Here is a 57,671-nt window from a genome sequence, read left to right as displayed (position 1 = left end):
TCGTTACGGCGTGTGGGTACTAAAAGATAAAATCTTGAGTAAAATATTTTATAAACTACTGTGGTGTTAATCCCAAGTATAAAATCTAATAACACCGCTCGGCTTTATCTCGCGCCATTCCATTTAAAATCGTAATAAGTTATCTCATGCCGGCTGTAAGTGCGATTTTTTGTTTCCCCATTGTGGCGGGGTTATGATAAAAATCTTTAATAACTGGGTATTGTTGCAAGGAGTTGAGAGTGGCTATATTGAGTATCGTGGGGCACAGGGGATGAATGGCTCTACCGCTTAGGTGATTGTAACAATTAATACGGGTGCTCTTGTCTGTTATTCTGCCTTAAGTCTATGTTGTGCAAATTCAGTAGCCGAAATCTCCCTTTCGCGTTTAGTCCTTTTGGAATAACTTTTTTGTTTCGGATACTATCTTATATTCCTCTCTCAGTGGTTAATCGGTTTTATTATACTGGATCGATCTAATAATCCCGCTTCCCGCGGTAACCTTGCCGAACTCCCGCGAAATCAAAGCTTATTGACTATAGTTATTAGAATTGTAGGTTTAGGTATTTTGTACTATGACTCATCGGCTGCCCAGCAATACTCGCGAGTACTTGCGAAAAGTTAATCGTAAAGCTGTCAATCGTTTGATCTTTTTTCTTTTCTGGTTGTCGATCATTGGTGTACCTATCTCTGTGAGTCGAGGGTTGTTTACTGGCTGGCAGCCTTTGTTTTCTATTCATGTTTTTGATTTGATCACCATCTCGTTTCTGTATTTGTTTCATCGTTGGTTGGCAACTGAGCTTAAAATCTGGGTGATTTTTTCGATTTCTTTTTTAAGCGGTGCCTTTGGTTTGTTGGTTTTCGGGATTCTTGGTGGCGTTGTTAGCTGGTTGGTTTTTGGTGTATTGCTTTTGTTTTTCTTTGTGGGGATTCGTCCAGCGTTGTATGCCGGTATGGTTATGTTTCTGTTGTATTTGTTTTGTGCTTACAGTTTTATTTATCGCAAACAAATTATTCCCGGGGGGCTGGATGTTCAGCTTTACTCGATTACCGCTTGGTTAACTGTGTTACTGGGTGCAGCAAAGTGTGTGGTTCTTGGTTATATGGTTGCCGAGGCCAATGTTAAGAAAGTTGCTCGGTTAAGAAAAAGCTATTCAGTACAGAAGAAGGCGTTACAGGAAGTCCAGGCTAAGGTCAGCCAACAACAAATGGAAATTACACACCACCAAACCCATGATACCTTGACTGGATTGGCGACATTAACTCTGGCTAATGAGCGCCTGGGTATGGCGATGAGCCTGGCGAAGCGTAACAGCGAAAAAGTTGCGTTGTTGTATTTTGACCTTGATGGCTTTAAAGCGATTAATGAGAAATACGGCTACGATGCAGGGGATGAATTACTGACGGTTTCTGCCGCGCGGATTAAAAATACGATTCGTGAAAGTGATACGGCTTGTCGTATAGGTGGAGACGAGTTTTTGGTGATATTAAGTTGTGTATCGCGTATTGAAGATATTGAAATGTTGTGCAGCCGGATTATAGATAAGCTCAGCGCGCCGATAAAATATGAGTATGCCGATTTGCAGGCGCAGGTGAATATTGGTGTTTCCATTTTTCCTGATCATGGTGCGGAACCTCGTATGCTCCACAGTCTTGCCCATCAAGCGATGTCGGAAGCAAAAGACTCAGGCAGTAATCGTTACTGTATGGCCAATGCTGGATAAAATTAGGAACAAATCAAGTGGCATTGTGTTGTACGGTGTTACGCCACCAAAAGCACGATGTGGGCGAGAAGATATTCTGGCTTATACAGACAGGCATTTGGCGAAGATTGATACTTCGGTATTAGATGGCCTGATTGTTTATGACGTACAAAGTGAAGATGCCCGCAGTATTAAAAAGAGGCCATATCCTTATGAGCCTGCGTTGGATGGTTATCAATATAGCTGCGAATTTCTAAAAAATATTGCTCTACCTAAAATTATTTACCGTGCCGTTGGGCGTTACAGTAAAGATGAACTAACGGATTTTTTACATGAAGTTGATGTGAACCACTATGCTTCAATATTTGTTGGTGCAGCTTCCAAGTCCCAAAGGGTTCAGCTTTCTTTAGCGTCGGCTTATGCCTTGCATTCTATTATTCGGCCGGGTTTGGTGTTGGGTGGGGTGGTGATTCCAGAACGTCATCAGAAAAAACAGGACGAGCATTTTCGTGTTTTGAGTAAAATAAAAAAAGGGTGTCAGTTTTTTGTATCCCAGGGTGTCTACGATGTTGAGTTGTCGAAGCAATTTATATTGGATTACTCTCTGCTTGGTCAGCTATTAAATCAGCCTTTGTGCCCCATCATATTTACTTTTTCACCTTGTGGTTCCAATAGAACTCTGGATTTTATTGAATGGCTGGGGATTAGTGTGCCCGCTTGGTTGCGCGACGAATTACGCAGTAGCAATGATATCTTGGCCTGCTCCATGAAGTTTGCCCAGATGCATTGGGAAATACTTCGCTCTTATGCGGCTCAACTGGGTGTGCCCGTTGGCTGTCATGTGGAAAGTATTTCTACTCGGGAAGAAGATGTGGCGGCATCCATTGAATTGCTTTCCCGCTTGGCGAATCAAAAGTTTGATTAACCCCCTCGTTTTTTAAACACAAAAAAAAGCCCTCATAAGAGGGCTAAGTTACAGCATGAATTTAGTCCGTTAATGTTATTAATCCTGATGCTTCGCTCGAATCATGGCGTTGCGTATTGCCGTTTTGGGGTAGGCCAGAACGTAGTATGTACCTGCCTTGATGTTAGATTTAATTTGAACCTTCTCATCGGTTTTGCCTTTGAGTTCTGACTTGTAATCAAAATCCGTTATCGAGGGTAATCCTCCTACCTTGATGTACATGTCTGCATCGCCAGAGCCGTCTTTAAACTCAAATAACACTTCGCTTCTGCCTGCAGGCACATCAAAGGAGAAGAAGACCGCCTGAGTCGCGTCACTGTCGATTCCCTGGAACTCAACTTCGTTACTGAGGGTGGTTATTGCTATTGGCGTCGTGTTTTCGGTGACGGTAATCGTTACCGAATCACGACTACTTAACATACCGTCCGTTGCTTCAAGAGTGAGTGTGTAGCTGCCTGCCCCAGGTAAGGTTACCGTGGTATTGGCTTGGTTTGCGTTGGCAAATACCACGCCCGAAGGGCCAGACCAAACACTGCTGAGTTGTCCGGAAAGGGGTAAGCCATCGTCACTCACACTTCCCGTTAATACAGCTTGCACACTGCTTTGGCCGGCAAGAATACTGATGTCTTGATCTGCACCGGCGTTGACCGATGGTGCTTGGCCGGCATCCGGTTGCGGGTTGGGATCGGCGATGCCGCGAACAACGATATTATCGACGGCCATATCACCTCGATAGCCCCCTGCTGCCACACTGCGTAACCGCAGTTTGATTTCTCCGGTAAAGGCCGAGAGGTTGATTTTGACCGATTGATAATCCGCCGCATTGGAGGCCTGCTGCTGGCCTGTGATACTCCATTGGTTTTCATACCAAGTGCCATTGCTAAAGACATCCACATAGAGAGTGCCCATGTTGCTGCCGTACATGTGGTAATCGAACGCCATGCTCAGGTCGCTGAGGACATAAATCGGGGCACTTTCGATGATAGACACGTCACCTGCGTTATAGGCTCCACTGCCATTTGACGTTTCTACGTAGGCATAACCGACTGACCCTTGGGCTCCGGTGTTGGGGCCTGTGCTGGATGACGGCGTACCGTTGCTGTCTTGCTGCCAGCCGTAGTTGTCGTAAGCAACGTTGCTCCAGTTACCCAAGTCCGATTCGAAATCATCGCTGAGTAGCACCGCGGTAAGGTCTCCTTCGGTCACGGTAATGGTCATGGTGGCGGTATCGGTCAAGCTGCCGTCAGATACTTGAACCTGGAAGCTATTGGTTCCTACATCGGTTGCAGTCGGAGTACCGCTTATGTCGCCATTGGCTGAGATGTTGAGCCAGCTTGGGCCAGAAAGCTTACTGAAACTCAGGCTATCGCCATCTGAGTCAACGGCATCATTGGCGAGGTTTGCGACAAAGCTTGCGCCTGCAGCAACTGACCCCTTATCGATTGGGTCGGCGTTAAATACCGGCGCGTTATTACCGGTGCCGCCACCAGGAATGCCCTGAATCTTGATGTTATCTATGGCTATGTCACCTCGCCAGCCGCCTGCCGCAACGGATCGGAAACGAACACGTATGTTGCCGGTATACAGACCAAGGTCGACATTCGCTGTCAGGTAGGCGTCGCTTTGGTTGGTTTGTTGTTGCCCACTCAGACTGAACACGCCATTGGTCCAGGCGCCTGCGTGGTACACATCCACATACAGTGTGCCTATATTGGAGCCAACCATGTGGTAATCGAAGCTGAGGGTTCGATTACTGCCGCTGATGCTTGGGCCTTCCAGTATGGCGTTGTCTCCGGCGTTGTAGGCACCTTGACCGCTGGAGGTTTCCAGATAAACGTACCAACTGCTGTTGTTGGCGCCGGTAAGTGGGCCTGTACTGCTGGAAGGTGTGCCGTTGCTGTCTCGGGTCCAGTCGTAATTATCTCCGGTGTTGCTGTTCACCCAATTGCCAAAACCTGTTTCAAAGTTTTCCTCTTCCAGCACCACCGGTTGGTCGGACACGGTAACCGCAACGTCATCGCTTACGGTGAACTCGCCGTCGTTGGCGGTGACTTGCAAGACATAATCGCCAGTCACGGGGAAGGTAACCGTTGCCTGGATTTGGCTGGCGTCGGTAAACGTGGCCACACCTGGGCCGCTTACTTGCGACCAAGTGAGCGTAACCGGGCTGACTTTGCCGTCGTCGGTTACGCTTGCGCCGGCAAGAAGCGTTGCACTGTTCACCGAGGTGCCAAGGTCAGGGCCTGCGCTTACAACGGGTGGTTGGTTGGGGGGCTCTGGGTTGACGGTTACCGTGATGTCATCGATCGCGGTAAATTCGGTGTCGCTGGCGGTGATACGTAATACGTAGCTGCCATCCACAGAAAAGCTGGCGTCAGTAATGGCAGCAGCAGTATTGGTAAAGGTCACGGTACCAGGGCCGGAAACCACACTCCACACTGTTGTCACTTGTACCCCTAACGGCAGGCCATCGTCGGTGACCGTGGCAGAAAGCACGGCGGCATTGGGTAGGGTGACGGTCTGATCAATACCTGCATCGACTGTCGGTGCCTGGTTTGATGGCGGTGGATTTACGGTAATGGTGATGTCATCCGTTGATGCTAATTCGGAATCACTTGCTGTCAAACGCAGTACATAGGTGCCGGCCAGAGAGAAGCTGGCGTTGGTGTTTGCGCTGCTGGCGTTGGCAAAGGTGACATTGCCGGGGCCGCTGACTTTAGACCAGGATACGCTGAGCGCGCCGGAAGTTGGCAGACCATCGTCGCTTACTGTGCCGTTAAGTATGGCGTCCGCAGGCAAGCTGATGGCTTGATCTGCACCGGCATTCACACTTGGTGCGGTGTTGACGGGGGGCGTTTTTTTGATGGTGAAGTAATCGGCAATGGTGCCTGTTTCCCGTTGGAACTTCACATCCATTCGGTCATTGCTGACATCGACAATGACTGAGCCCAGGACTTTTATTTCCACCAGGTTGGCTGGGTGATGAATAATGGAGTAACCGATTTTGCCTGAGCTTCCAGCCAGTACATATACCGCGCCTTCGGGGTTAGTTCCTTTGTTATACGCGCCTGTGCCCGCTTCTTGACCGTCGCCGCTGTCGATGGCGTGCAGGTTGGCATCGAAGGTACTGGAGCTGCCGTAGTGGTTGTTGATCAGCATGGTACGGGAATAAAAATGGTTGTGGCCGGCAAGGGCGAGGTCGACGCCATATTTTTCCAGAATCGGTACCGCGCGTTCGCGCATGATGCGTTGTCCGGATTCACTATCGGAATCGTGTGCATCGGAGCGCGAATAGGGTGGGTGGTGCCAGTACGCAATAATCCACTTTTGTGAGGTGGAGGCTAAATCCGCTTCCAGCCAGTCGTACATCGCATTGCCATTTAAGTTGGATGAGGTAAACGAATCCAGGCAGACAAAATGAATATTGCCGTGATCAAACGAAAAATAGAGTTCGCTACCGGATGCGGTACCGCCAGCTTCACCATTGGTTGGCAAGGTAAAATTAGCTTCGTGGACGGCAAGGTCACGCTCGTGATTACCGCGCGCTGGCCACACTGCGGTGTTGCGCATTAAATTGGCATAGACATCGAAAAAGTTTTGCTGATACTCATTTTCTGTACCGTTGTTATAAGCGTTGTCGCCAAGCGCAAGCATGACATCGGTATGTGTGTTGTCGAAATTGTAGTAAGCGTCCCTGACTCGGGCCTGATTATTGTCACCAGTACCGGGGTCTCCGACTACCCATATCCGTGTATCAACAGCAGAGCCTGTAGTGGGCGCGGTTTCAAAATAATATTCATTAGTGAAACCGACTTCCGTCGAGGTAGATGAGCCAACCGCATAGTAATAACGTGTGTCGGGTGCTAAGCCGGTTAAGGTCACAATATGTTCGGTGGTCGAACTTGGGCTATCGACAGTTTGTGTCATATTACCCAGGTCAGTTCCGAAGGTGACGCGGCTATCTGAAGCCGATGATGTTCTCCAGCGAATTACTGCGGAAGAGGTCGAAACTGATTGAATATAAGGTTCTCTGGTAAGGGCTGCGTATGCGCTAAATGAACTGAGTAAAGAAAAAATACTCGCGCACACAGCCACGACCAGAAAGTGGCGTGTCTTCATGGTGAACTCCCCTCCACCGGTAAAGGCGGATTTGATGTTAGTTATTTAAAAGCACTACTTGTTTGCACCCGAGAATGCATTGGGTGATTGATACACTTGGTCCTTTATTTTTTTATGGCGGATCAGAGTGTTTTCAATTTTGTTTCCAGAGCTTGTACCAGCTCCCTGGAGATGGGTTTATTTTGTATGTGTTGTGGCAGATTGGCTTGGGAGCGCAATGCCGCTGTGTATGCTGCTTTTGCTTCGTCTTTTCGGTTGGCTTTTAATAAGAAATCCCCGCGTAGCGCCAGCCAGATATCCTTACGGTCAGCCTTGTTTAACACGGTATCAATACGGGTAAGTGCCGCGTTTACCTGACCGGAATTAAATTCGATTTCTGCGGCGGTAAGGGCAAAAACATTTAAGTCTCCCAATGTGGCCATTCCCTGCTCGAGAATTTGTATTGCCTGCTCGTTTTTATTGTGGCTGTGCAACGCCTCGGCAAACTCTGTGTACCAGGTAGGTAAGGTTCTCTGCGCATTAGTGAGTACGAAACGGTAGTCTGTTTCTGCCTCATTTATTTGCTGTATGGAGGTGTATACACGGGCCCGAACAAGTCGGCCAGGCACGTTGTCAGGATGTGAGGTCAGATACCTATTAATGCTTTTAAGCGACTTATTGTATTTGTTTTGTGCGTAATAAATTTCTGCTCGCGATAGATATACGTCAGTATTTTCTGGGTTTAGCTTCTCGATTTTTTTTAAATCCTGTAGAGCCTTGTTCCAGTTCTCATTCAATATGAGTAGTTTGGCACGTTTTTCATAGAGTTTTACGTTGTTCGGGTTGTGCTCAATTTGATGATCGAGTTGATGTATTTTGGCGTTACCATCGCCGTGGGAGAAAGCGATTGAGCTATGAAAGAAGAATAAAAAAATAACGAGAGTGCGGAAAATAAAACCAGCCACTATGTGTTTTGTGTGCATGTGCGGTTTTGGCATGGGAATGATTTCTGTTTGTAAATTTTTATACTATTCAACCACCTTTCTCTTAAGAAAAAATGAACTTTATAAGTGTTTGGTTAGATTATTCACATTTTTTTTATCATCCGTTGAGAAAATAAAGAATGCTTCTCGATTTTGCATTAGTTTACATTTTAATTGGAATTTATTTGCGACATCGTTTTTTTATGCTCTCGCGTTCTTCATATATCTAATGTGAATAATTAGCTGTTGTCGACTACACTTATGTGTTGTCAGGGCAATAGATTTCTATTTTGGTAAAACGTGGCGCATCTACGACTTCTTCTTTCGCAAAAAATAATACGGCTTTCTGTCGTGATTCTATGTATTTTGGGGTGCTGGATGTCTCTGACGTCCCATGCCGGGGGATACATTGATATTGTTATTGCGCCTGATGATGAGAAAGACATTGCGTCGCTTTTAAACGGTCGGGAGTACCGTACTTTAACCCGCTATGGTGGACCATCTTCTCGCAGAAATGTGGTTGAGATTATTCTGTTTATTCAGGCTCTGGAGTTAGGTGGAAGTACAATGAAGCCGCGCTTCGTTGTCGAAGAAAACTATAAGCGTATGTTACGTATTGCGGGTAATGGCGAGGCTGTTGCTGTGGGATCAAGTATCTGGTGGTCGGATATTGATCACAACCGTTTTCTAATTTCCCCGCCGCTGCTGAAGAATGGAGAATCTGTGGTTGGTTTGTATACCAGCCCTAATAACAATCAGGCGTTGCGGGCGTCATCACTTGAGGAAATCCAGGAGCTGAGAGCTGTCTCTAATCAGAACTGGCCGGCAGATTGGGCTTTACTGCAGAGTTTGGGGGTGGCATCGCTCCATCATGCGCGGAACTGGCATCTTATGTTTGATATGGTGTCGAAGATGCGTGTGGATTTTATGCTTTCCCGTTTTTCAGATCAGGACGATTTGGGAATCGAGTACGATCAGAGGAAGCTGGTACCTATTCCCGGTTTTGCCATTGTGCTGCCAGGAAGTCGCCATTGGGTTGTGAGTAAATCCCACGCGCAGGGAATGGATACCTTTTCCACTTTGATTAAAGGAATGGCGTTGTTGAATAAGCAGGGCCGAATTCGACAAGCGTATTTTGATTCTGGTTTTTTCACGCCCAAAGTGAAGGGCTGGCAGCTGTTAAACCCGACGGAATCAATACCAGCCAGTAATACTACAGATTCTGATTCACAATAAATTGCCATTCCTGCCTGCTGACGGGTTGAATCGATAACCGGCCTTGTTTCACTAACACCATATCCGCCAATGCCGTTTGGTTTTTTATGGTTGCGAGCGGATATATCTGCTTAAACGCTGTTTGAAACTGGATATCCACACTAAACCAGCGAGGGGTTTCCTGTGTCGACTTGGGGTCGTAATAATGGGATTCCGGATCGTATTGCGCTGGATCAGGGTAGGCTTCGCTGACCACACGTGCCGTGCCTGCAATGCCAACGGGTTTGCATTGACTGTGGTAGATGAAAACCTGATCCCCTATCTGAATTTTGTCCCGAATGAAATTTCTGGCTTGGTAGTTTCGAATGCCGTCCCAGCGTCCTGTGCTGTTCTTTTCATGTTTGAGATCCAGAATACTGTATTCCGCAGGTTCAGTTTTAAATAGCCAATAGTTCATCGTCTGCTCTATGTGATGCTTGTCGGAGTCGTATATAGCAGAGACTAACGGATTGGTTTGGCTTTGTCAGTGTTGTTTCTCGCTCTTGTTTTACCGGAGCGAGCCAGCTCTTGAAAAGGGGATATCTATTTTTATTCCAGGCGATGGAGAGGACCCGTCTCGGCATTGTCTTATTTGGAAAGGTGTCTTAACGTTTTTTGCCAGCTATCCTTATAGTTGAGGTTTTTATCTTGCTTCATGTTCCGGTTATTATTTTGATGAATAGTCATTCTCTTATTCGGTTACTTTCGTTATCGATGTTGCTTTTGTGTTCATTCGCATTGAGCGCAAATGAGTTACCTGACAAGTCTCAGTCCGAGATTAATTTATTGGTAGTGGATATCGTCATGGACGATATGCCGGGCTTTCTGCAAGGGCAAAGCATTTTGGATATCGATAACTTTGATCGCCCTGGTAGTCGTCGCGATTTAGTGGATTATGTCCTGTTAATGCAATCTCTGGTTTTGGGGGGCATCCCGGAAAAAGATATAAAACCAGAGAAATGGGGTGGGGTGAGCTACGACCGAATGCTTTTGCGTATGTCTGCAGGTGAGGCGGTTGTTTTTAGCAATACCATATGGCGGGAGGATGTTGGAGAAGACCATCCGCAGTTGTTTGTTTCGGCCGAGACTCTAACTAAAGGCCAGTACTTTGCCGGAATTTATATGAACCCGGATAACCCCAAGTTTTCGCAAGCCTTGGATTTTAGTCAACTGACTGCGGTTTCCAGTCATCAATGGCGGCCTGACTGGAATGCACTAAATAAACTTCCTCTCAAGCACCTTTACAACACCGTGAACTGGGAGCACATGTTTAAAATGGTGTATATCCAGCGCGTCGATTTTATGTTGATTGCCTTTCCAAGTACTTCGGATTTGACTTATTCAGCAATCGGGTTGAGTTTAAAGCCTAAACCCAATTTGAAAGTTGAACTGGATGGTTCCCGTGGTTGGGTAATCAGCAAAAACCACCCACAAGGGTTTCGTGTAAAACAGGCTATAGATCGCGGACTGGTGAAACTGCACGAAATGGGCCGGGTAAAACGGGCCTATGAAGCTGCTGGTGTGATACACCCTGGTGTTGAAGGCTGGAAGGTTATAAGGCCGGATGACTATGCAGCCGATGTGGTAAATAAATAAAAAAGGAAAGCCCCTTGCAGCAAAGTGCCGCAAGGGGAAGATTGTTAGCGGTTTAGAATTTTATCTCGTACCCAAAGGCCGGCTTCTTTCAAGTTAGCTGTGCTCCAGTTGTTATTGGCGGAACAAGTACCTTGTTTCCAAACTGCGCCAGACCGGAAGTCATCGGAGAAATTCCAGTTAGTCCAGCTAATCTGATACTGGTTGAGAATATCCAGATACGCCTGCGTGCTGGCAAAATCATTGGTGCCGTCACCGGTGTATGTTTGTGAACCCCACTCGGTTACGAAGATAGGAAGTCTCTCGGCCGCCCAAACCAGATTGTCGCGATAACTTTGTCCATGTGATGCCGCGTAAAAGTGGAAGGTGTACATGATGTTATCCAAGGTGACCGGGTTGTTCACGATATCCTGTGCGGTTTTACCGTCCGAAACCCCCAGAGAGCCCCAGCCGTGTGTGCCTATCAAGACCACTGCGTCTGGGTCGTGTTGGCGGATCACGGGAATGATTTGCATCGCATAGCTCTGTACCGCATCCCAGGTCACACCGTTTGGCTCGTTGGCAACATCATAAATAATGTTGTTTTTGCCGTTGTGCGCTTGCGCGATATCGGTGAAGAAATCGATTGCAAGATTCAAGTTCGCGTTTGGATCTCCGGGTGAGAGTTGGTGCCAGTCAACAAGGGCATACATGCCGCGCTCAGTGGCCTCTTCGATTAAACGGTTTACCTGATTTGTGTAACCGATTGGGTCGGTCTCATAACCGCCTTCCTGAACATAAAGCGAAATACGGAGAATGTCCGCTTTCCAGTCATTTGCCAGAGCGTCCAGGGAAGCTTCGGTTAAGCAGTTGTTCCAACCATACCATTGCAAACCGTGGGTGCTCATACCGCGTAACTGAATGGTTTGATTATTCTGGTTACACAGCTTGGTACCACAAACATGCAGTTGGCCGTGAGTTGCCACGGGTGTTCCACCAGACGAGGAGCTTGATGAAGAGCTGCTAGAACTGGACGAGGAGGAACTGCTGCTGGAGCTGGAGGATGAGCTACTTGATGAACTCGAAGAGCTTGAGCTTGAAGAGGAGCTGGAGCTGCTGGAAGAAATCTGGCATGGCTCACAATCCCATGGACCCCATTGGTCATTTGGGTTTGGTTCGGCTTGCGTCCACCATTTTGCTTTACAAGACATCGGAGGTGGCCCTGGAACCAGAATGGGATCACTGCCGCCGACATATACCGTTCCTTGCTGCCATACATTTGGTGGGCAAACGGGGAGGCTACTGCCGCTGGATGAAGAGCTGCTTGATGAACTTGAACTGGTGCTTGAGCTACTAGAGCTACTGCTGGAGCTTGAAGATGAACTCGAGCTACTGGAGGAGCTGCTGGAACTTGAAGAGCTTGTGGAACTGGAACTGCTGGAGGATGAACTGCTGCTGGAAATATCGCATACGCCAACCAGCTTCCAGGCATATTCCCACGCCCAGCCTGATCCGGGTAGGTATGGGCCATCCAGTGAGCACCAGCCGCCTACCAGGCATTCGTAAACGTTGTCGCCAATTCTGACTCGATCGCCAGTGCCGACTACGGTTTGGTTGGGCTGATAAATAGGGTAATCCGTGCAGTCAATAGCAAGGCTCTGCGCGCCTACAAGGCCAAGCGCTGCCGCTAAAACGAATTTGACTAGGTTATTCATTATTATCTCCGTCCGAAAATTCGTATTAATAAGAAAAAGGTATCAATTATTAGTGTTATGACTTCCGTGTATCTCTAGCTCCCGGTTACAGCATGCAGTTTCTACCTTTCCTTGCGCTTCAATCTGCGCTGATAGTACCGCCGTCCATAAAAAATCTAAGAGAAGCTGAGGAAGATTCCTTGAGTTCGATTTAAGCAACTTAAAAAAAATAAATCAATCGGATGTAAGTATTAAATCGTAATAATTGAAACGTGTTTTTACTACCTTGTTGTTCGTTGCAGCAAATCGCGACGACAATAAAAAATAAAATGAGAGGAAAGTGTTTAGCGTTACAGATGGGGAGCTTAATAATTTATTCGAGGATGTATTTATTAAACTGTATACAGCAAAAAATGTGTATTCCGTAGGCGATAAAGTGTTATCCGATCATATTCGGGTTAATGCAGAAAAGGCAAAACACAACAGGCTTACAAAACCCCGCTGTATTAATGTAGTGATCACTTTAAAGTAAAACAGTTAAAAAGGTGACGGGTGTTTTTTTGATTTGGCATATATATTTTTTTGACCGTGTTGTTTGTTTTGAGGATGGAGTTTTACTTATGGTCATCTCGTACACCACTCCGGTAGTTATATTGATCCGCTGTCATGACGTTTAATATTAATCATGTGTGTCAGCGCTTTTTTGGCAATGGTGTATAGCGGTAACTGGCATTGCTGGTTATTGGTTAACAGGGCTATGCCTACTTGAGTATGCATATCCAACAGCATAACTGAACTTGAGCTAAATGCTGATAGTTCCAAATGCCCAACCAGTTTGCTGTTTTGAGTTTCTTCAAAAATGTGCCAGCCTAAGCCGTAGTGACTCAATTCCTGAGTCGGTGTTTGTGGGTTTATCATTGTGTTAATGGTGTCAGGGTGAAGCACTCTCTCTGCACTGGATGCTCCTCGACGGTTCACCATTTTTATAATTTGAGATAAATCGTCAATCGTTGTTTGCAGGCGGCTGGAAAATGCAGAGTTATCGGACTTGTTGTTTGGTTTGTCACTGAATGCTCGCACATGGAAGCTCGACTGACGCATATTCAACTGCGGTAAAAGTTGTCGGTTCATATAGTCGACAATGCTCTGCCTTGAGGCCTGTTCAAGCGCTGCACAGGTAAGAGCGTGAGAATAGCTTTCTACGGATGAACCCTTTGAGCGTGGTAAAGGTGTGTTCTGATTTTTTAAATATAACTGATCCAATTTCGATGGATAACTCAATAAGTCACGCAAGGTAAAAGTCGCGCCTGGCATATATGGGAAAAGCGCACTGTATGGTTTGTCTATCGATAAATTTCCCTGTTCCATTTGCTGCATTATGGCTATGGCTGTTAATACGTGACTTAATGTGTTGACAGAATAGCGGGCTTGCTCATTATCAGCATATGCTTTCCGGCGGTTTCCACCATGCTGAAAACTCTTTGTCCAAATTGTTGATGCGTTATCCACTAAAGCAATACTAAGATCTGGCACTTGGTAGGCGGAGATAAACCTTTCCATTTGCATGGTCAAATGGTTTATTAGTGACAAATTAGGGGGATTGCACGAAGCTGCTAACTGTTTTTCTGGAGAAAACCATTTTGGATTGGTGGTTTGTCTGCTTGAAATGTGCTGGAATGCGATTTTTTCAGGCATTGCGCTTCGTCCTGATAGGTAAATAGATGGTTGAGTATATTCTTTTCTCCGTGCCTTTCTCCGTTGCAGATGTGTTATCTAATGTAATAGATAGTCACTAAACGTCGGGGAGTGAGTATCTGTTTTACCCTTTGAGCATCTCCTGTACCGATGGGTCAGTTAAGGGATGTCCTTTGCTAATTTTGTCTGCATAACATTGGCACTATATTTTCCTTTTCATATTTCGCGTCTTGGTTTTTTAGTTTATCCGTATGGTCTTTTTCTCTTAATCCTATTCACCAAGAATTCATATCGTAAACCATGAAAAAAAGTTCTTAAAAACTTTGTGAATTTAGCCGCTATTTCTTTTGAGGTGACTCCTCGGAAAAAGGGGAGTCGTTTTACCATAAAAGGAAACCGCGTCTGCATGGCCCTGATTATTAATTCAAATATTGCTTCATTGAATGCGCAGCGTCAGTTGGCAAGCTCGGGCCGAGAGCTGGATATTGCAAGCGAGCGTTTGGCATCGGGCAAGCGAATTAACTCTGCTGCCGACGATGCGGCTGGGTTGGCCATCAGTAACCGAATGACTTCTCAGATCCGAGGCTTGAACCAAGCCGTGCGTAACGCTATGGATGGGGTGTCGATGATCCAGGTCGCTGAGGGGGCGCTGGACGAAAGTACAAACTTACTGCAACGTGTTCGCGAATTATCGATTCAAGCCGCCAATGGCATCTATTCAGATTCTGACCGGGCGACTCTCGATGCCGAAGTCCAACAGTTGGTTTCCGAAGTTAACCGTATTGCTGAGACCACCAGCTTTAACGGCCAGAAAATCCTAGAAGGTTCACAACAAAATATTGATATCCAGGTAGGTGCAGAGGCTTACCAGACCATTTCATTTGGTATTCCAGCAATGGATTCCAATAGTCTGGGCTTGGCGTCAACCAGTGGCGACCTGGTCGGCGCGCAAATGAATATTGATGGCAGTGGTGGTTTGGCTGCAGATTTGGCTTCGGGAGCATTAAAAATTAATGGTTATTCCCTCAGTGCCTTGAGCAGTGGCAGTACCTTGCAAGCTTTATTGGATGACATTAATAACAATGTCTCTGGAGTATCAGCCACTAGCATCCTGACTGTCGAAAGCCCGAGTGCGGGGGATGGCTATTTAAGTGGCAGCGAGGCGGTGAATATTTCCGGTGTCCTGCTGGATGGCACATCACAAAGTTTTTCTATTTCCGATACACAGTCTCTGGACGAGCTGGTCGATAAAATTAATCAGAAAGCTGGTTCACTCATTAACGCATCTCTCAGTGACGAGGGTAAGTTAGTCCTTACTAGCGACAAGTTCGCCACTATGACAGTGCAGGACACCACCCAAGGCAGCGCCACTGGCATTAACTCTACGCAAATTGCTGACCCGGATATTGCCGAAGTGGTGGAAGGGTTAACCTCCAACTGGATTGCCCAGGCAGAGAATCTTATAGAAACCTATTTCGGTATTAAGGGTGACGGTGTGGATTTAACCCTGGATCTCACCTTTACCGATGGTGTGGGTGATGTGGCTGCCAGAGTCACGGCTCTGGTTCCTGGTGGCGGCGGGTTGGGCACCAGCCTCACACTGGAAGTGGATATGGCTGACTTTACCGCATCCGGTGACCCCAGCGGCGGCAGCCCCTATCTGTATATGGATCGCATCATCACCCACGAAATGGTTCATGCGGTGATGTTTAGAAATATGGATATGCGTTCAACGGTGCTACCCGAGTGGTTTAAAGAGGGCGCGTCGGAACTGATTCATGGTGGTGATGAGCGTGTGGAACTGGATATTGCCGGGGGTAATCTGGACAACCAGGCGGAATTATCCACCGCGTTTGCCACCGGGAAAATCGGCGGTGGTGGCATTACTGCAGTTGGCTATTCAGCCGGATATGTTGCAGTCAAAATGATGCATGAGGATATTATTGCAGCGGGTGGTACAGGTATCGACGAAGTGATGGCTTACTTATCCGCAGGCGATGATATCAGCACGGCGTTGGCCAATGTGGCCAGCGATCACGGCGGTGCAACGGGGTGGAACAGTCTGGCTTCGTTTGAGACGGATTTTGATACCACCGGTTATACCTATATGACCACCAACTTAAATTTCGAGGGCGGCATCGGCACCGAAACGGATACCGGTGCGATTCACGGCTCGGATTATGGTGGTAGCGCACTAAATGCTGAGGATGTGATAAACAATACCGCCATCGGACCCGCACAGGATTTTAACCTCATTATTCCTGCGCAATACTCCGGTGGTTTGCTGACGTCAGACGCACAGTTAGTGCTCACTTCCGATGGCGGTGACCCCGTGACGGTTACCTTGGGAGCCAATGGGGTGGATGCCGATTTAAGCTTGCTCGGCCTAATGGCTGTGGAACAGCAGGGCAGCGTACTCGGTCAGGTGTTGGATTCCTCTGGGCAAATGGCGGCGCTCAATGCCAATGACTTGATTATCAATGGCGTGTCGATTGAACCTGTCGAGGCTAATCAGGGGCTGATGGCCAAAGTGGACGCAATCAACAATGCAACCGCAGACACTAATGTGGTGGCAGCTATAGTGGCTCAACAATCTTTCCGTATGGATACCGGAACCTCTATTGAAAACTATTCCGCTGCACCGGTTGGTGGCATTGTTAACGCCGGATTCCTCGGCATTAATGGTGTGGGGGTTGCTGTGAATGGTGGTGATGTGGCCTCGGATATTGCTGCGGCCATTAATGCATTGACTGATTACCATGGTGCCACCGCCTATGCTGACGACACGGGCCGTTTACATGTCCATTCTGAAAATACGCTTAATTGGAGTGATAGTGTTGGCGGCGCATTGTTTACCGAGTTAGGCCTGACTAACGTGGGAGTAGGAACAGGCTCTATCAAACTGAATGACACTGAAATTGCATTGTCTGACCTGACGGATACCCAAACCATTCTCGATGAAATTAATGCTCAGGCAATCACCACTGGCGTGATTGCTTCCATTGACGATAACGGTGAGCTTCAGTTGCAAGGCTCATCGGCAATTCAGGTTTCACTGGGCAATAATCGTGGTTTGCAAACATTGCATCGCTTGGGTATTTCGTTTGGTGTCGACGGCACCGAAAACTTAACCGATACTGATGCGGATAATCGTATTGGCGATGAAGTGTTTACCATTGGCCCGCGTATTCAGCTCACTTCTATAAACGACCAGGATATTCGTGTTTCCGTGACTGACGATGGCGAAACCGCCACCGGGTTACGGGATATGAACGCGGAGATCGAAGGCCTTGCCGGCTCCAGTTTGTCCAGTATCAGCGTGGCAACCGCCAGGGAAGCGCAAAATGCCATTGAAGTGGTGGATAACGCGCTGGAAACCATCAACGATGCGCGCTCTGAATTGGGGGCAATCAACAATCGGCTTGAATTTACCGTGAATAATTTAGCCACCATTGCAGAAAAAACAGCCGGTGCCCGCTCCCGTATTGTGGATGCCGACTACGCGGCAGAAACCGCCCAACTTTCCCGTGCTCAAGTATTGCAGCAAGCCTCACAGACCATGGTCGCGCAAGCGAACCAGCGTCCACAATCTGTGCTTCAGCTACTCAACTAACACGCTTTTAATTCTCATCTGAAAGCGGCTTTTTTTTTCTGACCTTATTGGAGCGATTCGGACAACAACAGCCGATACGGTTTTTGCTGTATTACATCTATGCAGCACTTAACCTTGGTCAAAAGTCCTTCTATGTACTTTTAATACACATATGAAAACTAGTGTGCCATTTATGTATAAAACTGTGATTCTGTTAAACCGTTTTTTACACCTAAGATTATGTAAATGTAATTTAATAGTCATACATAAAAAGCGGGTACTCAAACAATAAAAAAACTTAAGAGCCTCAAGTGGACACAGTTAACATTACTGGCATAGGTCTTTGCTCATCTCTGGGAGGGTACAAAGATGCCTGCGCGGCATACCGTGCAGGACTAAATCGCTTTGCAGCTCACGATCATATGCAGCTTATGTTTCCCGGAGACGAAGAACCCTCACCACTAACAGTTGCTGCTGCACCAGCACTAAATGGTTATGCGGATACCGGGCGTACAATCAAAATGTTACAACGGGCTTATGGTGATTTACTGGCAAACCTAAAGCACGCTGTTCCCGGTCGTGTCGCTGTTTTATTGGCGCTACCTGACCCCTACGACAGGGAGATTGACCTGGGGGTTGCACCCAATACGCCACGTGAAGAATACCTGCGTATTTATCTTGATTCTTTTGTTCCGAACCTGCTCCACCAATTAAACCCTGCTCTAAACCAGGCGTCCTTGCAAACTGTGTTCGGCGATCGTTTGGCTTTTGCCCGTATACTGCAAAAAGCCAAGGAAATACTCGCCAACGCTGAGGCCGACCATTGCCTGCTTATGATTTCGGATAGCCTTCTGGGTGCAGAAGATCTGGAGCTTCAACTGGAATGCGACATGCTGAAAACCGCAGACAACCCAGTGGGTTACATTCCCGGCGAAGGTGCAGCCATTATTCTGGTGAGTACTGCAGGTGGCCAGGGGGGCGTGCCAATGTCTGTGGACATTGCCATGGATAGAACAACCTTTGATATAAACGATGGAGACGCGGAGGTGGAGTCCTGGTCGGGCAAAAAACTTTTTGCGTTGTACGAGCAGCTTTTGCCAGAAGAATTACGCTACTACCCGGAATTGATACTGGACATAAATGGACAGGAAAACCGAGCAATGGAATATGGCATGCTCCAAGTGCTGTTAAAAACTCGCTACCCCAAACTACCTCCACCAGAGGAGCATATTCCTGCACTGGGGTTCGGTGAAGTAGGTGCAATGATGGGAGCGTTGGCTCTGATAACCTTAGTGGCTAGTGTGGAAAGGCAATACGCCAGGCAGTGTAATTTTTTAATTAGCTTGTCTGAAGACAGTGGCCGGCGAGCTCTGATTCGTATAACCGTATAACAAATTCCGGAGATATTTAAATGGCTTCCGTGCAAGAGCTACTGCGAGAATATGGAAAGAGTAAATATAATAAAGATAACAATAAACCTTATCTTTCAGATGAAGAGTTTTTAGAAAAGCTTGGAACCAAAGTTAAAGATTGGTCTGATGATGAAAACAAAAAACAAAAGAAAAACTCTCCTTCTGAAGATAAAAAAGGGAACGAAGAGCACACCCCTTTTACTGGTAAGTTAACCGCTGTTTTGTGGAAGGACAAATATTATGCTGAAAGAGTAAAAGATGGACTAGAGGATCGCGGCGGTGAAGGTAATGTATTTGCGGTTGAAAAATCGTTTATTGAAAAAGCTTATGGAGAAGAATATCCCAACTTGATTGATGTGTTTACAAAGTATTATTCATATGGCGCCGTAAAGTGTAATTTTAACCACAAAGCGAAGTATACTGGTGAAGAAGAAAAAGTAGAGGGTGACAGCAAAAGCGGTTATGTCAAAAAAAGGCAGAGAAGTAAGGCGGGAAAGCAAGCTAGGTGTTCTATGCCCTATAAGTGGAATGCTCATCATATGATTCCTGGTAGTGCTTTTTATTCGGAATATATTGTTAATGGAAGTTTCGAAGAAGTCTTTACCCAAGAACAATACTATTTACTATTAATGTCTGATTATAATGTAAATAATAAAAGAAATATGATCCCGCTTCCTGCCGCAAAAATGGAGTTTTTTCAGCCTGTGCATAAAATGCTTCGGCATCCGTCTAACCACCCCAGATATACAAAGCATGTGCAGCGACGGTTGGAGGTAATATCAAAACAAATAAAAAATATTAGAGGTGATTTAAAAAAGCCTCACCCTAATGTTAGCGTGAAACTGGCTAAACAAATGACTGGGATAGAGGATGATTGCTGGGAACTTTTGCACTCCCTCGGAGAAGAGTATATTACTGCATATGTTGAGGGTCGCGACGCCGGTATTGATAAAAATTACACAGGTTTATCCGAGAAGTCTTCCTGTAAATTAAAGTAGAGAAAAAATATATGAAGTACTGGGCAATTAACGCAGACTGTTCGTCTGATGCAGTCTTTCTTTCAAGGCTATCTTCAGAAATGCCAGAGTCTTACAAGTTTGATGAAGGTATAAGTTTAGTAGATGAGTACCCGTCTGTGGAGGACTGCAAAATCTATTATGATCCACAATATCCTGAAGGTACTCAGTTGTACGATTTCTTAGACAGCATCAATGCGCTATTAATAGTTAATAGCAAAGTTAAAAAAATATTTGATGAAATTGGTATAACAAGTATAGAGTATTTACCTATTTGGCTATGTGATCATAAACATGAAATATCATCGAAAGACTATGTTATATGCAATGTAATACAAAGCGTGGATATTATTGATATGGATAGTTCGAGTTGTAGAATGAGTTTTTTAGATGAAAGTCAAGTTGATCGTATAAAAAACTTGGTAGTTGATTATAAAGCTATACCTGATGACGCGAAGGTATTTCGGGCAAGTAAAAAACTTGATCAAATTTTCATTAGTGATGATGTTAAAGAAGCCTTGGAAAAAGCTGGAATTGAAGGTTATGTGGTTAAAAAAGCTGACGGATGGAATGGTTTATAAATAAGTATTTTAATATGGTCGCGCCAACGCAATGGAAAAAACATGGCAGAATTTGACCTAAAAGGCATGCAAGACGGTGCCATATTCCAATTAGAGGATATGAACTGGCCTATACGCTTGGATGACGACTGGCGAGAATTTCGGGACGATGTCAGGAAGGTATGCGATTTATTTTTAACCTTATCAGCGGCATCTATGTTTATTGATGTCAAGCCCCCAATGTTTTTTGCGAACCTGTATAGAAGCGCCAATAATTGGGTGCGCTTTTTAGGTACTAGCCAAAACCATTACCAGCATCAACCCCTGCTTACCTATAACGCCCCGCTAATGGCGGCAATTATTACGGGTGATATGCCTTTACTCGCTCGTATTCGTACTGTACTGCCACAGGTGCCAACGCCAAAATTGGAATACGAAGATAACTTTCACTTATGCTGGCTTCTCTTATTGCTTGCCAATAATAAGTGTGAGCTCTCTGAAGAGATTGAAGCACAGCTAAATGCCTATAAACGTGTTACGGAAGATACAACCAAATTGGAAATGATTTATGCCTTGCTTGGGCTAGACGACTTAACCATGAATGATTTTTGGCCGCTATTTGAAAGTGCTTTATTTGACTACCGAGAAGAAGTGGCAGCAAAAACAATGGCTTTTACCACCAGCCCGCCCAAGTTTATTGCCCATAAATACTTATGGCTTGAAGGTTTGGCGTTTTTGCATTTGGCGCTTAATAATGGGGTCAAGCCTCCCTTCAACGATATCGAGTTTTGCCCGGATGATGCATTGCAAAAAATGCCCGACAATTTTTATGCAGAAGACTGGTTGGTGGTTCCCTTCATAAAGTAGGTTATTTGCCTGGCTGGAATATTTAATCCTTATCCATTTTATTCATAATAGGGCACAGTCGCTTAATCTTCCTGATTGGGTGCTGTGATGCGAGGAGGGATTGATTCGGCTGACGTTCAGTTAAGGCGTGGATGGGGTGCCTGTTCTTTTGCGAAACAGTGGGCCTTCTCTACTGATACTCTCACTGTCCCTACTGGATTGTTTTAGCGGTTTTGTGTGAAATTTGATCGATTTTTGTCTGGTATTGTAGTTTAATCGCCCGATCCATGGCTTATTGCCAATAACCAGACTCTATCCACACGTCTTGTTTCTTAGTGTTGATCGTTGTTCTGTATTGGAGTGGCTGGTTTCTTTAAATGGCATTTTTGCAATTTGTCTTTCACAAAATTTTTCCTTAACCATTGAACTCTATACTCATTCGTCTAAAGTTAGCCCACGGATTCACAAAGCCAAAAAAAGCGGATGGAAAAAACACTTACTCTCGGTATTGATATTGGCTCAACCACGGTGAAGGCGGTGGTGGTTGAAGCGGAAAGTAAAAAAATACTTTGGAGCCAGTACCAACGGCACGAAACCCGCCAGGCGGAAAAAGTGCTGGCGATGCTGCAACAGATTCTGCTGGATCTACCCAATATTTCCCTCCATCGAACGCGGGTTTTTGTCACCGGCTCCGGTGCTGCACCCATTGCTCCCCATCTCAACGCAAAATTCATTCAGGAAGTGAACGCCGTGACCATGGCGGTGGAGGATTTGCACCCGGATGTGGGCAGTGTGATTGAACTTGGCGGGCAAGATGCCAAGATCATCATGTTTAAAACCAGCGAAAAAAGCGGGGAAAAACGCGCAACCACTTCAATGAACGATAAATGCGCATCGGGTACTGGGGCGACGATTGATAAATGCTTCGTTAAAGTGGGCATGCCACAAGATGATGTCAGCAAACTGATTTTTAACCCGGAAAAATTGCATCATGTTGCCGCCAAGTGCGGTGTGTTTGCCGAAACGGATATCGTTAATTTAGTGAAAAGCGGTATTCCTTCGGAAGAAATTCTCTGTTCCCTGGCGGATGCCATTGTGCAACAGAACCTCAGCGTATTAACGCGAGGCAATACCTTAAAGTCCAAAGTGTTGCTGTTGGGCGGCCCGAATACCTATTTGCCTTTTTTGCGCGAATGTTGGCGCTATCGTATTCCCCAAACCTGGGATGAGCGCGGTTATGAATACCCCACACATATCCCCCTTGATGAATTGATTTTTGCTCCGGAGAACGCCGAATACTACGCGGCTTATGGTGCTGTATTATTTGGTCTACACGAAAAAGATGTGCCTTACTGCGGTGGTTTGGATGCACTTCAAGAATTTATTACTAACGGCAGAAAAGCCAAGTTGGGCAACAGCGCTGGGCCGGCATTAGCCAAAACCGCAGAAGACGCCAACGCTTTTAGTGAAAAATATCAGCTCCCAAAATTTGAAGCAAAAAACGTGGGGGCGCAATCCACCATTGAGGGCTACATTGGTTTGGATGGTGGTTCGACGTCATCCAAATGTGTGTTGGTGGATGAGTACGGCGAAATTCTGCAGAAAGTGTATCAACTTTCCAAGGGCAACCCGCTGGAAGATATGAAGCAAATGTTTGCCCAATTACGTGATTGGGCGAACGAACAGAATGCAACGCTAAATATACTCGGCTTTGGCGTGACTGGTTATGCTGGTGATGTAATGGAAACCGCATTAAAAGCCGATGCCAATATTGTGGAAACTGTGGCGCACATGAAAAGTGCGCAACATTATTTTCCGAATGTGGATGTGATATGTGATGTTGGCGGGCAGGATATTAAGGTTTTGTTTATGCAAAACCAAACCATCAAAAATTTCCGTCTGTCCAACTCCTGTTCGGCCGGTAATGGCATGTTATTGCAGGCGATGGCCGACCAGTTCGGTGTGCCGGTAACGGAATATGCTGCGACGGCATTTAAAGCGGATCTCTCACCCAAATTCAGTTATGGCTGTGCGGTATTTTTAGATTCCGACCGGGTGAATTTTCAAAAAGAAGGTTTCAACGGCGAAGAACTGCTTGCTGGTTTGGCCTTGGTGCTACCCAAAAATATTTGGCAGTATGTGGTGCAGATTCCACGTATGGCTGAGCTGGGGCGTATTTTTGTGTTACAGGGTGGTACGCAAAAAAATATGGCCGCGGTAAAAGCACAAGTGGATTATATCGAAGAACGTGTGCCGAATGCGGAAGTGTATGTTCACCCTCATACCGGCGAGGCAGGTGCTTTAGGTGCCGCCTTTGAAGCCATTCGTGTGGTAAAGCGTAAAGGTAAATCGCAATTTATTGGCCTGAATGAAGCGATTGATTTGGAATACCGCACCAAAAATGACGAAAGCACCCGTTGCGATTTTTGTGCAAATAATTGTTCACGCACTTTTATTGATGCCAAAGTCAGTGCAACCGAAACCGCGCGCTATATTTCCGGGTTCTCCTGTGAAAAAGGCACGGTGGAAGATCATGATGCCTTGCGCGCGTTGAATAAAAAACGCCGCGAACTTTCCGTTGCTTATCCGAATTTGGTCGACTATGAGGCTACCTGGAATTTTAAACATCTCTATAAAGTCGAGTCTTTGCCCGACGAGGGTACGCCAATAAAGGATATCGCGGTTAAGCGAACGCTATTCGGTGGTGTCAAACACAAAACCGTGGCGCGAGGTTTCGAACGTTCCTCACCGGATGCACTGGAACAACGAAAATCCATTCGTATTGGTATTCCCAAAGCCTTGAACCTGTGGAGTACGGGGCAGTTCTGGCGGGCCTATTTTGAAACTCTGGGTATTTTGCCAAGGAACATTGTTTTCTCTGATGATACGTCAGAGGAATTATGGCAGGCCGGTGGTAAGTATGGTTCGGTTGACCCGTGTTACCCCGCCAAAGTAGTTCAGGCGCATATCCATAATTTATTGTTTACTCATCACGAGAAGAAACCACTTAATTTTATTTTCTTCCCGGCGATTACTCATATTCCGACTTTTGTCGAACGGGTAATGGACACAGCCTGTTGCCCCATTGTGTCAGGCACACCGAAAGTTGTGGGCGCGGCGTTTACCAAAGAGCGGGATTTCTTTGCAGATCGTAGTATTCGTTATCTTGACCCGGCGGTGTCCTTAATGGAGCGGTTACTATTAAAACAACGAATGTTTGAGTGTTTTGCTGAGCATTTACATATAACCGAAGACGAAAATAATTTTGCCATTGATCAGGCATTTTCTGCATTGGACAGATTTGATCACATGATGCAGGAAAAAGGCAAAATCGTACTGGATCAGATTGAAAAAGAAAACCGTATGGCATTGCTGATGATTGGGCGTCCGTATCATAATGATCCGGGAATGAATCACGGCGTATTAGAAGAATATCAGGCGATGGGTTATCCCATACTGTCTATGCGTTCGATTCCCAAAGATACTTCCTACCTGGAAAAATATTTTGCCGATGATGTGAGCAAGAATCATATTGAATCGCCGTTGGAAATTGGTGATGTCTGGCCGGAAAATTACAGCGTTAACAGTGTACAGAAAGTGTGGGCTACCAAGTTTGCTGCGCGCCACCCTAATGTGGCAGTGTTGGATTTATCCAGTTTTAAATGCGGTCATGATGCACCCACTTATGGTTTGGTTGACCGAATTGTTGCGGCCAGCGAAACACCTTACTCCGCATTGCATGATATCGATGCCAACAAACCCTCCGGCTCGATTAAAATTCGTGTTAAGACCTATGGTTACACGTTGAAATTAGCGGAAGAAAAACTGGAAGATGAACACAAAAAACAGATGGAACTGAAAAAATCCGTTATCGATAAACGATTATCCCTCTTAGCCGCGGCACCAGAAGAAATTAAGCTGGATACCGCGTATTTAACGGAACTAAAAAAATGGCAGCAGGCCAAAAAAGATCTGGAAACACAGAATCAGCATTTGGACGTTGTACCATTAAATGTGCAACAATTTATTCCTGCAGTAGAAATTGATAGTGAATAGGCTTTGAATATGTCGGAATTACCCACTCAAAACCCCGTGAACGATTCAACCACTTCGCACTCTGCGTTGGACTACTTGCAAAAGATGGAAGCAGATGTTTCCGAGTTTGAAGCGCAAGAGAAACAACGCTTACAACTGAATGAAACAGAAAAAGCCCAGTGGTTTGATCCGGTGCCGAGTACCTTTACGGCTGCACAACGAGCCCATACCACGATTCTTCATGCGGGCCTGACCATGGCCCACGATTTATTTATTCAGTCGGCGTTTCGCGGGCTGGGTTATCAGGTCGAAGCCATGGATGTGCCGGATAATGATTCTCTGCAATATGGTCGAGAGTTTGGTAACCGCGGACAATGTAACCCAACCTATTTTACGGTGGGGAATCTGGTCAAAAAACTCAAGCAATTAGAAGCCTCCGGTATCCGTAAGCAGGATATTATCGATAACTATTTATTTGCTACAGCGGGTTCCTGTGGGCCTTGTCGTTTTGGTACCTACGTAACCGAATACCGAAAAGCGCTGCGTGATGCTGGCTTTGAAGGTTTTCGCGTGATTCTGTTTCAACAGGCAGGGGGCGTGAAACAGGCAACCGGTGAAGAAATGGGATTAAAAATTGATAAGAATTTTTTCTTCACCATCACTAAGGCCATTATTTTAGGCGATGTGATTAACGCTTTGGCGTATCGTATTCGCCCTTATGAACTGGAAGCGGGAAGAACCGATGCGGTTATTGCCAACGCGAAAAAACGGATCGCGATAGCATTTGAAACCCGCAAGGGATTATTTAAAGCGTTATGGCAAACGCGCAAAGAGTTACAGGCAATTAAAGTCGATAGAACCCAGGTAAAACCGAGAGTGGCCATTATTGGTGAATTCTGGGCAATGACCACCGAAGGCGATGGTAACTACAAAATGCAGCGTTTTCTGGAACAGGAAGGCGCAGAGGTGGATGTGCAACTTGTCGTCAACTGGGGGTTGTATTTATTGTGGGCAGCAAAATATGACACCCTTGCGCGGGCAGATTTAAAAGGTGTAGATAAAAAAGGCGACAAGGGTTCCAAGTTCGCTTTGGAAGGTGTGGATGTCGGCAAGAAGTTATTGATGATTCGCGCCGGAACATTCATTATGAAAGGTCTCTTCACCTATTTCGCAAAAATATTGGATTTGCGGGGTTACCACCTTCCGAACATGGATGAAATTGCTCAAATCAGTCACGCATTTTACGACAATAATTTACGTGGCGGGGAAGGGCACATGGAAGTAGGTAAGTTGATCCAGAATGTGGTCAAGCAAAAAGTGAATATGACCTTAAGCATTAAGCCGTTTGGTTGCATGCCATCCAGTTCGGTATCGGATGGTGTTCAATCGCTGATTACAGAGCTTTACCCTTCCGCGATTTTTCTGCCCATTGAAACCAATGGTGATGGGGCGGTGAATGTCTATAGCCGGGTGCAAATGCAACTATTTAAAGCCCGGCAAGCGGCAGAAAAAGAACTGAGCGCCGCGTTACAAAACCATGACCTGTCATTAGAAGACTTTCGGGCACTCGCTGCGACAAATCAAGCTTATCATTCCGCTACCTATCGGAGTGCCCATGCCGGTGGGTGTACTGCCGTTGATTTAGCGCAGGATGTTGTACATAAAAATAAAAACTGGCTTGCCCGAACCGCCCATACGGCGATTAATATAGTAAAACGGCGTTCTGAAGCACAACGTAAACACTTACTGGATGCAGTCCACAAAGCGGCGGAAGAGTATCAAAAAGGTATGGCTATGCAGAACGATCAGGCAATACCGGTCAAAATTATGGAGCCTTAATTACTTTTAATGTTTGGGTTATAAATCAAATTCCCCCGGCTGGACATGGTAGATAAAGTTGGCTTTTTGTTGCACTTCATTTATGAGTTCTTCTGGCACATAACGGAAAAAATCGTTTAACTGAAAACCCATAAATTCGCGTCCTTCAAGTGCTGCGCAACAGAGTTCAACGGATATATGTTGTTGCGGCACGAATTCAATATTCATGTAGTCTTGTTTTATTGACTTTAAACACACCGGATAAGTCCGGTATTCCTGCGGTAGCAAAGAAAAATTCTCTTCGTCAAAACCAATTTCCGATTGGCACGCTGCTAGATACACGGCTTGGTCGCGTATGTGTTCGGGCACTTCAGCAATAACCGGTGCTGTACTTACCGCTGCCAGACATAGCGTATGATCTCGATGCCGAAGTGGTACATGACGTAAACAGTAGCCATTTTGTGTTACTGCTGCCAGGCAGCGCGAATAGGTGCGCTGGTCTTCTACTAGGTATTCCAGTATGTGGGGTGTTTGCGATACGGCCTCATCAATCCATATATCTAACCAGGGTTTAGGAAAACTGGTTAGATACCCCTGTTGCAATACAGGTTTATAGAATTCTTTTTGTTCGAGTAGTTGAGTGGGTAGATGAGTTATTAGCTTGGGTTCTTGCTGGCACCATTGGGCAAGAGTCGCTGGATTCAGAAATTGTGAGGGAATATGCTTATAACTGTTTTTATCTTTTAATAATGCTTGTTGGCAGCATTCTGGTGTGCGCTGTGTTTCGGTGAATTGCTCCAGCCGATATAGGCCTTGCTTAATGGCTTGGCGACAGACTTCAGGTGGCGCTTTATGCTGGAATTGCTCTCCGCCGATCATGATCATTGCGGGGAGGTTTTGCGCGAACTCTGCTAGCTGTAATGCGTTGCGACCATTTTGGGTCGTGGCCTGAATGTCCGCTCCGTCCTGCAGGAGTTGTCGGGTGGTTTCATGATCATGATTAAGAATGGCTTGATGTAGAGGATTAGGTACCCGGGAGCGCATAAAGTGGACTCGTATTCAATGTGTTTTGATGGTTTCATTTTTTCTTTAATTATATGCCACATCCTTTAAATGCACGATTTGGCGTTAAAGTTTTTGATTTGGTGTTTTGATGGTATTTTATTTTGAGGTTTGTCGTCTAACATCACAAGCTATCAGCGAAATATTTTTTGCCCCGCATTTTTAGCATTCTCTATGTACATGAAAAAGTATCGAAATCGTCTATTCGACTAGCTATTTCTGCCTATACTTGAAGCAGTTCCCTTTGTCTACTTTTTATTCCTCTATTAATAGGGATCATTAAATATGAACAAGGCTGCAATAAATCTTAATATTTTCAATACCCTACTGGCAAAGCTGATTGCGTCTTTCGCCGTTGTGTTACTGATGTTGGCGATCATCGGTTCTACTGCTTATTTTGCACTTAAACACGCTTCCGGCGGGTTTAAGGAATATCGTGAGTTGGCCAGAGACAGTAATCTGGCGGGTGTGCTTCAGTCCAATATGTTGATGGTGAGAATGAACGTCAAAGACTTTCTGCTTACCGGCGATGAAAAGGAAATTGCCCACTACAACAACTATTTTGGTGAAGTCGAGGAGCTGCTCAAAGTCGCTCAATCGGAGATAAACAAAAAAGAAAGAGCCGTTATGGTCGATGAGTTAAATCAAAAAATCGAAAGCTATAACGACACGTTCAGCATTATAAAACAGTACCGTGTGGACAGAGATTTACTGGTTAAAGACGTATTGAACAAATTAGGCCCGAGAATGGAGAAGGATCTAACCACTGTGATGCAGGATGCATCGCGCAATAACAACACGCGCCTGGCTTACCTTTCCGGTGTTGCGATGAGGAATTTGCTGCTTGGGCGTTTGTATGTGGTTAAATTTCTTGAAAGCAATGAAGCGTCATCAGCTGAAAGAGTGAAGTTCGAATTTAGTAAGTTTGATGAACAAATGAAGGTGATTACTTCACTTGTTAATAATAGAGAAATGAAAGCACTTATCACGGATTTAAGAAAAACCGAAAAGGAATATATAGAAGCCTTCCATAAAGTCGTCGAAATAATTGATGATCGAAATGATAAAGTAAAAAACGTTCTGGATGTACTTGGGCCAGAATTTGCCCAATTGGTTGATAACCTGAAAATGTCTGTTAAAGGTGATCAGGATCAGCTCGGGCCTAAGCTGAAAAGTAAAAATGAAAGTGCAGTTAGTTCAATTATCGTGATTTTTATTGCTGCTTTAGTGGTAAGCATTCTGGTCGTATATTTTTTGACTCGTATCATTATGCGTCAACTTGGGAAGGATCCTAGCGAGCTGGGGAAAGTGGCTAATGCTATTGCTCGAGGTGATTTGGATGAGGAGTATGATGAAGTTAACGCTCAGGGTGTGTTTCAGGCAATGCTAACTATGAGGGAAAGCTTGCGGCGCGGACGGGAAAAAGAACAGGAAGAGCGTCGTATTGCCGCTGTTAACGCCCGGATTAAAAATGCGCTGGATAACGCGAGTTCAAGCGTGATGATCGTGGACAAGGATGATGTGGTTATCTATCTGAACGATGCCATTTTAAAAATGATGGGGAAAGCGGAAACCGCGATTCGTTCGGAATATAAAAACTTTTCGAAAGAAAAATTAATGAAGAACCCCATCGATCAACAGCTTTCATGTTTAAGCAGTTTGCGCTCCAAACTGAAATCGCTGAAAGATACATTTCATGATCAGTGGGTTATCGGTGGGAGAACGTTTTCTTTGGTTGCCAGTCCGGTTGTGGTCGAGGGTGATCGCGTCGGAACTGTTGTCGAATGGGATGACCGAACCGAGTGGCTGGCGGCAGAACAAGAGAAAGCTCGAGTCGCGTCGGAAAATGCCCGAGTCAAATACGCTCTGGATGGTTCCTCTGGTAAGGTAATGATCGCGGACACCAGTTATAACATTATTTACATGAACGACGCGATCGTCAAAATGATGCGTAAAGCTGAGCCGGATATTCGAACTCAGATTAAATCCTTTGATGCAAATAATCTGGTAAACAACAAAATTGATACGCATTTTAAAGATTTTACGCGTTTACTGGAAAAATATGATCAGCTTAAAGGAAGTTTTCCAACGGAATTTGTTGTCGGTGGACGCACATTCGCTGTTGTTGCTAGCCCAGTTTCAGTGGAAGGTGAGCGTGTCGGTATCGTATTGGAGTGGGATGACAGAACCGAATGGTTGGCAGCCGAAGACGAGAAAAACCGTGTTGCGGCCGAGAATGCTCGAGTGAAATACGCGCTGGACAGCGTTTCCGGCAATGTGATGATTGCGGATATTAACCACAAAATTATTTATACCAATGATGCCATTATTAATATGATGCGCATTGCCGAATCCGATATTCGTAAGCAACTCGCTGATTTTAATGTTGATGCACTTACCGGTTCATGTATAGATCGGTTTTATCAAGACCCCGAACAGCAACGTGGAATACTGGATAAGCTGGACGCGACTCATCAGTGTGAAGAAAATATTGGGGATCGGGTTTTTGATATCACTGCGAACCCCATATTTGTTAATCAAAAACGTATTGGCACAGTGGTTGAGTGGGTGGATCGCACGGCTGAAGTCAATATCGAAAAAGAAATTGATCAGATTGTCGCATCAGCGTCTGCCGGAGATTTGAGTAAAAAAATCAATATGGCAGGTAAAGAGGGCTTCTTTGGTAATCTGAGTAAAGGGTTGAATAATTTGGTTGGTACGGTTGAAGTTGCATTAAATGATGTAATGCAAATTCTTGGTTCTCTAGCACAAGGTGACCTCACCAATCGAATGACCAATGATTATCAAGGCGCATTTGGTAAATTAAAACAGGATGCTAATGCTACTGCGGATAAGTTAACAGATGTGATCAGTAGTATTCGGGCTGCCGCCAATACTATTGCTCAAGGTGCCAACGAAATTGCACAGGGTAATGCGGATCTGAGTCAACGAACTGAAGAGCAGGCTTCCAGCTTGGAGGAAACGTCTTCCAGTATGGAAGAAATGACCAGCGTGGTTAAGCAAAGTTCTGAGCGAGCGGAGAGTGCAAATAACTTATCAAAAGAGGCCGAGGATAGAGCTAAGTTAGGTGGTGATGTGGTGGATATGGCGGTCTCTGCGATGAAGGCCATCAATGACTCCAGTAAAGAAATCTCGGAAATTATCGGTGTGATTGATGAGATCGCATTCCAAACAAATTTGCTTGCGCTGAATGCCGCGGTGGAAGCAGCAAGAGCGGGTGAACAGGGAAGAGGTTTTGCTGTTGTCGCTGGAGAAGTGCGAAACTTGGCACAACGTTCATCGGAAGCGGCGAAAGAAATCAAAGATTTAATTCGCGATAGCCAGAATAAAGTGGAAGAAGGAACGGACTTGGTGAATAAATCGGGCGAAACATTAAAAGAAATTGTTGCTTCCGTTTCGGAAGTAAGCGCCATGATGCAGGAAATCACGGACTCCGCACGAGAACAAACGGAAGGGATTATGCAAGTGAATACCGCTATTGCGCAGATGGATCAGATGACTCAGCAAAATGCGGCGCTGGTAGAGGAGGCGTCTGCGGCAGGGGAATCTATGGCGGAGCAGGCAAATAATATGAATGCGATTGTAGACTTCTTTAGAATAAAAAGTATGAGAGCATAATTTATTTAACTTGCTCGATATTGACGGTGTTTTGGATGAAACCAAAACACCGTTTTTTGTTCCGCTACTGATGTTTATTCTTGCTGTTAGATTGAATGTATTTTTGAATAAATGCCGCCAATATACAAACAAGGATGAAAGCGGGGGGAAGACTTCCTCCACCTGAGTTGCTACTGCTTGGGGTGGTAGTGGGTGTCGATGTATCAGTCGTCGGTTGGCTTGTCTCACCGTTTATTTCTTCCTGAATGGCGTTTAACAAATTATTTTCTCCTGCGATGTCTTGTGATAACTCCCATATCATTACTCCGCTACCTTCTTTGAGTGCCAACTGTGTTTTACTGCGTATGGTTTTTTCGCTGTTAAATGTGATGTAGCTACAACCGTCACATAGGCTACCAATAATATCCGTGTCTTTTACTTGTTCGCCAAATTCAGTCATCAGGCTAGAGTAGTTGTAGTCCGATTGATATTGGCCAAAACCATAGCCATAAAATGGAAGGCCAAGAACCAGCTTATCTTTTTCCAATCCGCGAGATTTCCAGGTATTAATATTTTCGACGGCAAAATCTAAGGTCGCATGCTCTGTTCCTGCCTGTCCCCATGTCGGGCCAATCGCGTCGTAAGACATGATATTGACAAAGTCAAAATAAGCCAGTGATTCAGTTGGAATCATGCCTCCTTCGTAGGACGCAGTAGCTGCGGTTAATAATGCACCTTCGGCTAATTGTTCCTTTAGCTCACGGATGAAGGGAACGTAATTACCGGAAGTATGTATGCTTGTAAGCAATACACCTTCTAAATCAATATCAATACCATCCAATTGATAAAACGCCATGAAATCCAGAACCTGTTGAATCAGTTGGGCCCGATTCTCCGGTTGAAGGAGTGTTTGCCAATCGCCAGAGCACTCGGGGATTACACCGCCGGCAACCGAAATCAAGACTTTTACATTGGCTTGATGTGCTCGTTCAACAACATAATTTATATCAGCATTCGAGCCGGACATGCAGGTTGGTGTGTTGTTGTTCAGGAAACGTCCTTGAGAATCCGGGTTGGCAAAGGCCAGATTCAGGTGGGTCAAGTTACTTAAATCCGTTCTGTTTGTGGTATTGACTATGTTTTCCCACATTGGAATATAGCCGATCACTTTGGTTGAAGCCGCTGACGTAGGAAGAGATTGTAAAATAATCAAAAAGCAGGATGAGATAAGGATAAGTATTTTATTTAATGAATAGGTGTACATAACGTGTGCGCCGATAGAAAAGTTAACTCCCGGAGATAATATAAAAATATCTTTTCTTGACCTATGCGATGAACCAGGACTTTTCTTGAATGAAAATAATGTGAGTTATAACAGGTTGATTTAATTAAAATTTTTGTACTATTGCTGGGGTTGTTAAAATCATGAAAGGAAGTGATATACGCAGTGGTTGATGTATTTTTTATAATCTCCCGGTATCAATACTGCAAAAGTAATAATCAATTTATCCAGGTAGCACACTTGAGAAAGCGAATGCTTCTTATAAGCAAAATGGTTAATTTGTAAAATTTTTGAGGAATATCATCCACTATTGATTCGTTTAGATTAAAATCTACACACCTTTATATAGTCCTCTACTAAACTTAATAGACCGAGTGAATCAGGTACGTTCTGGGAGTGATTTATCGGTTATGCCCCTGTGGCCAATTAAGTTCATTACAAATCTTATAAGGAGAACCTAAGTAGTGATCCCCCAAGAGTTTTCATATGCAGGCCGACAACTGTTAAAACACGTCATATTTTTTATGTTTGTGGCATGGGGCTTGATACCCAGTAGTTACGCTGTGGCGACCACCAAAGATGTTCATGAGATTGCTGATATTTGCACTAGCTTACAGCAGGCGCTAAAAGGTTATGCTTTAGTCGGAATGGGGGTGAAGTATCAAAATCCCAGCAAAGAGTTAACGGATACTGTTGCTCGAATTGACTCGGAAATTGCGGATTTGCTTTCTGGTAGCCATTTGCAAACCAAGCTTGATGGTGAAGTTGCTTCGATTAAAGATGAGTGGACGAAGATCAAGCCTAAGCTATTGGCTCAGCCAACCCAGGCGGGAGTTTCTGAGCTGTATAAGGAAGTTGAAGCGCTGACTAAACGTTGTTGGGACGTGGCGGAGCATATTGCGGAAGCGGTTGAAGTGGAAGGTGAGCATTATGTGATCGTATCAGCAGAGTTGCAGATGGAAGTTCAGCGTTTGGCTGCGATATATATGATGGCAGCCTGGCAAGTTCCCATCACAGATCACGATGGGACCGTGAAAATGATATTGGATGATTACGAAAAAATGCATGCGGAATTAATGTCCGCTGATGCGAAGTTCGTCGCGGCTAATGTAAAGCAAACATTAGAAGCGGTGGAAAAGAATTTTATGGTTTTTGAGCATATGGCGGAGTCCAAGTCTGGACGGTTTGTTCCATCACTTGCTCAACGACAGGCTACAAAGCTGTTAACGGATTTAATGACTGTTTCAGAAAGTATTACAGCACAGGTTGAAGGAGAGCTGCACTAATGTTCTATCGTTTTCTTTTAGGTTTAATCGTTGTACTTGCCGCGTTACCAAGTTATGGGCAAGATAAAAATATTACTTTGTTAAAAGAGGCTGAAGAGCTTGCCGTTATTAGTCAAACTATTGTTAAAGACTATTTTTACATAGCTCAAGGGCACAACGTGTCTCAAGCGACAAAGGAACTGAATAAAAACTTAAAAGCTATTCGTCATTCAGTAACGGTGTTTAGCTCGAAAACCAAAGAGGCGGAACTGTCATCGCTTATCCAGTATATGGATATGACCGTTTCGGAGTTGGAAGGTTTATTGACGACGCCCTATAACGAAGACAATGCCATGTTGATTATGGATATGTCGGAAGTGCTGCTGGAATCTTCCGAGTCTTTGTCTGAAATTTTTGGTAAAAGTGTCAAGCGAGACCATTCTCATCTTGATCTGGTGGAGCATCAATACTTCTTATTAGAGCGCATGGCGAAGTTTTACATTGCTATTCGTCAGGGTATTAACGACCACAATACGGTCCAGCAGATGAAAAAGGCAATTGACGATTATGATAAAGGCCTGGCTGCAATTGAAAAAGTGAAGTATCCAAAAGATCAGCAGGAAAAAGTGGCAAAGCTGAGACAGCACTGGAATTCATCTAAGGTTTTCTATGAGAAAGCAGAGTCCGGTAAGTTGCCAAGAACCGTATTTATGGCAACCGAACTTATGGCGCATATGTTAAAGCCGTTAATCGAATATCATTCATCGTAAGTGTAAATAACGTTACACCTTTCGGGTTGCATTCAGCTTGGGTGCAATCCGATATGGTTTCTCCCCTAATTTTTTATCTCCGCTCACTCCTTCTACTTTCGTTTTCTTTATATATCGGCAAAAGATATGTGATTGCTTGACAGGGATTATGATGAGATAAATCAGGTGCTACGAATACGACCGTCGACAGCAGGGATGCTGGCGACGAGCCAACAGGGATGTTTTTACGGCGTGTCGGGTGAATAGCATCTGATTTAGTAGTATTGCATACTGGTTAAATAATCCACCCGCATTAGCAGGTGGAATTATTTTTACAGCTTGGGCAAGTTTGGAATAGTTTGCGTACAATCGCCGGCAAGTGGCAGATGGGTACAAACATATTGGCCAGCACTATTTTCTGTTGCAGCGCCCGCAGGAGCAGGTTGATGGACTCGCTGCTTCCACAATTGCCATAACATAAAGCCGTCATTTGGCTGACCGGCTTGTCGCACATACTCCACCATGGTCTCTACGTTGTAGTAATCTGTGGCAATGTCATTTTGGCCGGTTAGAAAACCCGTGTTCCATTCAATTCCGGGAGCTGCATTTAACGTAAGCACTGCACCGCCGGAACCTTCCGGGGCGATCTCCATACCCATATTAATCGGGCCGTTATAAATCGCACGATATGACGCAAAGCCTTCACGTGGGTCGTAATAGGTTCCTCCGTCGTAAGACATTAAATTGATGAACGTAAGCTTATCGCCGTGATTTCTCACAACACTGTACATCGTGCCGCCGAACGGAGAGCCCCATTGCACTTTTCCTTCTTCAAACGGTGTGCCTTGTACGTAATAGGCACCAGTAGACCAGCCCGCGATAGAAATACCGAGGTTGGCACCTCTGGAACGAATTTCGTTATAGAGGGATACGATAATGCCTTCAATTTCAGCGTCTTTCGAACAGCTAAATGTTGCGGCTGTTCCCTTGTTGCATTGCGAACCGCTGGATTCCCAGTCGATATCCACACCGGAAGCACCTAAGTCTAAAGCCAAATCAACGACCCTTGGTGCGCTGAAACTCGCCCACTGTGAACCCTGACTGTAAGACCAGCCACCAACTGAAAGCCAGACTTCGGTACCGCGAGCTTTTAAGGACGCGATATTGTTAATTAAATCTTGCGACTGTGCAGCCGTGAATTTCAACTGACCGTTTGGTGTTGAGGCACCTTCAACAAACTCAAAACCGGCAACGGCCTGATCAAATTCGAATGACCCTTTTTGATACTGAGTATTTGGACGGGCAAACGCCAGGTTAACGTTGGTGATGTAATTTGGAATGTAATTCACATCGAGGTCATAAATACTCGTGTTCCAGGTGCTGGCATAAGTCACATAGCGTCGTGTGCCTGTGCCGCCTCCCGAGCTACTCGTGCTAGAAGTCGAAGAGGAACTGCTCGAAGAAGAGCTACTTGAACTGGAAGAGCTGGATGAACTAGAGCCGCTGCAGGGGTCACAGGTCCAGGCACCCCATTCGGAATTTGGGTTGGGTTCTTCTTGCGTCCACCATTTCGCTCGACACACCATTTCTGGAGGCCCGGGAATAACCACTTCATTTCCGCCAGTGTAAACACTGTTTGGTTGCCAGGGCGGAAGTCCGCCGCATGTGCCACCGCCAGAGCTGCTCGATGAGGAACTGCTTGAAGACGAACTACTCGACGATGAGCTGCTGCTTGATGAAGAAGAGGAACTCGATGAAGAACTGGAGGACGTACTACCAGTGCAGGTTCCAAGTTCCTGCCAGGCATATTGTGATGCCCAACCAGTGCCGGGGGTGTAGGCACCGCCTTGGCTACACCAACCGCCTACGGTACATTCAAAAGCTACATTATTGTTTTGTACGATACTGCCAGTACTATACGCGCTGCCATCACTATATACAGGAGTTGATGAGCAATCATAGGCGTTAGCCTGAATACTCAAAAACGCGGAACCTGCAACAGCGGCAACGGCAAATAACTGACGATTAAATGAGTGAATCATTTTAAATCATCTCCAATTAATTATTGTTTTTTTGGGTGTCTGGTGAATGCTGGACGCCAGACTGTCATCACTTTGGCACGATACCCCCTGTGCCGACACCTTCTTCCTGGATATTATCGATACTCGATAATAGGGGTGATTCTGGGATAATTGATTCTGTATTTATTGTTATTTGTACTGTCTTGATTATCGCTATTAACCGGGGTGGTATGTCAAGCATCCGGTGCGCAAAGAAAAATAATGGCGTGCCGTTGGTAAATAAAAGGTAAACATATTTCACAAAATTTGTTTGTCGATCTTTGTTTTACTCATGAGCTAAAATAGCTATAAGTTATGTAGTAGGTGAAACTGAGCGTGGATTATCCCGAATTTATTAAGAATACGTCTTTTTATGCGTTAGATGTTTCACGCAGTGCAGAAGATCAATTGAAGGGGGTGGTGGAAAACGTAAAGAAGATTCATCAACTCACTAACACGCCATTTTCAAGTTTTGAAGATCTTATCCATAAATACATCGCTGCGGGTCTATCCATTTTTAAAATGGAAACCGGTATTGTTAGCTGTATTCAAGAGAATATATACCAAGTCAAAGCGGTTGTTAGCCCTTTAGATGCCATTCATGCTGGTAGCGAATTTCAATTAGAAGATACGTATTGTCGAGAGGTTTATGAGACACGTACTGTCATCGGCTTTTCTGAAATTGGCTGCCATGCAGAAATGTGCAAACACCCAGTGTATTTAAACCTGAAATTGGAAGCCTATCTTTCCGCACCAATATGGGTTGGGGATGAGTTATATGGCACTCTAAATTTTACGTCGACTAAAGCGAGAGAGCATGGCTTTTCGGAGCACGAACGTGACCTTATTGAGATGATGGCGGGTTCTATTGGTACGTACCTGCTATTGCAAAGTAAAGAAGAACGCTTGATTGAATTGAATAAGCGGTTAAAAATATTTGTTGGTTATGTGTCTCATGATTTACGAAATCCTTTAGGTTTTATAAAAAGTGCCGCGGCGATGGGCAGAAAAAGAATAAAATCTGAAGAGCATGATGGAAGCGGGAAGTTTTTTAGAAAGATAGAAGAAAGTGCCGATATTTCCCTTGAGCTTGTGAGCACGATTCTGGATTTTGCTGCATTGGGAACGGGAAAAATCGTGCCTGAAATAAAGGCTTTCAATTTGAGTGCGTTAATTCGGCAATCAATGCATTTTTTTCAGCCCCTTCTTGATGAGAAAAAGTGTGAAGTAGACCTAATTATTCCTGATGACGGTCCGTGCCTGGCAATGGGGGATGAAAATCGTTTGTTGCAGGTATTTATGAATCTGTTTAATAACGCCTCAAAATACTGCGATGAATCTAGTCGCATACAATGCTCGGTATCACAGGATAACGACATATATTCTATTAAAATAACCAATAAGATTAAAATGCATAACCGCTATGATTCTGACCCAAAGGCCTCCACAGGTTTTGGCTTGACTATTGTTCAGGAAATTCTACAGGCTCACAATGTCACTTTTTCGGCTTCAGTTGAAAAAGGCATGTTTTCAGTTTCTTTCTTCCTGCTTAAAGCGGATTAAACAAATCGACATATTATCGCTTTGGCTTATGTTCTAACGGCTTATACCCGGATCGTGTAAATGAAAAAATAGTCAAACAATTAAGCTGTGGTTGTCTAAATTTTCTATATGCGTAACACAGTTTTTGATCCGCTAATAAGCTGTATACCGTATTAATCAATACATGACGCCTGTAGATGATGGAGCCGGTTATGAAGAGATTATTTTTTATATCATCGTCGTTAGATGATATTGATAAAGCTGAGCATCAATTGATAGATGCCGGTATTAATGGCGATAGATTTCATCTTCTGAGTTCAAATGAGAGTGCCGCCATAGCGCGGGATTTACATGCAATCTCTTCTTTGGCGAAAACCGATGTGGTGCATTGGATGGAAAGGGGAGTACTAATTGGTATGGCCGGAGTGTTGATTGTGCTTTCATCCGGTTATTTCTCCGGACTGTATGAGTCCTTCACTTGGGCTCCGTTTATTTTCTTATCCCTTGTGATTTTTGGCTTTAGTTGCTGGGAGGCGGGTTTTGTTGGAATTCAGAAAAAAAACTATAAATATGCCCGTTTTGATCGTGAGTTATCCAAAGGTAACCATATTTTTATGGTGGACATAGAGGGCGGAGAAAAAACCTATGTCAAAAATGTGTGTGAAGAAACCTATCACATGAGTTCTGCCGGGGAAGACAGCCCCTGGGCGAGTCCCTTCGAGAATACACCCGCTCCGAACAAGTAACGGCTTTTGGTTGTTATACGTTACGCTATCCGACTTTCGTTCTCCCTATTGTGTGTACAAGCCCTTTCGCAACTCTAAGCGAGTTGAGAAAGGGCTCATATCTGTTGGCTTTACATAAGCATGGCTTTCTTATCTCACGGCTGAACTTCGTTTGTTTGAATAGGTCAAACCTTTGAAATTGACTGGGAACTGAGCATGATCATCAAGAAGTTTGGTAAATACGATGTGCGTAATGAGCCTGTGACCAATGAGGCTTTATTTCACCAACGTCGGAAGATTATAAAAATGATGGGAGTGGGTAGCGCCCTGATGGCGGGTTCAGCCTCTTCCAAAGCGGGCATACTCGATAATATTTTAGGCGGCGGGAACAGTAATGCGTTTGTCCGACAGCCATTGAACTACCAGAAAGGCAAAAAAATATCGGAACCCCTAACTCCCGAGAAGAAAGTTATTTCATACAATAACTTTTATGAATTTGGCACTTCCAAATCGGACCCATACGAACACGCCCAGGCATTTCAAGTTAACCCTTGGCAGGTAACCATTGATGGGGAGGCCAATAACGCCTTCACACTTGGTTATGATGACCTGTTTCGACGATTTCAGTTAGAGGAGCGGATTTATCGGCTGCGCTGCGTGGAGGCCTGGTCGATGGTGGTTCCTTGGGTGGGGTTTGAACTGAATCAGCTAATTAAAATGGCTGACCCCAAATCAACAGCAAAATACGTTTCGTTTACGACGCTTGCCGATAAGGAGCAAATGCGGGGTGTCAGAACACCGCTCTTAGGTGGAGGAATTGACTATCCCTACCGCGAGGGGTTGCGATTGGATGAAGCCATGCATCCTCTCACACTTATCGCAGTGGGTGTTTATGGGAAAACCCTACCACCTCAAAATGGCGCGCCTTTACGTTTGGTGGTGCCCTGGAAATATGGATTTAAAAGCGTTAAATCCATAGTGAAAATTTCTTTAACAAAAACTCAGCCAGTAACAACCTGGAATACTCTCGCTGCAAATGAATATGGCTTCTATGCCAATGTTAACCCCGAGGTTGATCATCCTAGGTGGAGCCAAAAGAAAGAGAGGCGCATCACCGAAGGAGGGGTGTTTGATCAACAGAGGATCGATACCCGCTTATTTAATGGCTATGATAAAGATGTCGCACACCTTTATCAGGGAATGGATTTAGCGAAGCTCTACTAGTGTTTTCTTTCATTTCTACTGTTATTTTACATTTCATTATCGCTTCACCTTTAGTGGTGATGTTTTATCGCGGGGTTATGGATCAGCTCGGTGCAGACCCGGTTAAGGCGCTTATTCATTTCAGTGGAATTAGTACGTTAAATTTATTGGTTATTACGCTCAGCGTCACGCCATTGGCTCGATGGTTTCGATGGGGATGGTTGGTTCGCCAGCGCAAAACCATCGGCCTGTATTGCTTCGCTTATGCTTCGGCCCATATCTTCAGTTATTTAGGTTTTGAGTTGGGTTTTGCCTGGCAGGACTTTGTCTCCGAAATAGTAAAAAGACCATATATCACTTTGGGTGCGTTGGCTTATGTGATGCTTGTTGTTCTGGCTATCACGTCGCTTGACTATATTAAGAAAATTATTGGATCACGGTGGAAAAGCATTCATCAGATGATTTACCTTATCGTGATATTAGGTGGTATTCACTTTTTATGGTCGGTTAAGTCCGACATTGTCGAACCATTAGTGTATTTATCGATTTTTTCTGTCTTGCTCTTTTTGCGACGAGACAAACTTCGAAAGATCTGGTGCAAATGGTTTGTTCCTGCCAATCCCTAGTCCAGTTAACAGGTTTTGACTGCACTCAGGGGCATTTTTTCTCTTTAAACGCCACTGATACGTTTTTCTTAAAAAGCGAGGCCGTGTTTTAAACCGCTGACGCAACAAGCGTTTAGGGTTGTATTCATATTAGAGCATATCTAATTCGTATAGGTAGGATAGGAAAGCGTGCGAATTGGCCGGGGGAGAGATAAGTACGGATGGGGGGGAAGTTTCTCCACGGAAAAACGAGGAAATAGCTTTAGATAAATATATGCTCAATAACTCACTTTAATAAGAGCAAGCTATATCCAAATTTTGTTGCGTTTATAAAAGCGCTGAAAATTCAATAAGTTAGTTGCTTTTCATTTTTGATGAAAAGAAACGTCAAAAAAATGCTATGTGGCGCCTAAATTTTTCTATGCCAGCGATGCTAGGCTTATAAATAACAGGTGGGGCCACAGATATGATCAGAACACTGGCTTTTCAAAATCTATTTATACTGATAAAAGCGATGGTTCTGATCGTGTTTGATCGTCTCTGCTATTGCTTCCCTGCGCGCTTAATCGGTTTGTTTGCCTTGTTGCTCTTGCCAGTAACAGCGGCTGCGGACGGTGGGCATTCGACTGATGATGCCGTACAAAAGAGCCTTTACTTTATCCAGTCTGAACGCATGGATGAAAATGATATTCGGGCTTCTCTGGACTTTAATGCGCCATTAAAAGTCACTCAAAAAGCAAATGCCGTTGCCACAGTTGAGCGTATTCTTCGACAGCATTACACCGAGAATGGACGCAAAACTTTGCTTATGAACGAATCAATAGGTGAGTTGGCGGAGTATTTGGGGCAATTTCCTGAGGTTGTTTCGTTACTCAATGACATCAACCCTTTTCCCTGGACTTTTGAGTATCGGCAACGAAGCTTTTTAACCGAGGTAACCGGCACGCATTTACGTGTTGACAAGGTTAAAGTGTTTTTTGATCCTCAAGCATCCGCCAAGCTCAAATTCCACCGTGCGTGTAGTAAGAAGCCTTTACATTGTATTGCTTCACCTGCGGACGCCTTGCTTCATGAGTTTCTGCATGTGAGAAGTGTTTTTCTGGATACCGAGAGCTTCCTGGCTCAGGGAGGAATGAACCGTGCCCTGTACCCTTACATGTACGAACAGAAAATCATAGACCAAGAGAATGACCTGTATCGCGCGATGAGTGAGGTGGATCATCAGCCGCGCCCCATTCGCAGGGAGCATCACGGAAAATATGCCATAGCAGGTTGTGTTAGTTGCATTCAATGAGCAGAGAATAAAATGCTTTTTGTAATGTGAAGACTAAGAATAACGACACTGCTTGAGCTAAGCTTTTCTTGAACGCCATTGCTATTGTCAAGCACTATGAATAAAAACACGATTGCGGCAAAAATCTATTTGGTTCTTGGGTCGGTATCGCTAATTGTTATTAGCTTTACATTTATTATTAGTTTTTTAAGCTATCGAATTAATACCTCAAGTTCACATGTCATAAAAAATGACCTCCCTTCTGCGTTAAGTGCTTTAGCCATGTTGGAAGAGCTTGGCAATATGAATGCAAATCTACTGGAGTACGTTTTAGGTGAAAAGGAAGAAAAGCTGGAATACTACAGTAATCTGGATAGTCTTAATCGGCTGAAGAAAGGCGTACCAGTCGGGGAGAATAACCAACAGGTCATGCAGCGGTTGGATCGACTTATTCTTGATCATGAGGGTAACGCCAAAGAAAATGTTTTTGCCAAGTACGACCCTTCTGAGGAATTAGACGCCGATGTAAATATTCAACGATTGCTTAAGGACATCGGTATACCAATGGAATCCCTTCTGGACGAGTTGAAAGAAGAAGAAATTGAAGATGTTGGTTCTGGCAGTAATCTAGAGGAAATCATCAATGATGACTTGCCCGCTCTTAGATATTACCTAGAGCTGGTGGACGAAGCCGGTGATATGCTGGCTGACCTGGATCGTTTTGTATTGGGTGATGTCGATGCCAAGCGTGCCTTTTTCAATGATGCGTTACAGTTTGAGGGATTTTTGGAATTGTTGAAGCCTCTGGAAAAGAAACCGAATGAATTAATTAAAATAAGGGAGATTGAACGTCTATTTCTGGAATTGAAGTCTCAAGGCGCCAATATCCTTCAGCGCTATAACCCTCAGGGGAAACTCGCTGCGCTGAAAACTATCGACTCGTTGGAACATACCAGTTTCTCAGAAGCTGAAGTTTTACTGGAGGATTTCTCTGCACAATCATCAAAGCAAGCATTGTCGGCCATTTATGAATTGAATGATTTGTCAAAAACTATTCGTCTGATTTTAATTCTCCTGTCTTTATTCACTATGTGTTTTCTCGTCGTAATTTCGTATTACGCGAGGAGGTCTGTATTTCGGCCAATCGAGCAGATAACTTCATCGATTGAAAAGCTTCGAAACGGTGAGCGCGATTTTGTATTTGATTACGAAAGTCAGAAAAATGAGTTGGGTGAGATTTTAAAGAATATCGATCAGTTTCAAAGTGAGTTGTCCGAATTGGATCATTTGAGAGAATCCCAGGAACTCAATCAGATGAACATAACTCAGCAACGAGATGAGCTACAGCGTACCTTAGATGATTTAAAAACAACTCAAAACAAACTTATTGAGTCCGAGAAAATGGCATCACTTGGTTCTCTGGTAGCCGGAGTTGCACATGAAGTGAATACACCTGTCGGTGTAGGTGTGACTATGGCCTCGTCGTTAAAACGGGATGTGGGAAAGTTTATTGACTTAGTCAAAACAGGTGAAATTACGTTATCCCAACTTAACCAGTTTGAAACTGAATGCAGTCAGACATTGGATTTGTTGACTGGCTCACTGGAAAAGGCTTCAAATCTTATTCAAAACTTTAAGCAGGTTGCAACGGATCAGGCTGGATCAAAACGTCGCGAGTTTAATTTGAAAGAGACGATTGACGAAATAGTATCAACATTAAAGCATAAGATTAAAGGCTCAAAAATTCAATTGGTTGTTGATGGTGAGAGCGATGTGTTAATGGAAAGCTTTCCAGGCCCTCTAGGGCAGGTGATTGGTAACTTGTTTGATAATGCACTCATTCATGGGTTTGAGCATCGGGAAGATGGTGAGATAAAAATTCTGTTCGAACAAGATGGGAAATATGTAAATATTAACTTTTGTGACAACGGAAATGGTATCCCGGAAGATAATATCGCTTATGTTTTTAATCCTTTTTTCACTACCAAGCTAGGTAAGGGCGGTTCGGGTCTTGGGCTCAATATTGTACACAATATTGTTACAAATGTACTGGGCGGAAGTATCGAAGTGAAAAGTGATAATGGTACACGATTTGAAATTCGACTTCCAATACAGGCCCCGGATAGAAAAACAGGAGATGAGAAAGTCAATGTCAGATTTTAAACTCAATATTCGTGATGACATGATGGACTTCCTGGATGAAGACTCCAATGATAGCGCAAAAAAAACATGGAAAATTGCTGTTATTGACGATGATGAATCCGTTCATGATGCCACTAAGCTAGCTTTGCGAAATTCGACCTTTAAGGGAAATGGTCTGGAATTTGTTAGTGCTTATTCCGCAGTAGAAGGATTTGAATTGCTGAAGAGTAATCCAGATTGTGCGGTAACATTACTTGATGTTGTTATGGAAACGCCAACAGCCGGACTTGATCTGGTGGAACGAATTCGGTCAGAGCTGAATATGCATAATATTCAAATTATTCTTCGAACAGGGCAGCCTGGGTATGCGCCTGAAGAGGAGGTGATTGAAAAGTACGAAATTAATGATTACAAAACCAAGAACGAACTAACTCATAGCAAATTGTTTGCTTCTATTGCCTCAGCTATTCGTGCTTATTCTCATCTGATTGCATTGGAGGAGAGCAAGGAAGGGTTGCGCAATGTTATTGATGCTGCGTCCAACTTAATTAAAGAGCGATCGATACATGAGTTTGCCAATGGTGTACTTAGACAAATTAGCGCGCTGTTTTCTATATCCACTCAAGGTATTTTTTGCGTATCACAGAATCCTGGGCGTGGTTTGCAGGAAATGATATCCAAAGAAGGCAATAGTTACACGGTTGTGGCTACATCAAGTAAGTATGCCTACCTATATGGTAAAGCTCTGGATCAGATTAAAGATGAGCGTGAAATAGATATTGTCATGCAGGCGATATTAGATAAGTCGAGTCATTTTGAGGATCACCACACAGCAATTTATCTTTCTACACCGGCTTGTTGGGAAGGTGTCATTGTTTTGGATGGGCGTTTTGAACTGAATGATGTTCAAAAAGAGCTTTTACAAGTCTTCTGTCAAAATGTTTCTCTTGGGTTGGAAAATGCCAAGTTCTTTTCTCATTTAAATAGAGCTGCATACTTTGATAATTTAACCGGGTTATATAGTCGTTCCGGATTTATTTTTAATGTCGGCACTTACTATAGACACTGTAAACAAAATGCGTCCCTGTTTATTGTCGATATAGATTATTTTCACGACATTATAGAAGGTTTAGGCTACGAGTTTGGTAACCGAGTATTAGTGGCAGTCGCTACAGCGCTTACTCAGAGTTTTTCTGAATACGATATGGTTGCTCGACTACACTCAGATGTTTTTGCCATATTAGTCAGTGACAATCGCCGTAGTTTGAAAGAAATTGGAAAAATCCTATCAAAACCTATTTATGTTGACGGTAGTTCATATCGTTTAGGTTTTACTATCGGGGCATCGGAAATTGATGCTGGTGAAGAACTATTTGATGGAGAATCTCTACTGCGTCAAGCGGAGATAGCCTTAAAAATAGCTAAGGAGCAAACCCGCGGCGCAGGAATGAAGTTCTCTTCCAAATTTGAGGAACACAATCGTAAGCGTTTGAATCTTCTGGGTGATGTACGTCATGGTTTGGTTAGTAGTGAGTTTTTCCTCAACATCCAGCCAAAGGTATCGATGAATACTGGTGACGTTGTCGGTTACGAGGCACTTTTACGGTGGCGGCATCCCGAGAAAGGGTTAATTTCACCTGGGGAATTTATTCCTATTGCTGAAAAATCCGGTTTGAGTTTTGACCTGGATTTACATGTTTTTCGTTTGGTATTGCAGTTTCTCCGAGACTACCCAGACGTGGCTAAACCTATTTCGATTAATGTTTCTGCTAATTCATTGCATCAGGCGGATTTTATTGATGGGATAAAAGAGATTCTCAATGAAATACCTACAGACATTAATAAGCTGCAACTGGAAATTACCGAGAACACCTTAATACGAAGTGATGCTGCAATTCGGCACCTTACTGAGTTGCGCGAGTTTGGTTTTACCATATGCCTGGATGATTTTGGTGCTGGTTATTGCTCTCTTGGTTATTTGTTAAAACTGCCGGTGGATGTGATTAAAATTGATCGAGCGTTTGTACGGAATATAACGGCGGACGTCGAATCCTTACATGTTCTTAAGGGGATGCTGGCAATATGTATGGAGTTGAAAAAAGAAGTTGTGGTCGAAGGGGTGGAAACTCTGGATCAGGTTAAACTTCTCACTGATTTAGGAGTTGAGATTGCACAAGGGTTTTACTATTTCGTTCCGCTTCTGCCGTCAGAGTTAGTCGAAAAGGCGCTGTAGCTTCTTGGTTTATTACCAAATGGTTTTCTGCAGGCTTTAGTTACTGTAATTGCTAGTTAGATACGAATCATGCCTACATAAATATGTTGGCAGCTTTTTCGCTTGGTATGCAGTAAACTGATTTCTCCATTAACTTTGCCGAAAATGCATTTCTTGTGTCATCTATGATCGATAGCCATTGCCATCTGGATTTTCCTGAATTTGATTCTGACCGGGCAGACGTTCTTTCCGCGTGTCGGAATCTCGGGGTAGATCGGATCGTTATACCTGGCGTTGTAGAATCTCAATGGGACAGTCTGGCTCAGCTCTGTCAAAGCATTTCGTCGTTATATTTTTCTGTGGGGGTTCACCCCTGGATGCTGGATAAGACTGAGTTTGATCTTACGCAGCCTGCTGTATTGCATCAGCAGATTAAACAAAAAATACAACCATTTGTTCACAACCGCCGTTGTGTGGCGATAGGTGAGGTCGGACTGGATAAATCCATTGCTATTGAAATGGACACGCAGCTACGTGTATTTCAACAATTTATTGACATGGCCAATGATTTTTCCCTGCCATTGATTGTGCACAATGTTAAAGCACACAATGAGATTTTATTCGCATTAAAAAGTGTCAGAAATGGGGGAGTAATTCACGGCTTTTCCGGTAGTTACGAGTTGGCAAGTGAGTATATTGCACGTGGTTTTTTTATTGGTGTTGGTGGAACGCTAACCTATGATCGGGCACAGAAAACCCGTAAGGCGATAAAAGGTATTCCATTAACGGCAATTTTGTTGGAAACCGATGCACCATCAATGCCGTTGTCTGGTCGGCAAGGGCAACGTAACAGTCCTGAATTTTTACCCGAAATTGCCCAAGCCGTTGCCGAACTTAAGGATGTTTCTGTTGACGAGGTGATCCATCAAACACGAGAAAACTGTAAGGCGCTTTTTGCATTTGATCGCTAACCTGAGGATCAATTAAAAGGGGTTAGTTTTTTCGGGCAACCCCGAGATAACGCTCGATTGCTTTGGTTGCTGCGACGAAGCCAAATGTGCCCGTTACCATAGTGCAGGAACCAAAGCCTCCTGCACAATCCAGCTTTACACCGTTGTCCAACGCCTGTTTGTCCATGCATACTGAGCCGTCTGGTTTAGGGTAAACCATCTGTTCAGTTGAATAGACCGCATCGACACGAAATTTACGGTTCTTGTCCCGCGAAAAGTTATAGTGGCGATAAAGCTGAGTTCGAATTTTGGCCAGCATCGGGTCGCATTGTGTTTGACCCAAATCCGACACCGTCACTCGTTGAGGGTCTCGTTTGCCTCCGGAAGAGCCAATCGTGATCAAGCGTATTTTTCTTGCGCTGCAATAGGAGACTAAACCGGTTTTTATGTGTGTGGAGTCGATGGCATCGATCACGATATCCTGCTCTGGCTTGATGAGGTCTGGAATGTTCTTCTTGGTTAGAAAGTCACTAACCAGATTCAGTTTTATGTCCGGATTAATGTCCGTCAATCTTTCCCCCATAACTTGCAATTTGGGGCGTCCAACTTGACTGCGTAAGGCGTGAATTTGGCGATTGGTGTTAGTTGTGCAGACATCGTCCAGTTCGATCAGGGTGAGTTGACCCAGGCCACTTCTTGCCAATGCTTCCGCTACCCAGGTACCTACGCCTCCGAGGCCTATGACCGTAAAGTGTGCATTGTATAGCGCTGCCAATGCAGGAGTGCCATATAAGCGGGCAATACCAGAAAATCGTTGAAAATAGTCGTCAGAATAGGGCGTGGACATAGCTTAAATCGGGTCAGCGGAAAAGGCCGCTATTGTGCAAAATTTGGGTCGAGCATGTAAAGCGTAGCAGTCAGCTTGTGTTCAGGTTGCTTCAGGTAACCTGAACACAGAATCAAGTAAAAGTATTGAGTTGATTGTGATCCGGGAGCGACAAATGCGTATTCAAAATATAAACAAAATTATCTTGCTCGGTGCTGTTTCGGTTGGTCTGGCTGCCTGTCATGGTGACGGAGAGTATGACTCATATTCATATTCGACAACCACAACGACAACAACGGAAGTTATTGTTGATGCACCTTTGTCGACGACAGACATTGCAGGCTTGTACGACATTTCGGTTGATACCCAAATGGGATATGACGAATACTATCTGTACCTTGATGAGTTCGGCAATGGCACCGTTTACGACTATGCCGGTGACAGTTATGACAACTATGGTAACTGTTACTGGATTACTCGGGATGTGATTCAGGTTTACCACTTGTACGATGATGTGTTCGATACCGGCGTTGACACTCCTTCTTTTGAGGTTGAGTTAAAATACAATGGATTTAATGCGGTGTTTGATCAGGCTGATGGTGTCAGTATTGAAAAATATTTCTTTGCAGAAAATGTGACTGTTCATGATATGGAAATTTCAGAGTGTGAATACAGTTCCGTTAAATCGTATAAAACCACAACAGAAAAAATTAAAACTCAAAAAGGACCTTTGATTTTTGGCCGAAAAATAGATAAGTAGTTTTCTTTCTGGTAACCATCTGTTCTTCTATGTGGTTACCAGCTTCGCTTCCCCTAAATGATAATAGTAACTATTTAAGTTTTGTGGGTATGAAAAAAAAGCGGTTAAAGGGACTCTCGAGACTTTTGAAGGAGGACGAGCGGATTGTTGCTGAATGAATCGTTGATCGTGTGGCGATTATATACCGGGAACGATGAGTTCCCGGTGGTAGAAATGGAGATTAAAAGGATTTTGAAAAAACAATGCCTGCTACAGTTGCTGTATCACCGTCTACAAAATCCACATTAACCGTCGGTGCGATACCAAAGCCTCCAACGTGAAAATCGTAGGCTACGCCGACACGTGAAACAGTTTCGGTTTTGCCGTGTTCACCGTCGATTTCTTCTTCACCAATGCCGGCACCTAAACGCCAATGTGTGTCTGGACGGTAGTACACATTAATCAATGCAAGGCTCACGCCTGCGTCGTTATGGCCATCTGGTGTTTCTTCATAGGTAAGCCCTGCACTCACGTGTTTGGTAAAACGAAATTCATATTCGATACCAAAAGAAGTCTCGGTTTCCGCTTCTTTCTCGCCGTGAACTTCATGACCATGATCGTCTATTTTAGGCGCATCGGCTCGTGTTGCACCGACAAATAGACCGATAATATGGCGATTGAAACCGTGAGAATCATGGGAGGAATCTGAAGCAAAGCTGGCGGATGATAATCCCAGTGCCAAAAGTGTCGCCAAGGATAGTGTGCATTTCAAAGCCGACATTAAATTACCCTCTGTTATTGGATTTCGGCAAGTATGGCTTAAAATACAAAAATCGCAAACCCAAGTAGAGATAATTTTACATATATCAAAACATGTAAAATTATGTAAAACCTTTATTCCGCCTATCTGTGTATTTATTCTCAATTAATCAAATCAATCATAACCGTCTACACTTAATACATAAGGGAAAAAAGGTTTTTTCTCCCTTCTTGTAAAACGTGTCTAAGGTTTTTGCTCTCATGTATAACGTGATAAATAATTGGTCGACCAAAACCAAAATTATTGGTGTGTGTTCGATTCTGGTTTTCTTGCTCATTTTTAATGTTTGGTTTGCTGTCAGTTCGATGAATAAAATCGGTGTTGAAATGGATGGTATTGCTAAACAGGATATTCCGTTAAGTGAGAGTTTGGCGATAATCAGTCAGAACTACTTGGGACAGATCGTTCATTATGAGCGTTCACTTCGTTATGGTGAGCAGATGCAATCAGGCTCGATGTATCGAGACCGTTTTACGCGAGAAAAGAACGCATATCGTGATTTGAAGAAAAAAGTGGACAGTGAGTTGGACGAGGCAAAGCAATTGGTTAGCAATGCGATTGGGTCTTCCACTTCTGAACAGGATAAACAAGAATTTATTCAGATACGGGAAGCCTTGGAGCAAATAGAAAAGGAATATCTGGCCTTTACTAAAAAGGCGGCATCAATATTTGAATTGCTCGGAGCAAACAACAATCAGCAAGCCATAGAATCCAGTGACCAGTTATATATTGTTCAGGAGAGGCTGGAAGAGGAGCTGACCCAGTTAAGCCAAAAAATTGAAGACTTTTCCCATGAGGCGGCTTTAAGGGCCGAGCAACACGAGCATCAGGCTGTGAGAATGATGATTGCTGTTGCTGTAATATCACTTATTTTAGGCACCATTTTCAGCTTTTTGGTATCGGGTAATATTGTGCGCCGTTTGCAGGAGCTTATGTCGGCAAGTGAATATATTGCCAGGGGTGACTTAACGCACTCTATTGAGTGCGATGGATCGGACGAAATTGGCAAACTGCAGTTGACCATGTCAAATATGCAAACGCGTTTGACGGAGATAATCACCAAAATTCTATTAAGCTCCCAGCAACTGGCGGCAGCAACGGAAGAGTTATCGGCAACTTCTCACCAAGCCAATACCAACATACAAACACAACAATCAGAAACATCGCAAGTTGCGACTGCTATGAACCAGATGGCCGCGACAGTTCAGGAGGTTGCAACCAATGCAAATGAAACTTCTCACTCGGTGAAGGACGCCAACCAGCAGACCATACAAGGGCAAAATATTGTGAACGAGTCTGTACGTGGTATGGAGAGCTTGGCGAGGGAAATGGAAAATGCAGCCAAAGTGATTACCGACGTTGGTCATGCCAGCGACAATATCTATGCGGTATTGGATGTAATTAAGGCAATCGCTGAGCAAACTAACCTCCTCGCGTTGAATGCGGCCATTGAGGCGGCACGAGCGGGAGAGCAAGGTCGGGGATTTGCGGTTGTAGCCGATGAAGTGCGTACTTTGGCAGGGCGCACCCAGGATTCCACTCAGGAGATCACCCAGATTATTGAGCAATTGCAAACGGGATCTAAAAATGCGGTTGATGTGATGAACCGGAGTTTGGATTTGGCAAAAACCGTTGCGAACGGAGCCGGGCTCGCAGGAGATTCCCTGGGAACTATTGCCCGCTCAATTAACCAGATTGATATGATGAGTCAGCAAATTGCCTCTGCTGCGGAAGAGCAGTCTGTAGTTGCGGAGGAAATGAATCGCAACATCACTCGTATCAGTATGATGAGTGATGAGAATTCAACAGCGACGGATCATATCGCGACCGCCAGCCTGGAGTTGGCTGAAATTTCCAGTCATATGCAAGATATGGCTGGGCAATTTAAACTCTGATTTCAAACCGAGGCAGGCTCGCCGATACAATGAGCCTGCTTTTTTTTACTTTTATTCCCTAAGGGCTTGTTCAATGAGCGGCAGCATATACTGCATAATTTGCGGTTGAGCTTCGACCTTTGGGTGAAGTCCGTCTGCTTGCATCAGCTCAGGGTTGCCCGCAATATCTTTCAGCATAAATGGCAGTAACAGTGTTTTTTCAGACTCTGCGAGATGTGCGTATTGGTTGAAAAATGGTTCTGTATACCGTTTGCCCAAGTTGGGTGGTAAGCGATTCCCCACAAGAATGACGCTGGCCTTAGATTGCTTGCTTAATGTGATCAGTTGCCGCAGGTTCTGCGTAATGTAAGGAACTGGTTTGCCCTGTAAGCCGTCATTTGCTCCTAACTCAATGATCACGATATCTGGCTTATGCTCCGCCAGAAGTTTTGGGAGTCGCTGTAAACCATTTTGTGTGGTTGCGCCGCCGACAGAGGCATTAATTACTGTGATGGGCTTGGCTGTTTGGCGGAAGTGTTGTCGTAAAAGATTTACCCAGCCTGATTCCCATGAAATATTATACGCCGCACTTAAGCTGTCCCCCAGCACCAAGAGTGTGGAAGAGGTTGTTTTCTGTGAGGGTACTGCAAGGGAAATGTTTCCTAATGCAGATAACCAAAGTACCAAAATAAAACGGATGATTGGCAGTCGTCGATTCGGATTGGAGTAATACATGCTATTGGCTAAAAACCTTTGTCAGAGTGTTTCAGTTGCAGACGGAACGCTTGATATCTTGAAAGGAGTGAATTTAAAAATCAACCGAAGTGAATCGGTTGCTATTGTTGGTCCATCAGGTTCCGGCAAATCAACATTACTTGGCATACTTGCCGGTTTGGACACGCCAACCCAGGGAGAGGTTCATTTGAACGGAGCCGAAATAACGGGCTTAAACGAAGAGGCGCGCTCTCAGGTCAGAGGGCAATATGTGTCTTTTGTCTTTCAAAATTTTCAACTTCTCGATAGTTTAACCGCTCTGGAGAACGTGGTGCTGCCTCTGGAAGTGAAAAATCAGGACAATGCGCTGGAGAAAGCGCACGCTTATATTGAACGAGTGGGCTTGAGCAAGCGTTTAACCCATTACCCCAAACAGCTTTCGGGTGGTGAGCAACAACGGATTGCGATCGCTAGAGCATTCGCCTGCGAAGCGCCTGTCCTGTTTGCTGACGAGCCCACTGGGAATCTGGATAGTGCAACTGGCGCAAAAATCTCGGATTTATTGTTCGCAATGAATGAAGAGTCGGATACCACGTTGGTTTTGGTGACCCACGACCTCACACTTGCTTCCCGATGTAACCGCACGTTAAAAATGAATGCCGGAACCCTGTCAGAATAGATTTCATGAAAAATACAATGCTTAACAGCGTGTTGCTTTTGTTATGGCGGGATTGGAAAAGTGGTGAGTTGAATCTCCTGCTTACATCCTTACTTCTGGCTGTAGCTACCATTGGCAGCATTAGCTTATTTACCAATCGAATTCAAAACTCTATAGAAGAAGAGGCGACCCAGTTTCTGGCTGCGGACGCCCAAATTAAAGGCTCGACTCCAATACCGGAAGCATGGCAGCAGCAGGCAGCGGCGGACGGCTTAACTCTTGCGAATGCTCAGGTTTTCCGGGCAATGGCTTTTGCCAATGACAAGATGCAATTATCTTCTGTGAAAGCGGTAGACGATGGTTACCCTTTGAAGGGTAAGTTACGTTTGGCTGATCAACCCTTTACCGCGGGACAACCCGCTGCCCGAGCACCAAAGCCCGGCCATGCCTGGGTGGTTTCCCGTCTGATGGGGGCTTTGGGGGTTCAGGTTGGCGACCAGATTGAAATCGGTGAAGCAGAATTTGTTGTCAGCGCGGTATTGATAAAGGAGCCGGACAGTTCCTCGGCGTTTTTTGGTGTTGCCCCCAGAATCATTATTCACTCGCAGGATGTTGCCAAGACCGGCGCGGTCAGCACTGGCAGTCGTGTTAGTTATACCTTAATGCTCAAAGGTGATGAATCTGATATTGCTGCATTTCAAAACCAGATAACGCCTCAATTGGGAAGTCATTTCCGGTGGGTTGGTATACAAGATGACAACCGGGGTGTTGGTGAAGCGCTGTCCCGCGCAAGTAGTTTTTTGCTGGTTGCTGGCAGCCTGAGTATTTTGTTGTTAGGCATTGCTATCGCGATGTCGGCCAGGCGTTATGCCGCACGTAAAGCTAATCAAGTGGCTCTACTCAAGACCTTCGGTAAGACCCCGAATCAAATACTCCGTATGTATATGTTGAACATATTTATGCTTGGCTGTACGGGGTTTGTTTTAGGAAGTGCCCTTGCATGGCTACTCCATATGGTGATTTTGTCTTTGCTTGGCGACTTGATTCCTCACGGGCTGCAACCACCGGGTGTTCGCGCATACTGGGCGGGAGGTTTTGCTGGTCTGGTTGCATTGCTGGCATTTGCTGCGCCACCTATATTGCCTCTGCGCTATGTCTCCCCCTGGCGGGTGTTACAGGCAAAAAGCCAGGAGCAATATGAAAACAAATGGTTGTCGCTGGGAGTGGGGACAATTGCTATTGCCTTCATTTTGTATTGGTTTGCCAATAGTGTGACACTCACGGCGATTTTGCTTGGTGGGATTGTACTTTCTGTATTGGTGGTGGGGGTGGCTTCCCGCGGTTTATTGACCCTGACCAATAGGTTATCTGCAGTAACGCAAAAGGCGTGGCGTTTTGGTTTGGCGAATCTCTATCGTCACCGCCAATTCAATGCGTTGCAGATTGTCATTTTTTCGCTGTTATTCATGATCATTTTTATCATGTTTATAGTGCGTACCAGTTTGGTGGATCAGTGGCGAGATCAACTGCCAGAAGGGGCGCCGAACCACTTTATCTTCAATGTCTTTCAGGAAGAGAAGGCGGCTCTAGAGAACTTTTTCAAACAAAAAGGCATCGACAGTCAACCCTTTTACCCTATGGCGAGAGGCCGGGTTATTGCGGTGAATGGCTCTGCGTCAAAGGATCTTCTTAAGGACTATCGCGGCTCCATGAATTACGAAAGGGAGCTGAACTTAACCTGGTCTGACAAGTTTGGCGGAGATAACGAGATTGTTGCCGGTAAACCCTGGGCCGGTGAGGATGCTGAGGGTAAGTATTGGGCATCGGTTGAAAAAGAGTATGCGGAAGGTCTGGGTATCGAGGTTGGCGACGATATTCTGGTCAGTGTGGCCGGTGATGAGTTCACAGCCCAAGTGAAAAGCATTCGCTCGGTGAAATGGGACTCGATGAACCCTAACTTCTTTTTGATTTTTAATCAGCCTTTTGTTTCTGAGGGTGCGGTAAACTGGTTAACCAGCTTTTATCTGCCTCCAGATAAAAAGACACTGCTGAACGACATTTCCTTTACTTTTCCGACCATGACCTTCATCGAGGTCGATCAGATGATCGATCAGGTTCAAAGTATCATTGCTAAGGTTTCCCTGGCGGTGGAGTTTGTCTTTGTGCTGGTGATTGCCGCAGGAGCTCTGGTCCTGGTATCAAGTATTCAGTCGACTCTGGATGAGCGCCTAAAAGAAAGTGCAATACTCCGCGCTTTAGGGGCCAATAGCCGTTTGGTGGGGCAATCGCTCTGGATTGAGTTTGGTGCTCTAGGCTTGGTGGCGGGAGTGATTTCGGTATTCCTGGGCGAGGTGGGTTTGTATTTGCTGCAAACGCAAATTTTTAAACTGGATTATCTGCCCAGTTATCGGCTTTGGTGGGTTTCTCCACTGTTGGCGGCTTTACTGATTGGGGCTATTGGATACCTTTCCACCCGCCGTGTAGTCAAGGTGCCACCCTTGGTGATTCTTGCGAATAAATAAGATGACGCGCCCTTGGCGGCTCGGCTGAAGGGCGTTTGTGGGTAAAGTGATATTCTTTTGACCGGCATCAGCGGGTTTAGTCGGGGAAAGAGGTTAAATAGTACTTGCATTTGGTTGCGAGCACTGACATTTCTTAATCCCTGAGGGCTTGGCGGCGGTGTTGGACTTTTCCTGTCCGGCCGTTTATTCTTCGGGAGCTATACTGCTCGGGGTGGTTTGAGAAACCGAACTTCCGCTAGAGAAGGGCTCGCCAAGCAACGTAGTGATGTGTTAAAGGGGGTGCTGTCGGAGGCAATCTCCAACCAGTGATTCTACATCCGTAACAGTGGATGGCTGTGCATATTTGGAATGCCAGTTATGACTCAAGCTGGTTTGAGAAAAATAACAAAAATTGCCTCTAGTGCTGCAAGAAATTCACGAATAGATCGATATTCAATCTCTTAAAAAGTAGAAACAAGATGTCTGAGAATACTGAAAAAAGAGTTAATCCCGGCTTTTGGGTGCCTTCGCTATACCTTGCCGAAGGTCTGCCTTTCGTTATTGTTAACGTAGTCGCCGTATATATGTACAAAAGCATGGGGTTATCTGATGCAAAAATTGCGGCTATTACCAGCTTGGTCGCAATTCCATGGTCCTTGAAGCCTTTATGGGGGCCGATCATGGAGATGTTCCGAACCAAAAAAGATTTTGTAATAGCAACTCAGATGTTCGGTGGTGTAGTTTTCGGAATGGTTGCGCTATCACTGCCGTTGGAAGGCTTTGTGTTATGGTCTTCCATACTCTTCGGTATAACAGCATTCAATTTTGCCATTCATGACACCGCAGCAGACGGTGTTTATGTGAACGTTCTCAACTCTAAAGAGCAGGCCCAATATGTAGGTTGGCAAGGTGCTTTTTACAATTTGGGCAAAGTACTTTCCCAGGGGGCGTTTGTATACCTTGCCGGCGTACTTGAGAAAAGTCTTGGGATTACAGAGGCATGGATGATTGTAATGGGCTGCTTTGGTGCCCTTCTATTTGGTTTGGGTATATACCATATCAAAATGCTGCCAACAGGTGGTAAGGCCGGTAGCGTTTCTAGCTTAGATGAAGCGATGACCACGTTTTTAGATGTTGTTAAAACATTCTTCCAGAAAAAGTACATCTTTTGGGCAATTGTATTCCTTGTGCTATACCGTTTCGCGGAAGGTCAAGCTATTCGTATTGTTCCACTATTCATGCGTGCTGATGTAGAGAGTGGTGGACTTGGGCTCTCTACGGAGCAAGCCGGTATCCTCTACGGAATCTTCCCTCCCGCTGCCTTTATTCTTGGTTCCGTACTTGCAGGTTATTTCACTGCTGGAAGAGGCTTGAGAAAATCTCTTATTTATCTTTGTGCCGCGTTTAATATCCCATTTGGTGTGTATGCCATCCTGGCGATTCTGCAACCGGATAGCTTCTTTGTTATTACTTCACTTGTCGTGTTTGAGTACTTCGGTTACGGCTTCGGCTTTGTGGGCTTAACACTGTTTATGATGCAGCAAATTGCACCGGGTAAATACAAAATGGCTCACTATGCCTTTGCCACTTCGTTGATGCAGCTTGGCTTCTT

General features: G+C 44.8%; 38 protein-coding genes (1 of these 38 running past the window's edge). 27 read left to right on the top strand and 11 right to left on the bottom strand.

Features of this window, described 5'->3' with window-relative positions:
- The first annotated feature begins 572 nt into the window (after nucleotides 1–572).
- Both P5V12_RS15825 and P5V12_RS15820 read left to right on the top strand, forming a co-directional pair.
- On the top strand, nucleotides 573–1,721 hold the full coding sequence (locus tag P5V12_RS15825; RefSeq protein ID WP_316954056.1) for a GGDEF domain-containing protein: 1,149 nt from the start codon (nucleotides 573–575) through the stop codon (nucleotides 1,719–1,721).
- Nucleotides 1,711–2,625: a hypothetical protein gene (locus P5V12_RS15820; protein WP_316954055.1), complete on the top strand. Its 915-nt coding sequence runs from the start codon at nucleotides 1,711–1,713 to the stop codon at nucleotides 2,623–2,625. Before P5V12_RS15825 ends, P5V12_RS15820 begins: the two co-directional genes overlap by 11 nt.
- Before the next feature lie 78 nt (nucleotides 2,626–2,703).
- Here the strand turns inward: P5V12_RS15820 and P5V12_RS15815 are convergent, their stop codons facing one another.
- Both P5V12_RS15815 and P5V12_RS15810 read right to left on the bottom strand, forming a co-directional pair.
- On the bottom strand, nucleotides 2,704–6,783 hold the full coding sequence (locus P5V12_RS15815) for a PKD domain-containing protein (RefSeq protein WP_316954054.1): 4,080 nt from the start codon (nucleotides 6,781–6,783) through the stop codon (nucleotides 2,704–2,706).
- A gap of 122 nt (nucleotides 6,784–6,905) precedes the next feature.
- A complete protein-coding gene (locus P5V12_RS15810; RefSeq protein WP_316954053.1) occupies nucleotides 6,906–7,745 on the bottom strand; it encodes a tetratricopeptide repeat protein in 840 nt (279 codons plus the stop codon).
- A gap of 378 nt (nucleotides 7,746–8,123) precedes the next feature.
- On the opposite strand from P5V12_RS15810, the gene P5V12_RS15805 reads away from it, so the two are divergent.
- On the top strand, nucleotides 8,124–8,981 hold the full coding sequence (locus tag P5V12_RS15805; protein ID WP_316954052.1) for a hypothetical protein: 858 nt from the start codon (nucleotides 8,124–8,126) through the stop codon (nucleotides 8,979–8,981).
- Here P5V12_RS15805 and P5V12_RS15800 read toward each other — a convergent pair.
- The gene (locus P5V12_RS15800) at nucleotides 8,959–9,417 is read right to left on the bottom strand and encodes an EVE domain-containing protein (RefSeq protein WP_316954051.1); all 459 of its coding nucleotides are present in this window, start codon (nucleotides 9,415–9,417) and stop codon (nucleotides 8,959–8,961) included. The genes P5V12_RS15805 and P5V12_RS15800 overlap by 23 nt on opposite strands.
- 197 nt (nucleotides 9,418–9,614) lie before the next feature.
- Between P5V12_RS15800 and P5V12_RS15795 the strand changes: the two genes are divergently transcribed.
- Nucleotides 9,615–10,595 carry a hypothetical protein gene (locus P5V12_RS15795; RefSeq protein ID WP_316954050.1) on the top strand — a complete coding sequence of 327 codons (981 nt, stop codon included), beginning with the start codon at nucleotides 9,615–9,617 and terminating at the stop codon, nucleotides 10,593–10,595.
- Nucleotides 10,596–10,639: 44 nt separating this feature from the next.
- On the opposite strand, the gene P5V12_RS15790 is transcribed toward P5V12_RS15795, so the two are convergent.
- Entirely contained in the window at nucleotides 10,640–12,286 is a 1,647-nt protein-coding gene (locus tag P5V12_RS15790; protein WP_316954049.1) for a glycoside hydrolase family 5 protein, read from the bottom strand.
- A gap of 627 nt (nucleotides 12,287–12,913) precedes the next feature.
- Nucleotides 12,914–13,960, bottom strand: coding sequence for a serine hydrolase domain-containing protein (locus P5V12_RS15785; protein WP_316954048.1), 1,047 nt, complete (start codon nucleotides 13,958–13,960; stop codon nucleotides 12,914–12,916).
- 406 nt (nucleotides 13,961–14,366) lie between these two features.
- Between P5V12_RS15785 and P5V12_RS15780 the strand changes: the two genes are divergently transcribed.
- The 7 genes from P5V12_RS15780 (at nucleotide 14,367) to P5V12_RS15750 (ending at nucleotide 27,260) form a co-directional block, all read left to right on the top strand.
- Nucleotides 14,367–17,573 (top strand): flagellinolysin, encoded by a 3,207-nt coding sequence (locus tag P5V12_RS15780; RefSeq protein ID WP_316954047.1) that lies wholly within the window; start codon nucleotides 14,367–14,369, stop codon nucleotides 17,571–17,573.
- Between the two features lie 290 nt (nucleotides 17,574–17,863).
- Nucleotides 17,864–18,943 carry a hypothetical protein gene (locus P5V12_RS15775; RefSeq protein WP_316954046.1) on the top strand — a complete coding sequence of 360 codons (1,080 nt, stop codon included), beginning with the start codon at nucleotides 17,864–17,866 and terminating at the stop codon, nucleotides 18,941–18,943.
- A gap of 20 nt (nucleotides 18,944–18,963) precedes the next feature.
- The gene (locus tag P5V12_RS15770; RefSeq protein WP_316954045.1) at nucleotides 18,964–19,962 is read left to right on the top strand and encodes an AHH domain-containing protein; all 999 of its coding nucleotides are present in this window, start codon (nucleotides 18,964–18,966) and stop codon (nucleotides 19,960–19,962) included.
- An 11-nt stretch (nucleotides 19,963–19,973) separates the two neighbouring features.
- On the top strand, nucleotides 19,974–20,561 hold the full coding sequence (locus P5V12_RS15765; protein WP_316954044.1) for an imm11 family protein: 588 nt from the start codon (nucleotides 19,974–19,976) through the stop codon (nucleotides 20,559–20,561).
- Between the two features lie 42 nt (nucleotides 20,562–20,603).
- Entirely contained in the window at nucleotides 20,604–21,407 is an 804-nt protein-coding gene (locus P5V12_RS15760) for a hypothetical protein (RefSeq protein ID WP_316954043.1), read from the top strand.
- 462 nt (nucleotides 21,408–21,869) lie between these two features.
- Nucleotides 21,870–25,442: a BadF/BadG/BcrA/BcrD ATPase family protein gene (locus P5V12_RS15755; protein WP_316954042.1), complete on the top strand. Its 3,573-nt coding sequence runs from the start codon at nucleotides 21,870–21,872 to the stop codon at nucleotides 25,440–25,442.
- 9 nt (nucleotides 25,443–25,451) lie between these two features.
- Nucleotides 25,452–27,260: a hypothetical protein gene (locus P5V12_RS15750; RefSeq protein WP_316954041.1), complete on the top strand. Its 1,809-nt coding sequence runs from the start codon at nucleotides 25,452–25,454 to the stop codon at nucleotides 27,258–27,260.
- A gap of 18 nt (nucleotides 27,261–27,278) precedes the next feature.
- Here the strand turns inward: P5V12_RS15750 and P5V12_RS15745 are convergent, their stop codons facing one another.
- Complete coding sequence (locus P5V12_RS15745) at nucleotides 27,279–28,283, bottom strand: hypothetical protein (RefSeq protein ID WP_316954040.1); 1,005 nt, start codon at nucleotides 28,281–28,283, stop codon at nucleotides 27,279–27,281.
- A 303-nt stretch (nucleotides 28,284–28,586) separates the two neighbouring features.
- On the opposite strand from P5V12_RS15745, the gene P5V12_RS15740 reads away from it, so the two are divergent.
- A complete protein-coding gene (locus P5V12_RS15740) occupies nucleotides 28,587–31,940 on the top strand; it encodes a methyl-accepting chemotaxis protein (RefSeq protein ID WP_316954039.1) in 3,354 nt (1,117 codons plus the stop codon).
- Nucleotides 31,941–32,004: 64 nt separating this feature from the next.
- On the opposite strand, the gene P5V12_RS15735 is transcribed toward P5V12_RS15740, so the two are convergent.
- Nucleotides 32,005–33,183, bottom strand: coding sequence for a glycosyl hydrolase family 18 protein (locus tag P5V12_RS15735; RefSeq protein WP_316954038.1), 1,179 nt, complete (start codon nucleotides 33,181–33,183; stop codon nucleotides 32,005–32,007).
- 482 nt (nucleotides 33,184–33,665) lie between these two features.
- On the opposite strand from P5V12_RS15735, the gene P5V12_RS15730 reads away from it, so the two are divergent.
- Both P5V12_RS15730 and P5V12_RS15725 read left to right on the top strand, forming a co-directional pair.
- Nucleotides 33,666–34,487 (top strand): hypothetical protein, encoded by an 822-nt coding sequence (locus P5V12_RS15730; RefSeq protein ID WP_316954037.1) that lies wholly within the window; start codon nucleotides 33,666–33,668, stop codon nucleotides 34,485–34,487.
- Nucleotides 34,487–35,236: a hypothetical protein gene (locus tag P5V12_RS15725; RefSeq protein WP_316954036.1), complete on the top strand. Its 750-nt coding sequence runs from the start codon at nucleotides 34,487–34,489 to the stop codon at nucleotides 35,234–35,236. The genes P5V12_RS15730 and P5V12_RS15725 overlap by 1 nt, the downstream gene beginning before the upstream one ends.
- A 311-nt stretch (nucleotides 35,237–35,547) precedes the next feature.
- On the opposite strand, the gene P5V12_RS15720 is transcribed toward P5V12_RS15725, so the two are convergent.
- Entirely contained in the window at nucleotides 35,548–37,257 is a 1,710-nt protein-coding gene (locus P5V12_RS15720; protein WP_316954035.1) for a glycosyl hydrolase family 18 protein, read from the bottom strand.
- A gap of 354 nt (nucleotides 37,258–37,611) precedes the next feature.
- On the opposite strand from P5V12_RS15720, the gene P5V12_RS15715 reads away from it, so the two are divergent.
- The 8 genes from P5V12_RS15715 to P5V12_RS15680 all read left to right on the top strand — a co-directional run bounded on the left by P5V12_RS15715 (nucleotide 37,612) and on the right by P5V12_RS15680 (nucleotide 47,948).
- The gene (locus P5V12_RS15715) at nucleotides 37,612–38,838 is read left to right on the top strand and encodes a GAF domain-containing sensor histidine kinase (RefSeq protein WP_316954034.1); all 1,227 of its coding nucleotides are present in this window, start codon (nucleotides 37,612–37,614) and stop codon (nucleotides 38,836–38,838) included.
- 191 nt (nucleotides 38,839–39,029) lie between these two features.
- Nucleotides 39,030–39,563, top strand: a complete 534-nt coding sequence (locus P5V12_RS15710; protein ID WP_316954033.1) for an NAD/FAD-utilizing enzyme — start codon at nucleotides 39,030–39,032, stop codon at nucleotides 39,561–39,563.
- Between the two features lie 195 nt (nucleotides 39,564–39,758).
- Entirely contained in the window at nucleotides 39,759–40,766 is a 1,008-nt protein-coding gene (gene msrP / locus P5V12_RS15705) for a protein-methionine-sulfoxide reductase catalytic subunit MsrP (protein ID WP_316954032.1), read from the top strand.
- Nucleotides 40,766–41,371, top strand: a complete 606-nt coding sequence (msrQ, locus tag P5V12_RS15700) for a protein-methionine-sulfoxide reductase heme-binding subunit MsrQ (protein ID WP_316954031.1) — start codon at nucleotides 40,766–40,768, stop codon at nucleotides 41,369–41,371. The genes msrP and msrQ overlap by 1 nt, the downstream gene beginning before the upstream one ends.
- A 445-nt stretch (nucleotides 41,372–41,816) precedes the next feature.
- Nucleotides 41,817–42,644 carry a hypothetical protein gene (locus P5V12_RS15695; RefSeq protein WP_316954030.1) on the top strand — a complete coding sequence of 276 codons (828 nt, stop codon included), beginning with the start codon at nucleotides 41,817–41,819 and terminating at the stop codon, nucleotides 42,642–42,644.
- Between the two features lie 96 nt (nucleotides 42,645–42,740).
- Complete coding sequence (locus P5V12_RS15690) at nucleotides 42,741–44,786, top strand: HAMP domain-containing sensor histidine kinase (RefSeq protein ID WP_316954029.1); 2,046 nt, start codon at nucleotides 42,741–42,743, stop codon at nucleotides 44,784–44,786.
- Nucleotides 44,773–46,998 carry an EAL domain-containing protein gene (locus P5V12_RS15685; protein WP_316954028.1) on the top strand — a complete coding sequence of 742 codons (2,226 nt, stop codon included), beginning with the start codon at nucleotides 44,773–44,775 and terminating at the stop codon, nucleotides 46,996–46,998. Before P5V12_RS15690 ends, P5V12_RS15685 begins: the two co-directional genes overlap by 14 nt.
- Before the next feature lie 164 nt (nucleotides 46,999–47,162).
- Nucleotides 47,163–47,948, top strand: a complete 786-nt coding sequence (locus P5V12_RS15680) for a TatD family hydrolase (RefSeq protein WP_316954027.1) — start codon at nucleotides 47,163–47,165, stop codon at nucleotides 47,946–47,948.
- 22 nt (nucleotides 47,949–47,970) lie between these two features.
- Here the strand turns inward: P5V12_RS15680 and tcdA are convergent, their stop codons facing one another.
- Nucleotides 47,971–48,774 (bottom strand): tRNA cyclic N6-threonylcarbamoyladenosine(37) synthase TcdA, encoded by an 804-nt coding sequence (gene tcdA / locus P5V12_RS15675; protein WP_316954026.1) that lies wholly within the window; start codon nucleotides 48,772–48,774, stop codon nucleotides 47,971–47,973.
- 154 nt (nucleotides 48,775–48,928) lie between these two features.
- On the opposite strand from tcdA, the gene P5V12_RS15670 reads away from it, so the two are divergent.
- On the top strand, nucleotides 48,929–49,513 hold the full coding sequence (locus P5V12_RS15670) for a hypothetical protein (RefSeq protein WP_316954025.1): 585 nt from the start codon (nucleotides 48,929–48,931) through the stop codon (nucleotides 49,511–49,513).
- A 220-nt stretch (nucleotides 49,514–49,733) separates the two neighbouring features.
- Here P5V12_RS15670 and P5V12_RS15665 read toward each other — a convergent pair whose 3' ends face one another.
- On the bottom strand, nucleotides 49,734–50,273 hold the full coding sequence (locus P5V12_RS15665; RefSeq protein ID WP_316954024.1) for a hypothetical protein: 540 nt from the start codon (nucleotides 50,271–50,273) through the stop codon (nucleotides 49,734–49,736).
- Between the two features lie 239 nt (nucleotides 50,274–50,512).
- Between P5V12_RS15665 and P5V12_RS15660 the strand changes: the two genes are divergently transcribed.
- Nucleotides 50,513–52,207 (top strand): methyl-accepting chemotaxis protein, encoded by a 1,695-nt coding sequence (locus tag P5V12_RS15660; protein WP_316954023.1) that lies wholly within the window; start codon nucleotides 50,513–50,515, stop codon nucleotides 52,205–52,207.
- A 51-nt stretch (nucleotides 52,208–52,258) separates the two neighbouring features.
- Here P5V12_RS15660 and P5V12_RS15655 read toward each other — a convergent pair whose 3' ends face one another.
- Entirely contained in the window at nucleotides 52,259–52,921 is a 663-nt protein-coding gene (locus P5V12_RS15655) for an arylesterase (RefSeq protein ID WP_316954022.1), read from the bottom strand.
- Between P5V12_RS15655 and P5V12_RS15650 the strand changes: the two genes are divergently transcribed.
- From P5V12_RS15650 to P5V12_RS15640, 3 genes are all read left to right on the top strand, one after another.
- Nucleotides 52,920–53,579 (top strand): ABC transporter ATP-binding protein, encoded by a 660-nt coding sequence (locus tag P5V12_RS15650; protein ID WP_316954021.1) that lies wholly within the window; start codon nucleotides 52,920–52,922, stop codon nucleotides 53,577–53,579. The genes P5V12_RS15655 and P5V12_RS15650 overlap by 2 nt on opposite strands.
- Before the next feature lie 5 nt (nucleotides 53,580–53,584).
- Complete coding sequence (locus P5V12_RS15645) at nucleotides 53,585–56,080, top strand: ABC transporter permease (RefSeq protein ID WP_316954020.1); 2,496 nt, start codon at nucleotides 53,585–53,587, stop codon at nucleotides 56,078–56,080.
- Nucleotides 56,081–56,538: 458 nt separating this feature from the next.
- On the top strand, nucleotides 56,539–57,671 hold the 5' portion of the coding sequence (locus tag P5V12_RS15640) for an MFS transporter (RefSeq protein WP_316954019.1). The gene runs 154 nt beyond the window's last position; only the first 1,133 of its 1,287 coding nucleotides appear in the window; its start codon is at nucleotides 56,539–56,541; the stop codon falls past the right edge of the window.

The sequence above is a fragment of the Teredinibacter sp. KSP-S5-2 genome, from assembly GCF_032773895.1.
GTDB lineage: Bacteria > Pseudomonadota > Gammaproteobacteria > Pseudomonadales > Cellvibrionaceae.
This window is presented reverse-complemented; position numbering and strand designations above follow the sequence as displayed.

Bases quoted from the DNA above. Each gene is read 5' to 3' on its own strand.
- P5V12_RS15725 (WP_316954036.1), top strand. From the start codon at position 34,487: ATGTTCTATCGTTTTCTTTTAGGTTTAATCGTTGTACTTGCCGCGTTA.
- P5V12_RS15710 (WP_316954033.1), top strand. From the start codon at position 39,030: ATGAAGAGATTATTTTTTATATCATCGTCGTTAGATGATATTGATAAA.
- P5V12_RS15800 (WP_316954051.1), bottom strand. From the start codon at position 9,417: ATGAACTATTGGCTATTTAAAACTGAACCTGCGGAATACAGTATTCTG.
- tcdA (WP_316954026.1), bottom strand. From the start codon at position 48,774: ATGTCCACGCCCTATTCTGACGACTATTTTCAACGATTTTCTGGTATT.
- P5V12_RS15765 (WP_316954044.1), top strand. From the start codon at position 19,974: ATGAAGTACTGGGCAATTAACGCAGACTGTTCGTCTGATGCAGTCTTT.
- P5V12_RS15820 (WP_316954055.1), top strand. From the start codon at position 1,711: ATGCTGGATAAAATTAGGAACAAATCAAGTGGCATTGTGTTGTACGGT.
- P5V12_RS15670 (WP_316954025.1), top strand. From the start codon at position 48,929: ATGCGTATTCAAAATATAAACAAAATTATCTTGCTCGGTGCTGTTTCG.
- P5V12_RS15690 (WP_316954029.1), top strand. From the start codon at position 42,741: ATGAATAAAAACACGATTGCGGCAAAAATCTATTTGGTTCTTGGGTCG.
- P5V12_RS15720 (WP_316954035.1), bottom strand. From the start codon at position 37,257: ATGATTCACTCATTTAATCGTCAGTTATTTGCCGTTGCCGCTGTTGCA.
- P5V12_RS15805 (WP_316954052.1), top strand. From the start codon at position 8,124: ATGTCTCTGACGTCCCATGCCGGGGGATACATTGATATTGTTATTGCG.
- P5V12_RS15760 (WP_316954043.1), top strand. From the start codon at position 20,604: ATGGCAGAATTTGACCTAAAAGGCATGCAAGACGGTGCCATATTCCAA.
- P5V12_RS15750 (WP_316954041.1), top strand. From the start codon at position 25,452: ATGTCGGAATTACCCACTCAAAACCCCGTGAACGATTCAACCACTTCG.
- P5V12_RS15815 (WP_316954054.1), bottom strand. From the start codon at position 6,783: ATGAAGACACGCCACTTTCTGGTCGTGGCTGTGTGCGCGAGTATTTTT.
- P5V12_RS15685 (WP_316954028.1), top strand. From the start codon at position 44,773: ATGTCAGATTTTAAACTCAATATTCGTGATGACATGATGGACTTCCTG.
- P5V12_RS15755 (WP_316954042.1), top strand. From the start codon at position 21,870: ATGGAAAAAACACTTACTCTCGGTATTGATATTGGCTCAACCACGGTG.
- P5V12_RS15650 (WP_316954021.1), top strand. From the start codon at position 52,920: ATGCTATTGGCTAAAAACCTTTGTCAGAGTGTTTCAGTTGCAGACGGA.
- P5V12_RS15770 (WP_316954045.1), top strand. From the start codon at position 18,964: ATGGCTTCCGTGCAAGAGCTACTGCGAGAATATGGAAAGAGTAAATAT.
- P5V12_RS15745 (WP_316954040.1), bottom strand. From the start codon at position 28,283: ATGCGCTCCCGGGTACCTAATCCTCTACATCAAGCCATTCTTAATCAT.
- P5V12_RS15655 (WP_316954022.1), bottom strand. From the start codon at position 52,921: ATGTATTACTCCAATCCGAATCGACGACTGCCAATCATCCGTTTTATT.
- P5V12_RS15645 (WP_316954020.1), top strand. From the start codon at position 53,585: ATGAAAAATACAATGCTTAACAGCGTGTTGCTTTTGTTATGGCGGGAT.
- P5V12_RS15785 (WP_316954048.1), bottom strand. From the start codon at position 13,960: ATGCCTGAAAAAATCGCATTCCAGCACATTTCAAGCAGACAAACCACC.
- P5V12_RS15735 (WP_316954038.1), bottom strand. From the start codon at position 33,183: ATGTACACCTATTCATTAAATAAAATACTTATCCTTATCTCATCCTGC.
- msrP (WP_316954032.1), top strand. From the start codon at position 39,759: ATGATCATCAAGAAGTTTGGTAAATACGATGTGCGTAATGAGCCTGTG.
- P5V12_RS15740 (WP_316954039.1), top strand. From the start codon at position 28,587: ATGAACAAGGCTGCAATAAATCTTAATATTTTCAATACCCTACTGGCA.
- P5V12_RS15825 (WP_316954056.1), top strand. From the start codon at position 573: ATGACTCATCGGCTGCCCAGCAATACTCGCGAGTACTTGCGAAAAGTT.
- P5V12_RS15660 (WP_316954023.1), top strand. From the start codon at position 50,513: ATGTATAACGTGATAAATAATTGGTCGACCAAAACCAAAATTATTGGT.
- P5V12_RS15810 (WP_316954053.1), bottom strand. From the start codon at position 7,745: ATGCACACAAAACACATAGTGGCTGGTTTTATTTTCCGCACTCTCGTT.
- P5V12_RS15790 (WP_316954049.1), bottom strand. From the start codon at position 12,286: ATGAATAACCTAGTCAAATTCGTTTTAGCGGCAGCGCTTGGCCTTGTA.
- P5V12_RS15680 (WP_316954027.1), top strand. From the start codon at position 47,163: ATGATCGATAGCCATTGCCATCTGGATTTTCCTGAATTTGATTCTGAC.
- P5V12_RS15665 (WP_316954024.1), bottom strand. From the start codon at position 50,273: ATGTCGGCTTTGAAATGCACACTATCCTTGGCGACACTTTTGGCACTG.
- P5V12_RS15695 (WP_316954030.1), top strand. From the start codon at position 41,817: ATGATCAGAACACTGGCTTTTCAAAATCTATTTATACTGATAAAAGCG.
- P5V12_RS15780 (WP_316954047.1), top strand. From the start codon at position 14,367: ATGGCCCTGATTATTAATTCAAATATTGCTTCATTGAATGCGCAGCGT.